We start from the raw sequence: 40,727 nt of genomic DNA on the forward strand, positions 1-40,727 counted from the left end.
CAGAGCCAGAGATCCGAGAGAGAGATGTTCACCGCGGTTTGCGCTGGATGCGGCAAGGAAGCCCGCGTTCCCTTCAAGCCCCGTGAGGATCGTCCTGTTTACTGCAGCGAGTGCTTTGCCAAGATCAAGGAGCAGCAGCAGTAAGCTTCTCCCATAAAAACAAAGATTTGCTTTTACCGGGTATTCCAGCGTGAATGCCCGGTTTTTTCATACTCGCCCAAGCGTGCATCCCATCCTTTTTCTCTGATCAGGGGCAGCGGAATGACCATCCGCTTTGTCCCGCCTATGGAAGCAAATTTCCCCGGCGCCGGATAAAAACAGTCGGGAGACAAAATGCGCCCTTCCACGGCAGCAGGCCAATCCATATATTGCCTTAAAAGCTGAGGAATCCCCTGGTAATGCATGGAATCCTTCATAAAACGGAGGAAATTGCAGGAGATACCACAGACTGGCGGATTTCCACCCCCAAAATCAGTCCCTGTGGTTTTACTTTTTCCGGTGGGGGGAATATAATGAGGCCGTTCGTAAAAAATGGGGATAAGTCTATCTAAAATAAAAGGGCGGAGGCTGCGCCACTATGAAAATGCTGGAACTAAAAGAAAAGGGCCGGGAAGTGCTGCTTCTTACCGGCAGTACCCTGTTTATTGCGGTGGGGGTTTATTTTTTCAAGTTTCCCAATAACTTCACCTTTGGCGGCGTCACCGGTCTGGCGGTGCTGCTGGCCCCCTTGCTGCCTATTTCCGCCAGCACCATCAACTTTATCATCAATATGATTCTGCTGTTATTGGGCTTTTTATTCCTGGGACGGGATTTTGGCCTTAAAACCGCTTATACCAGCGTGGTGCTCTCCGTATCCCTGTCCGCCATGGAATATATCTTCCCCCTGGAGGCTCCCCTCACCAATCAGCCTATGCTGGACCTGTGCTATGCCGTGGCTCTGCCCGCGGTGGGCTCTGCCATCCTGTTCAATATCGGCGCTTCCAGCGGCGGCACTGATATCGTGGCGATGATCCTCAAAAAATACACCAGCTTCAATATCGGCAGCGCCCTGCTGTACACCGATCTGCTGGTGACCCTCTGCTCCTTCATCGTCTTTGATGTGCAAACCGGTCTGTTTTCCTTTGTGGGTCTGACGGTCAAATCCCTGGTGATCGATAACGTGATCGAAAGTATCAACCTTTGCAAATACTTCAATATCATCTGTGACGAACCGGAGCCCATTATTGATTTCATCGTCAAAAAGCTCCATCGGGGCGCCACTGTCTGCACCGCCGAAGGAGCCTATACGCACGGCAAAAAAGCCATCATCTTTACCGCCCTTCGCAGACCCCAGGCGCTGGCTTTGCGGCGGTATGTCAAATCGGTGGAACCCACTGCCTTTATTCTCATCACCAATACCAGTGAAATTATCGGAAAGGGATTCCAGAAATAATCCTTCTTCTTACGCTTCTGACGCCTCCCCCAGCTCACGGCTGTTGGGAGGCGTTTTTCCTGTGGCCAATCCCCACAGCTGCCATCCCAGCCGCACGGTGGGGGATGGAGTTCTCAGCAGCTGGGACAGCTGCTGCAGACCATCCTTGGCCCAGGCCATGGATACATTTATTTCCCGCCCCAACAGTGTGATCTGATATTCTCCGGGCTGCTGCTGTTCCAGCTCCACCAGAGGCGGCGACGAAGGAAGCATGGTCTGGCGGATCACCCGGTCCACCCGCACCATGGCCCGTGCTCCGGAGGCCACCACCAGCGCTGCCAGTAAAGCTGCCGCCTGCCGTTTGGCTCTCTTTCTCCGGCGGGCGTATTTGGGATTGAGATATTTTCCTTTGAGCATCCTGTTTTTTCTCCTTCCTCACCCTCAGCGGACAAGGGACCCCGCTCCGGAGAGGGAAAACGGGCGCTGTCCTTGTTCTGTGCCGCAGCCCAGTTTTATCCCGCTTCCGGTCATCCGGTGTTTTCCACAGGGGATGAGATGTTTCCGGCACGACGGATCAACGAGGCTCTCTCAGAGGGGAGCGGGAAGGAAAACGCCGCGGAAACCTCCCCTTGGGAAAACGGTTCTGTCCTTTATCTGCCAAGGGTATGGGTGTTTTATGTATCCTCAACAGCGCTGCGCCCCCAGGAAAAAACAGTTTCACCCAAAGCTTCATATTTTCTGGGCAACCTATCATTCAGACAGCAGTGATCCGGTTGATTCCGCAGCGTATCCCCCTGTTTCTGCCAACGCTTTTTCACTTTTGGAAAATCCGCTGAAAGGATGCTTTCGCTGTGACAGCCCCTGCTGATTTGGGATATTGATCCCGCTTTGCTTCACCATCTCCTCTTTCTTTCCACAAAAAAGGAGTGCAGTGGGCAAATGTCTGAGGGTATCCACAGCTTCACATTCCCTGATACTCCTGCAGCAGTTCCGCCAGGGGCCCGGCAATCAGCTGGGCTGTATACATGGCTTCTTCCAGGGTGTTGCCATTGGTTCCCACCTCAAAAAGCAGGGAGGCAGGGGTAAGGTCCAGGTTATAGTGGCGGTAGCAGAAGAAAATCGGGCGGGTCAGGCCGGGATAACGCTGTTCGATCCGGTCGCACAGCTGGGCGGCAAAACGGAAATTTTCCTTCCAGCCGGGGATGCCCAGAGAGCCGTCATCATCACAGGGGGCGATGATCATCAGCTGGGCTGCTTTCTCCCCTGCCACCTCCGCTACCGGCTTGACCACCGATCCATCCTCATAAAGAATGGCGTCCCGATGGACATCAATGGCCATGACAATGGAGGGGTATTGGCGGAGATATTCCTCCACCGTCTCCCGGCTTCGGTCGTAGGCTCCGTTATAAGACGGATAATCATGCTGTTCCACATCATGGATCACCTGTATTCCCTGGGCCTCCAGCGCCTGGGCCAGAGCCTCCCCTACCGCCGCCATATTTTCAGTATTGTCCTGACTGCGCCAGGTATTCCGGTCATCATAAATTTCTCTGTCCCACCCTTCATAGCTTTCCGTGGTGTGGGTGTGGTAGATGAGAACCTGGGGGCCTTCCTGAGGCACTTCCAGGGCGGCTTGGGTTTTCAGCACCTGGCTGATCTGGCTGCCGGTCATAGTGGTATAGTTGCGCACCCAGGCGGCGCCATAGGGAATAAAGGCGGGATTTTCCTCCTCGCCGGTCATCAGCTTGCTCACAAGGGCCGCCTGATGTTCCTCAGGAATATCAGGAGCCGGTCCTTTCTCTTCCTCCTGGCGCTTTTGGGGAAGGTCTTCCCCGGTATCTTCTGTCAAAGGTTCCGAGTCTTCCGTTTGGGAGGAAGAGGCGGACGATTCTTCCCTGAAGGCGCTGGAGGAGGAAGAGGAGGACTGGGGCGGCAACGGTTCCTCATCCTCCTGAAGATCTCCGGCAAATCGCTCCCGAAGGGCTTCCACCGCTCCCTGGGGCATGGTAAGGGCTGCGGAAAACAGCGCGGCCTGTCCCAAAATCTGCTGTACGGCAGGCTCCAACACCGGGGCCGCCAGAAAAAAAAGGACTGCTCCTGCCAGCGCCGCCCCTCGCCGAAGCATCTTTTTGCCGATAAAGGCTTCCCTCAGTTTCACCTGTCCATTCCCCCCGATATTTTCTCTTCCTGTTCCCGATGACGATACACATCCCATTCTATGTTTTGCGGTGAGGGAATATGCCCTGTCCATCCCCCGCCCCTCCTTTGGTTTACCTGAAAAGCGAATGAAGGAAAGAAAAGGCGGGACAGCTGCTTTTTCCCTGAGAAAGCGCCCGCCCGCAGAGAAAAAATTTTTGAAATGAAAGATGAGCATGAGCGAGAAAACGAGAGTATTGGAGAGAAAACAAGAGTATGTAATTTGCGGATTAAAAAAACGAAAAAATGGTATTGACAAGTGTGATAGCGTTGGGTATAATGACAATCGTGACTTTCCGTACCTGCGCCCATATTGGCGTAAATAAAGGTACAACAACGGAAAACAAGTAAAGCAGGAGGAAAAGAATATGTCCACATTTATGGAAAAGCCCAAGGCCGTCGTTCGTAAATGGTACATCCTGGACGCTGCGGGCAAGCCCCTGGGCCGCACCGCTGCTCAGGCTGCTGTGCTGCTGCGCGGCAAACACAAGCCCACCTTCACCCCCAACGTTGACTGCGGTGACCATGTCATCGTCATCAACGCTGCTCAGGCTGTTCTGACCGGCAAGAAGCTGGATCAGAAGTTCTACCGTCATCACACCGGTTGGTTCGGCGGTCTGAAGGAAGTCAAGTATGGCACCCTGATGCAGGAGAATCCTGAGAGAGCCATGATGCTGGCTATCAAGGGCATGATCCCCGACACCACCATCGGCCGCAAGGCTCTCACCAGATGCCGCGTTTACAAGGACGCCAACCACAACCACGCTGCCCAGAAGCCTGAGGCCTGGAAGCTGTAATTGGAAGGAGGAGAAACACTATGTACGAAGGAAAACCTTACTACTACGGCACTGGCCGCAGAAAGAGCTCTGTCGCCAGAGTCCGGCTGTATGCCGGTACCGGCAAGGTCACCATCAATGGCCGTGATATCGACGATTACTTTGGTCTGGAGACCCTGAAGCTGCTGGTTCGTCAGCCCATGGAGCTGACCAACTGCCTGGGCCGCTTTGATGTGGTCTGCACTGTCGCCGGCGGCGGCGTAACCGGTCAGGCCGGCGCTATCCGTCACGGCATTTCCCGTGCCCTCCTCCAGCACAGCGATGAGATGCGGCCCATCCTCAAGAAGGCTGGTATGCTCACCCGCGATCCCAGAATGAAAGAGCGTAAGAAGTACGGCCTCAAGGCTGCCCGTCGCGCGCCTCAGTTCAGCAAGCGCTAATTTCAGTTCAAAACAGCTCAAAAACCCCGAAACCATGCGGTTTTCGGGGTTTTTCCTTTTCAGATTGTTTGGCCTGTTTTGGCATGGTCTGACCTGTTTTGAACCGATTTTTATGGGTTAAATAAAGGACAACCACCCCTAAAATGAGGGCTAATGGGTTAAATTATAGGACAACTTTTTTGGCCTTTCCCTCTCCCCCAAGGTCATTTTTGCCTTTTAAGCCCTCTGCATTTTTATGCAAAATCGGTTTGGCAGAGTTTGACCAAATATGAACAAATGAATATGATTTTATTGCGAAAGCGTTCAGTGTACCTGCTGGGCGCTTTTTGCATTTCCAGGGACTAATGTTCCGGGATCAGAAAAAGCCGTCACTCTTTTTATCGAAAGAAGTGGCGGCTTTTTCTATTTCCAGAACCGAACGCAATCAACAGAAACGAGGTGAAACATAATGAACACGCAAATCATCGCCGTCGCCAACCAGAAGGGCGGCGTCGGCAAAACGACCACCTGTGCCAACTTAGGCATCGGGCTGGCCCAGGCCGGAAAGAAAGTGCTGCTGGTGGACGCTGACCCCCAGGCCAGCCTGACCATCAGCCTGGGCAACCCGCAGCCGGACAAGCTGCCCTTCACCCTTTCGGACGCGATGGGCCGCATCCTGATGGACGAGCCGCTCCGCCCCGGCGAGGGCATCCTGCACGACCCGGAGGGCGTGGACCTGATGCCCGCCGACATCCAGCTCTCCGGCATGGAGGTGTCCCTGGTGAACGCCATGAGCCGAGAGACCATCCTGCGGCAGTATCTGGACACGCTCAAAGGACAGTATTCCCATATCCTGATTGACTGCCAGCCCTCCCTGGGTATGCTCACGGTCAACGCGCTGGCCGCCGCCAACAGGATCATAGTCCCCGTCCAGGCAGAGTATCTGCCCGCCAAGGGCCTGGAGCAGCTGCTGTCCACCATCAACAAGGTCAAGCGGCAGCTGAACCCCAAGCTCCAGATTGACGGCATTCTGCTGACGATGGTGGACAACCGTACCAACTTTGCCAGGGAAATCGCCGCCCTGCTGCGGGAGACCTATGGCAGCAAAATTAAGGTGTTCGGCACCGAGATCCCCCACTCGGTCCGGGCCAAGGAGACCAGCGCCGAGGGCAAGAGCATCTATGCTCACGACCCCGGTGGCAAGGTGGCGGAAGCCTACAAAAATCTGACGAAGGAGGTGTTGAAACTTGAAAAGCAGCGCGAAAAAAGTAGAGCTGGCATCGGTCGATGATCTGTTTTCCACCGAGGAAAGCCGGGCCGACGCCCATAGGGAGAAGGTTCTGGAAATTCCCTTGTCGGAGCTGCACCCGTTCAAGGACCACCCCTTCAAGGTCAAGGATGACGAGGCCATGATGGAGACCGCAGACAGCATCCGGCAGTACGGCGTGCTGGTCCCGGCCATCGCCCGCCCCGACCCCAACGGCGGCTATGAGCTGGTGGCCGGACACCGGAGGCACCGGGCCAGCGAACTGGCGGGCAAGGACACCATGCCGGTCATTGTCCGCGACCTGGACGACGATCAGGCCACCATTATTATGGTTGACAGCAATTTGCAGCGAGAAAGCCTGCTCCCCAGTGAGCGGGCTTTTGCTTATAAGATGAAGCTGGAGGCCATCAAGCACCAGGGCGAGCGGTCGGACTTAACTTCTCGCCAAGTTGGCGAGAAGTCGCAGACTTCGATTTCTCTTGTTGCGGATCAGGCGGGAGAAAGCCAGCGGCAGGTCCAGCGTTACATCCGCCTGACCGAGCTGATTCCCGAACTGCTGGATATGGTGGACGAGAAGAGAATTGCCTTCAATCCGGCCTATGAGCTGTCTTTCCTCAAAAAAGAGGAACAGGTGGACCTGCTGGACGCGATGGACAGCGAGCAGGCCACCCCCTCCCTCTCCCAAGCCAAGCGGTTGAAAAAGTACAGTCAGGAGGGCCACCTGACCCTCGACATGATGCGGGTCATCATGGGCGAGGAAAAGAAAAGTGACCTGGACAAGATCACCTTCACCAGTGACACCCTGCGCAAATATTTTCCCCGGAGTTACACGCCCCAGCGGATGCAGGAGACCATCATCAAGCTGCTGGAGCAGTGGCAGCGCAAGCGCCAGCAACAGCACGACCGCTGAGAAAGGAGAGCCTATGAGGGATATTTCAGCCCGTGAGCTGAAAGGACATAACATTTTGGCTGTGGAGCGATTTCAGGACAGCACCCGATGGATGATTGAATTTGCGGTCCGCAAGCCCCGTTCCCCCTACGGCAGCCCCGGCGATGAGGTTCGCCTGTTTCTCACCGAGGATGGCTACCGGCAGGCCCTGGACGCCCAGCGCGGCCAGCAAATCAAAATCAAGCGGTATGCCCACGTTGTAGAGGGCCATATCCTCGATTTCAAACCGAAAAAGAAACGCCGTCACCCGTAAACCTGCCATCTGCCAAGAAAGGAATGAATTATGTGTACCGTTAGAGAGATTCAAGAGGCCATCCGTGAACACTGCCAATCCCAACATGACATGGAAAGCACCGAGATCGACCGGGTGATGCAGCGCCTGCCCTTTGTGAGTGAGCAAGACGTTTTTACCCGGCCCCCTGTGCCAAAGCCGCCTTATTCCTGGCGCAGCCGGAAATATCGCACCTGACCGCCGCAGTCTTTTTGAAAGATTGCGGCTTTTTTCATGCCATGAACTGTGAGAGGAGTGAAGTCAATGGCCGTTTTTCGCATTGAGCGGACCAAGAATTACACCGTAATGAGCAATTATCATCTGCGCGATAAGGCGCTGTCGCTGAAATCCAAGGGACTGCTTTCCATGATGCTGTCCTTGCCGGAGGACTGGAACTATACCACACGCGGCCTGGCGAAGATCTGCAAGGAAGGCGTGGATGCCATCGGCGGGGCGCTGCGGGAACTGGAGACCGCCGGTTACATCGTCCGTCACCAGCTACGGGACCGGCAGGGCCGCATCAGTGACACCGAGTACGTCATCTACGAGCAGCCCCAGCCCAAAGCGCCGGATATGCCCCACCCGGATACTGCTGGCCCAGATACGGCTTCACCAGATACGGAAAACCCGTATCTGGATAAACCGGATACGGAAAAGCCCGCAGAATTAAATATAGAGAAATCAAAAACCCAAAAATCAAATACCCAAAAATCAAATACCCAGGGATCAAGTACCGATTCCATTCCCTTCCGGGCAACTGCGGCGGCCAGGCCGCCGGAACGGAAAGGACGGGATTCGATGTCGATGGAAGAAATGCAGGATTATCGGGAATTGATTCTGGAGAACATCGAGTACGACCACCTGTGCCGTGAGTTTGAGACCTACCGGGAGGACCTGGACGAGATCGTGGAACTGATTGTGGAGACGGTCTGCGCCAAGCGGAAAACCACCCGTATCGCCGGGGCGGACTTCCCCCATGAGGTGGTTCGGTCGCGGTTCCTGAAGCTGGACAGCTCCCACATCGAGTTTGTCATGGAGAGCCTGCACAACAACACCACCGAGATCCGCAACATGAAGCAATACCTGCTGACCGTGCTGTTCAACGCGCCGGTCACCATGAGCAACCACTACACGGCCCAGGTCAACCACGATATGTACGCAGGCGGCTGGTAACGGCCGCTTTTCTGCTGCACTGCCGAAGGAGGCACGATATGAACCAGATGGAAATTTTCAAAAACCCGGAGTTTGGCAGCATCCGTACTTTTGAGCAGAATGGCAAGGTCCTGTTTTGCGGAAAAGATATTGCCCAAGCACTCGGATACCGACGCCCGGCTGACGCTATCGCGGCCCATTGTAAAGGGGTCTGTGTTTTACCGACCCCTTCTAACGGCGGGATTCAACAAATGAAATTTATCCCCGAAGGCGATGTGTACCGCCTCATTGTCCACAGCAAGCTGCCCTCGGCGGAACGGTTTGAACGCTGGGTGTTCGATGAGGTGCTGCCCAGCATCCGCCAGCATGGGGCCTACATTACCAGGGACAAGCTGTGGGAGGTCGCCACCTCGCCGGAGGCGCTGCTGAAGCTCTGCACCGACCTGCTGGCTGAGCGCGAGAAAAACGCGGCGCTGCGGGAGGACAATGCCCGGCTGCAAAGCAAAGCCGTCTACTACGACCTGTTCATTGACCTGCACCACAGTACCAACCTGCGCACCACCGCCAAGGAGCTGGACGTGCCGGAGCGGCGCTTTGTCCGCTTCCTACTGGAACGGCGATTTGTCTACCGCACTCCTTCCGGCTGCGTGCTGCCCTACGCCAAGAGCGCCAACGATGGGTTGTTCTGTGTGCGGGACTACTACCGCAACGGCCACACCGGCTCCTACACGCTGGTGACGCCCAAGGGCAAACTGCACTTTGCCGGTCTGCGTGACCTGATTCTGGTGACGGTATGACGGGCCGGTATCTTTTGCGACGGTTGGTGGTCCCGCCTTAGTATTCAAGACCATCCACTGCATAACCGACGAAGGGAGGGATGACCTATGCAGGAGGAAGTGGAAAACAGGACTTTGACGCTGGTTGTCAGCGGCACTAAGTTCACCGGCAGGCTGTTCAAGGCCGCCATATCCAAGTACATGGCCCACCGCAGGGAGAAAAAGCTGGAAAAGCAGCGCAGCCGGGATTCTCCCGTTACCCCGAAGGGCAAGCAGACGGTGAAGCAGCTCATCGGGCAGAACCAGGGCGTCTCCAACATCGAGATCAACGACCCGTCCATCCGTGACTTTGAGCGCATCGCCCGCAAGTACGGAGTGGACTATGCGGTGAAAAAAGACCGCAGCACCTCGCCGCCCAAGTACCTGATTTTCTTCAAGGCCCGCGATGCCGACGCCCTGACGGCGGCATTCTCGGAGTACACCCAGAAGAAGGTCAGGAAGGCCGACCGCAGCGAGCGCCCGTCGGTGCTGGAGAAGCTCAGCCACTTCAAGGAGCTTATTAAAAATGCGGTGGTGGACAGGACAAAGCGGAAGGAGCTGGAACGATGAAGCAGCTGAATGTGAAAAAACTGGTGCTGCTGAACCTGCCCTATTTTCTGCTGGGCCTGTTTGCCACCAACTTAGGGGAAGCCTGGCGGCTGGCGACCGGCGCGGATGCCTCGGCCAAGATGCTTTCGTTCTTCTCCACCCTGCCGGTGGCGCTGGGAAGCTGGTGGCCCAGCCTGCACCCGCTGGACCTGGCTGTTGGCCTGTGCTGCGGCGCTGGTCTGCGGCTGGCGGTGTACCTGAAAGGCAAGAACGCCAAGAAATACCGCCATAACGTGGAGTACGGTTCAGCCCGATGGGGCACCCACGACGATATTGCCCCCTATATCGACCCGGTGTTCCAGAATAATGTCATTTTGACCCAGACCGAACGGCTCACTATGTCCAGCCGCCCTAAGAACCCAAAGTATGCGCGCAATAAAAACGTGCTGGTCATCGGCGGTTCCGGCTCCGGCAAGACCCGCTTCTGGCTTAAGCCCAATCTGATGCAGATGCACAGTTCCTATGTGGTCACCGACCCAAAGGGCACCATTCTGGTGGAGTGCGGCAAAATGCTTCAGCGGGGCGCACCCAAGCTGGGCAAGGACGGCAAGCCGATGAAGGACAAAAACGGCAAAGTCATCTATGAGCCGTACCAGATCAAGGTGCTGAACACCATCAACTTCAAGAAGTCCATGCACTATAACCCTTTCAGCTACATCCACAGCGAAAAGGATATTTTGAAGCTGGTCACGACCTTGATTGCGAATACGAAGGGCGAGGGCAAGGCCGGGGACGATTTCTGGGTCAAGGCCGAGACGCTGCTGTACTGCGCGCTCATCGGCTACATCCACTACGAGGCCCCGGTGGAGGAACAGAACTTTTCCACGCTCATCGAGATGATAAACAGCATGGAGGTCCGGGAGGACGATGAGGAGTTCAAAAATGCCGTTGACCTGATGTTTGATGAGCTGAAAGAGCGGGAACCCAACCACTTTGCGGTGCGCCAATATGCCAAATATAAATTGGCCGCAGGCAAAACTGCGAAGTCGATTTTGGTGAGCTGCGGCGCACGGCTGGCGGTGTTCGACATTGCCGAGCTGCGGGAGGTCACAGCCTATGACGAGCTGGAGCTGGACACCCTGGGAGACCGACGAACGGCCTTGTTTCTTATCATGTCGGACACTGATGACAGCTTTAACTTCCTGATCTCCATGTGCTACACGCAGTTGTTTAACTTACTATGCGAAAAGGCTGACGATGTGTACGGCGGGCGGCTGCCGGTTCATGTACGCTGCCTCATTGATGAGTGCGCCAACATCGGCCAGATCCCCAAGCTGGAAAAATTGGTCGCCACCATCCGCAGTCGAGAAATCTCTGCCTGTCTGGTGTTGCAGGCGCAGAGCCAGCTCAAGGCCATCTACAAAGATAACGCCGACACAATCATTGGCAACATGGATACCTCGATCTTTTTGGGCGGCAAAGAACCCACCACGCTCAAAGAACTGGCTGCCGTGCTGGGCAAGGAGACTATCGACACCTACAATGTTGGTGAGAGCCGTGGGCGGGAAACTTCCCATTCGCTCAACTACCAAAAGCTCGGTAAAGAGCTGATGAGCCAAGACGAGTTGGCCGTCATGGACGGCAGCAAGTGCATTTTGCAGCTGCGGGGTGTGCGACCGTTCCTCTCGGACAAGTACGACATCACCCAGCACCCCAATTACAAGCTCACCGCTGATGCTGACCCGAAGAACGCCTTTGACATCGAAGGCTATCTCAAGGCTCGGCTGAAGCTCAAACCCAACCAGGTCTGCGACGTGTATGAGATCGACGCCGCAGCCAACGAATGATGCTCCGCTGTGAAAGGAGGGGTCCTATCTATCCGCCACAACCGCCCCGCTGGGGCCATCGGCGTACAAAGCGGACAATCTCTAATCAAAATAATGAAAAAGGAGGAAGGCCGGAATCAGCCAGCCCGGAAATCGGGCGGCGATTGTCCGGCTTTTGTATGCCTATGAACCATGACTAAATCAATCTTTTTCAAATGATTCCGGCCAACTTTATTTATGGAATTTTTCAATCAGGCAATCACCGTTCTTCAGACCCTCGTTATCGCTCTCGGTGCCGGTCTCGGCGTGTGGGGCGTCATCAATTTGCTGGAAGGTTATGGCAACGATAACCCCGGAGCCAATGCTCATGTGCCATAAAGTAACACGCAAGAATTTATAGACAGCAGCCCACAATCCGCTACTGCTCCAAAGTACACGGGAAAGTCAACGCCGAGGTTGAGGAATATGTGAAGCAGAAGCTAATCGCCGCACTATTCAAGTTTCGCTTTGACCGATAAACTGAAAAACTAAATACCGGCTGTCATTATCGGCGCCACCCAGCAAGTTTACAATTCATCTATTCCCAAAAGTAAGAGGTCATTGTATAATAAAGTCAATGACATAATATTTCGCTCAGAAAGCGTAGGGGTGATTGAAATCGTGAAAAAACGGATATTTTGTTTCTGGTTATTACTTGTTAGTTGTTTATTTCTTTCATCGTGTGCAAACCATCCTGTACAATGGAATGGAAATACTGTGTACACTCACATAACAATGGCGTTAGATGAAACAGATTTATACCAATATGTCGGAGCGGTAGATTATATATTTGTGGGTGTGGTACAGGAAGCAAACACAAATATTACCGAAGATAATGATAAAAGCACTTATAAAATTGAGGTGACGGATAATCTGAAAGGAGAGTTAGCTGACGAGATAGAATGTAGTAAGCACGGGGGAATATTAAAAGATGGAACCATGCTTCTGTATGAGTCTGACAATCTTCAAGATGTCGGGTTACCAGAGGTTGGAAGCACTTATATATTCATGGCTTATGCTCAACCAGATGGCAGCTTATTATTATCTGAATTTTGGGGTAATGTGGAATTTTCGGAGGAAGAATTAAATAGATTTTATAATTATATAGAAAATGAAATCCCCTATGAACGGGAGCGATTTTCCTCCGAATATGATGCCTCATAATTTGTGAAAACACAAATCATAACAAAAAAATAACTGAATACCAGCCGCCCACCGGCGGCCAGTGAAAGCAGTAAGTCTGAAAAAGATTTGCTGCTTTTTTTGTTGTCCCGGCTCCGTTCCCGGCCATTTTGCCCTGTTCAGATTGTAGTAGTAAGTGAAAGGGGAATTTTTTTGCCCCGGCGTTTGGCATTTCCGATTTTTGTCCGTAGTAAGAAGCAAAGAGAAAATAAGCCGTTTTGTTTGGCAAATTTCAAAACGCGGTGTTGTAGGGAGTGAAAGGAAAAATTCTCTGCCCCGCCGGTTGCCAAAATCCCTGTTCCCGGATTACTAAGGCAAAAGAAATTTTGAAAAATCCCTGTCCAGCGGGTAGCTGGCGGCCTTTGAAATGTATCTTTAGCGGAAAGGAAAAAAGGCCGCCCACAGCGGGCCGCAAGCCCTGTCCTGTCCGTTCTATGTACGGAAAAACCAGACTGGGGCAGTCTGCGGCAGTTACAGAGCAAGTTTCTACCACGGTGCCAAAATCCGCAATTCTGCGGTTTTTCCCCTCGCGGGAAACTTGTTGGGGAGTGCCTTCCCCAAACCCTGCTTTGCGGCTTGCGCCGCTTATCCCCGCCGCGCTCATGCGGCAAGAAAGGAGGTCACGACCATGCGAAAGAAATACAACACACCCCACCGCAGCCGCGTTGTGAAAACCCGGCTGTCCGAAGAAGAATACGCCGACTTCACAGCGCGGCTTGCGCCCTATGGTATCAGCCAGTCCGAATTTCTCCGGCAGGCGATACGGCGCACCGCCATACGCCCCGTTATCCATGTGTCGGCGGTCAATGACGAGCTGCTTTCCGCTGTCGGAAAACTCACAGCCGAGTACGGCAGGATCGGCGGCAACCTCAACCAGATTGCCCGGTATCTGAACGAGTACGGCGCACCCTACAATGCGCTGTCCGGCGAAGTACGCGCTGCCATAGCCGACCTTGCCGCCCTCAAGTATGAAGTCTTACAGAAAGTAGGTGACGCGGTTGGCAACACTCAAGCATATCAACTCTAAAAATGCCGACTACGGAGCCGCCGAACAATACCTGCTGTTTGAGCATGACGAGTTTACCATGAAGCCCGTCCTTGATGAAACCGGCAGGCTTATCCCCCGCGAGGACTACCGGCTGTCAACACTGAACTGCGGCGGCGAGGATTTTGCCGTTGCCTGTATGCGGGCAAATCTCCGCTACGGGAAGAACCAGCGGCGGGAAGATGTGAAAAGCCACCACTATATCATCAGCTTTGACCCACGGGACGGCCCAGACAACGGCTTGACCGTAGACCGGGCGCAGGAATTGGGCGAGAAGTTTTGCGCCGAGCATTTCCCCGGCCACCAAGCCCTTGTATGCACCCACCCGGACGGGCATAACCACAGCGGCAACATTCATGTGCATATCGTCATTAACAGCCTGCGGATTGAGGAAGTGCCGTTCCTGCCCTATATGGACAGGCCAGCCGACACAAAAGCCGGTTGCAAGCACCGCTGTACCGACGCGGCCTTGCGCTACTTCAAATCCGAAGTCATGGAGATGTGCCACCGGGAGGGGCTTTACCAAATCGACCTCTTGAACGGCAGCAAGAACCGCGTCACAGACCGGGAATATTGGGCGCAGAAAAAGGGACAGGCCGCGCTGGACAAGCAGAACGCCCCCATGATTGCAGGCGGTATCACGCCCCGGCAGACCAAGTTTGAAACAAACAAGGAGAAGCTGCGGCAGACCATACGCGCCGCGCTGTCAGCGGCGGCCTCATTCGAGGACTTTTCCTCTCTGCTGCTTCGGGAGGGTGTGACCGTCAAGGAAAGCCGGGGGCGGCTGTCCTATCTCACGCCGGACAGGACAAAGCCCATTACCGCCCGCAAGCTGGGCGACGATTTTGACCGCGCCGCTGTCCTTTCCTTTTTGGAGCAGAACGACGCCAGAGCCGCAGAAAAGGCCGCGGCTATATCCAGCACCCCGCCCTCTATCCAAGACCAACTGCGGGCAGACAGAGCCGCCCGAACTGCGCCGAATGTGCAGCGGCTTGTGGACATTGAGCAGAAGAAAGCCGAGGGCAAAGGCCGGGGCTATGAACGCTGGGCGACCATGCACAACCTCAAACAAATGGCCGCGACGCTGAATGTGTATCAGCAGTACGGCTTCACTTCCCCGGAGCAGTTAGAAGCCGCCGTTGATACCGCCTATCAGGAAATGCGCCAGACCAGCGGCGAACTGAAAGCACTGGAAACGAAGCTGCAAGGGAAAAAGGAGTTGCAGCAACAGGTACTTGCTTACGCCAAGACCAAGCCCGCCCGCGACGGGCTGAAAGCGCAGAAATCCCCCAAAGCCCGCGAAGCATACCGGCAGGCGCATGAGAGCGACTTTATCATAGCCGACGCAGCCGCCCGGTATTTCCGGGAGCATGGCATTACCAAGCTGCCCGCCCGGAAAGCGTTGCGGGACGAGATCGAGCAGCTTGTTTCCAAGAAATCCGGCCTGTATAACACCTACCACGAACAGAAACAGCGGTATGCGGAGTTGCAGACCGTCAAGCGGAATATCGACCAGATTTTGCGCCGGAGCGAGCCACAGCGCAGAAAGGAGCAGAGCCATGAGCGATAAGCTGCCCCGCATGGACTACCGCCAGCACCGGCGGGCGCGGCGGCTGGTACATGAGTGCTGTAACTACGACGGGGGGAACTGCCTGCTGTTAGACGACGGGGAGCCTTGCGTGTGCGTCCAGAGCATTTCCCTTTCCCTCATGTGCCGGTGGTTCCGTGTGGCTGTCCTGCCCCTTGACGGGGAACTGGCCGCAGCCCTCTTGTACCGGGGGAGCCGGAAACGGTGCGCCGTCTGCGGGGCGGCCTTTGTCCCCAAATCCAACCGGGGAAAATACTGCCCCGACTGCGCCGGACACATGAAGAAAATCAAAGCTGCCGAGCGAAAGCGGAAACAAAGGCATAAATGTCACGCTTTAGAGCCTTTCAAACCCGCATAAATCAAGGCTTTTTTCGTGGGTGTCAAAGGGTGTGCGATACATTTATCCTTTTCCCCCGGAAACAGCGTTCTAAATGCGTACAAACGCCCCAAATCCACCCAAAGGAGGAACCATGTCAGACAACCGAAAATACTACTACCTCAAGCTGAAAGAGAATTACTTTGACGAGGACGCTATCGTGCTGCTGGAAAGTATGCAGGACGGAATTGCAATACCACACACTTCCCTGGTAAACTACAATCTAAATTGGACAACCTTCCAAACAGCATCGTCAGGTTCTATCAAGAACTTCATAACGGCTTCTTTTACTATGCAAGCGGAGGAATGGGATTGTTAGAATCCAATGATATTGTTGTATTTGATGATGAAGAATGGGGTATTCTTGATGATTTAAAACATCCATTGAAAATTTATCTGCCAACTACTTTTGGAATATTTGGTTCTGGAATGGGCGGATATGTTGCAGTGGATTTGTCTGATTGTGATAGTTGTAAGGCAACATTGTGGTTTAGCAATCGACAGCCCAAGTATGATATAAACTTTTGGGATATTGTCGATGAATGGATTGTACTTGGAATGCAAGGGTAAATTATTTTATAGGCGCGACAGATAGGCTGCGCTTTTCCCATATCGAAAACTGAATACGAAACCCAACAACCGGCGCTTGCCATTTTCCTTGTGAGAATGACAGGCGCTTTTCTTATTTTCGGAGGATTTGCCTAATCACAATCAGATTACTCAGAACGTGAAGGATCTTCTTGCGTCCCGCGAGGTAGAGAACATCTTCGAGAACTCCGACTTCGTGTATATGCTCAACCAGGCGGGCGGTGACCGACAGATTCTCGCCAAACAGCTGGGCATTTCCCCGCACCAGCTGTCCTATGTGACCCATTCCGGCGAGGGCGAAGGGCTGCTGTTCTACGGTTCCACGATTTTGCCTTTCGTGGACCACTTCCCGAAAAACACCGAGCTGTACCGCATTATGACCACAAAACCACAGGAAATAAAGGAGGCCGATTGATTATGAAACCCGAAATTTTGAACAATGACCACATGATGTTTTTGGATCGGGCGTTGGAGACCCAGCGCACCGCACTGCTGACGGCGATGGCCGACGCGGTTGCCGAGTGCCGCACGGCGGCAGACCAGGCGGTGGAGTTGACCGAGACCGGCGAGATCGGCCTGCTGCGCTTGGTGGAGATTTTGTGCGCCGCCAAAGTCCAGCGGGGCCAGACCGGCGGGGCCGTGCTGGAAGGCACCGAAGTCCAGATTCTGGCGGATGCGCTGGCCCAGCTTTACGCCTGCCTGACCGAGTGCCGCTTTGTGGGGCCGATGGGGCTGGCGGCCTATGCGGAGCTTTCCGGCATGATGGCCTCCCTCATGCTGGGAGAATGGTTTGATTAAGGAACCGCGCCTGCGCTTCACGGAGGAAGAACAGGCGGACCCGGCATTGGGAAAGCCCGTCCGCAAGGCGGAAAAGGCCGCCGCCAAAGCGGACAAGGCGCAGGCAAAAATTCCAAAAAAGCAGGTCAAACGGACCGAGGTGGACCCCAAGACCGGCAAGGTCACAACCAAGCTGGTGTTGGAGGATAAGCCCCGGCCGCCCTCCAAGCTGTCCCATTCTCTGCGGGATGCGCCGGGCAATGCAGTGGCAGGCAAGATTCACCAGGAGATTCAGGAGTCCGAGGATGACAACGTGGGCGTGGAGAGCGCCCACAAGTCCGAGGAAGCCGTGGAGACTGGCGTGCATCTGGTCCAGGAGGGCTACCGCAGCCACAAGCTGAAACCCTACCGCAAGGCCGCCCAGGCCGAGCGACAGCTGGAAAAGGCCAACATCAATGCACTGTACCAGAAGTCGTTGCAGGACAATCCCCAGGCTGCGAGTAACCCGCTGTCCCGGTGGCAGCAGAAGCAGCAGATCAAAAAGCAGTACGCCGCTGCCAAACGGGCCGCACAGTCCGGCGGGACCGCCGCTGGTGCCGCCCAGAAATCCGGCAAGGCGGCCAAAACGGTCAAAGAAAAGGCCCAGCAGGCCGGTGCCTATGTGATGCAGCACAAGAAAGGCTTCATCATGGTGCTGGCGATTTTCCTGCTGATCTGCCTGCTGCTCAACACTATGTCCTCCTGCTCCATGATGGCGCAGAGCATCGGTTCGATGATTTCCGGCACCACCTACCCTTCGGATGACCCGGAACTGGTGGCGGTGGAGGCGGACTATGCAGCCAAGGAGGCCGCGCTGCAAGCCGAGATCGACAACATCGAGAGCAGCCATCCCGGCTATGACGAGTACCGCTATGACCTGGATATGATCGGCCACGACCCCCACGAGCTGGCGGCCTACCTGTCTGCCGTCTTGCAGGGCTACACGCGAGCAAGCGCCCAGGCGGAGCTGGAACGCATCTTCAATGCCCAGTACCGGCTGACGCTGACCGAGGAAGTGGAGGTGCGCTACCGCACCGAGACCCGGACCGACAGTGAGGGCAACGAGTATGACGTTGAGGTGCCCTATAACTACTACATCTTAAATGTGACCCTCACCAGCAAGCCCATATCCTCTGTGGCTTCGGAGTTGTTGACGCCGGATCAGCTGGAGATGTATCAGGTGTACCGGCAGACGCTGGGCAACAAGCCGCTGATCTTCGGCGGTGGTTCCGTCGACACCAGCGACTCCGAGAGCTTGGCCGGTGTGGAGTTTGTGAACGGAACACGGCCCGGCAATCAGGCGGTGGTGGACATCGCCAAAAGCCAGGTGGGCAATGTGGGCGGCCAGCCCTACTGGAGCTGGTACGGATTTACCTCCCGTGTGGAGTGGTGCGCCTGCTTCGTCTCCTGGTGTTACGGCCAGATGGGGTTATCCGAACCTCGCTTTGCCGCCTGTCAGTCCCAGGGCGTCCCCTGGTTCCAGTCGCACGGTCAGTGGGGTGCGCGGGGATATGAAAACATCGCTCCCGGCGACGCCATCTTCTTTGACTGGGATTTGGACGGGTCCGCCGACCATGTGGGCATCGTGGTGGGCACCGACGGCAGCCGCGTCTACACCGTGGAGGGCAACAGCGGCGACGCCTGCAAGATTAAAAGCTACTCGCTGACTTATGAGTGCATCAAGGGCTACGGCCTGATGAACTGGTGATTTTTTCGGAGGTATAAAACTGAATATTGTATCTTTTGGGGGCGGCACGAACAGTGCCGCCCTTTTGGTTGGGCTTCATCAGCATGAGATTCCCGTTGACCTCATCACCTTTGCGGACACCGGGGCGGAGCATCCACATACCTACCGCTTTCTGGAAATCATGAACCGGTGGCTGCAAGAACACAGGATGCCACACATTACGGTGGTGAAGAATGTAGACCGCAGTGGCAACCGGCTAACCCTGGAAACGGAGTGCCTGCGTTCGGGGACGCTGCCCTCCATCGCCTACGGCTTCAAGCGGTGCTCGCAGAAGCACAAAATCGGCCCGCAGGAAAAGTTCTGCAACCACCATCCGCAATGCCGCGCCGTGTGGCAGGCGGGCGAACGGGTCACGCGGTTCATTGGCTACGACGCCGGGGAGCAGAAACGGTACGAACATTCCAAAAAGTACAATGAAGCGGACAAAAAGTATAAGAACCGCTATCCGCTGATTGAGGACTGGCACTGGACGCGGGACGATTGTATCCGGGCAATCCAGGAGGCTGGTCTGCCTCTGCCCGGTAAATCGTCCTGCTTTTTCTGCCCCAGCATGAAGCGGGACGAAGTAGAAGCCCTGAAACGGCAACACCCCGACCTGTACCGTCGGGCGCTTGCCATTGAGGAAAACGCAATGCCCCATCTCAAGACCGTCAAGGGATTGGGGCGCAACTACGCTTGGAAAGAGCGATATGGAATGGAGTGATTGACTATGGCTAAGAACAAAATCGAGCGCATCGACCAGGAGATCGCCAAAACCCGCGAGAAAATCGCGGAGCAGCAGGAAAAGCTGAAGGCCCTGGAAGCGCAGAAAACTGAAGCGGAAAATCTGGAGATTGTCCAGATGGTGCGCGCCCTGCGCATGACCCCGGCCCAGTTGAACGCCCTGCTGGCTGGCGGAATGGTGCCCGGCCAGGAAGCGATTCCCGCCAATTCCGAACAGGAGGACATGACCCATGAAGAATAAGAAGATTTTCAGAACCCTTGCCGCCCTTTGCACCTCTCTGGTGCTGATGGGCGGCTTTTCTGTGACCGCCTTTGCCCAAGGCACGGACCCCGCGCCGACGGCCACACCGGAAGCTGATGCCACCAATGACAGCAATGTGGTGGTGGAGGAAACCGAGGACAGCCCGCCGCTGACCCCGGAGGGCAACGCCGCCCTGGTGGATGACTTTGGCGGCAACAAGCAGCTCATCACAGTCACCACCAAGGCGGGCAACTACTTCTACATCCTCATTGACCGTGCCAACGAGGACAAGGAGACCGCCGTCCACTTCTTAAACCAGGTGGATGAGGCCGATCTGGAGGCACTGATGGAGGACGGCCAGACCACAGAGGAAACCCCTGCCGTCTGCAACTGTACGGAGAAGTGTGCGGCGGGCGCAGTGAATACGGCTTGTCCGGTCTGCGCCGTGGATATGGCTGGATGCACGGGTCAGGAGCCGGAACCTACGCCCACCCCGGAGACGGAGGCTGAGCCGGAAACCGAACCGGCGGGGCTGAATCCGGCGTTTTTGCTGGTGGTGCTGGCCGCGCTGGGTGGCATCGGTGCGCTGGTCTACTTCAAATTCATCAAGCAGAAGCCCAAGACCAAGGGCAGCGATAACTTAGATGATTACGATTATGGCGCAGATGAAGAACTCCCGGAGGATGAGACCTGGGAGACCGAGCCGGAGGAAGCCGACGGGGGCGGCGATGAAGAAAGCGAGAACCCGGTCAAATGACCCGGTTCACCGACAGCCCCTTTGAACCCATGATGATGCGCAGGCCGGAGGGCGGGAAGGCAGTTTCCCGTCCTCCCTCTTTATCTCCCGGCCACCCCTGCTATGGCTGTGGAAACTACCGCCCCGGCCAGCCCTGCGTGGGATTCTGCCACAAGGAGCTGACCGCATGGCTGCGCGAAAGGAGGAGACAGAAATGAAATTGGTAATTGCCGAGAAACCTTCGGTTGCAAATTCGTTGGCCGCTGTACTGGGCGCTACCACCCGCAGGGACGGCTACCTGGAGGGCGGCGGCTGGCTGGTGAGCTGGTGCCTGGGGCATCTGGCCGGGCTGGCCGATGCCGCCACCTATAATCCTGACTACGCCAAGTGGCGCTATGATGACCTGCCGATTTTGCCGGAGACCTGGCGCTTCACCATCGCCAAGGACAAACGGGATCAGTTCGATGTGCTGCGTACCCTGCTGCGGCGGGAGGACGTGACCGAGGTAGTCAACGCCTGCGATGCCGGGCGCGAGGGTGAGTTGATTTTCCGCACCGTTTACTGTCTGGCGGGCTGCACCAAGCCCATGAAACGGTTGTGGATCAGCAGCATGGAGGATTCCGCCATCCGGGAGGGCTTTGCCAACCTGCGCCCCGGTGCGGACTATGACGGTCTGCATCAGGCAGCCCTCTGCCGGGCCAAGGCCGACTGGCTGGTGGGCATCAACGCCACCCGCCTCTTTTCGGTGCTGTATCACCGTACCCTCAACATTGGCCGCGTTATGTCCCCGACGTTGGCGCTCATCGTCCAGCGGGAGGCCGAGATCGACGCCTTCAAGCCGGTGCCGTTTTATACGGTGGTGCTGGAACTGCCCGGCTTTTCCGCTGCCAGCTCTCGGATGGACAATAAAGGCACTGCCGAGCAACTGCGGCAAGCCAGCGAGGGCGGCATGGCCACGGTCAAACAGGTGGAGCGCAAGGACAAAACCGAGAAGCCGCCCGCCCTCTACGACCTGACCACTCTCCAGCGGGATGCCAACCGCTTGCTGGGCTTCACGGCGCAGCAGACATTGGATTACCTGCAAAACCTCTATGAAAAGAAGCTCTGCACCTATCCCCGGACGGACAGCCGCTACCTGACTTCCGACATGGCCGAGGGCCTGCCGGTGCTGGTGAATCTGGTCGCCAACGCCATGCCGTTCCGCAAGGGCATCGCCATTTCCTGCGATGCGGCGGCGGTCATCAACGACAAGAAAGTGACCGACCACCATGCGGTGATCCCCACCCGCAGCATCCGGGAGGCGAACTTGTCTGCTTTGCCGGTGGGCGAACGGGCAATTCTGGAGCTGGTGGCCCTGCGGCTGCTGTGCGCGGTGGCCCCGCCCTATACCTACGCCGAGACCGCTATCACGGTGGAGTGCGATGGCGCGGAGTTCACCGCCAAAGGCCGCACGGTGAAGCAGCCTGGCTGGCGGGAACTGGACGCCGCCTACCGCGCCAGTATGAAAAATGCGGAGCCGGACAACGACAACGAAAGCAAGGCGCTGCCGGAGCTGACCGAAGGCCAGGAGCTGCCGGTAGCCGGTGCCGCCGTCAAGGCGGGTAAGACCACCCCGCCCAAGCACTTCACCGAGGACACCTTACTCTCCGCGATGGAGACTGCCGGAAAAGATGATATGCCGGAAGATGCCGAGCGCAAAGGTCTCGGCACCCCCGCCACCCGCGCCGGGATTTTGGAAAAGTTGGTCTCCACGGGCTTCCTGAAACGAAAAAAGAGCAAAAAAACCGTACAGCTTCTGCCATCCCATGACGCACTTTCCTTGATTACTGTCCTGCCGGAGCAGCTGCAATCCCCGCTGCTGACCGCCGAGTGGGAGTACCGGCTGGGCGAGATCGAGCGCGGCGAGCTGGCCCCGGAGGACTTCATGGACGGGATCTGCGCCATGCTGAAAGAACTGGTGGGAACCTATCAGGTCATCAAAGGTAGCGAGTACCTGTTCACCCCGCCCCGCGAGGTGGTGGGCAAATGCCCCCGCTGCGGCGGCGAGGTTGCAGAAATGCAAAAGGGCTTCTTCTGCCAAGACAAATCCTGCAAATTTGCAATCTGGAAAAACAGCAAGTGGTGGACCGCGAAGCGCAAACAGCCCACCAAGGCCATTGTGGCGGTGCTGCTCAAAGATGGCCGCGCCCGTGTGACCGGGTTGTACTCCGAAAAGAGCGGCAAAACCTACGACGCCACCGTGGTGCTGGAAGATACCGGCCAGTATGTCAATTTCAAGCTGGACTTTGACCGGCAGAAAGGCGGCGGCAAATGAAACTGAGTTTATATGAACAGGAAACCATTATCCTCTACAACCAGGCCGAGGCCACCGCCGAGGTCTACACCCATGACCCGAAGCTGTTGGAGAAGCTGCGGCGGCTGGCGGAGAAGTACCCGGACCAGATCGTAAAAAAAGACCGTCAGACCTTTACGGTGCCCAAACGCTGCGTGTCTGTCCGGGAACCGTACAGCGCCGAGCGCCGCAAGGCCGCCAGTGAACGAGCCAAGGCCGCCGGGTACAGGCCGCCCGTCCCTAAAGCGGGTGACAAGTGAGCATGGGCGAGAGTGTCTTTGAAGTCGTGAAACAGTCCGTCACCGCCAGGGAGGCGGCGGAAATGTACGGCATCGCGGTGGGGCGCGGCGGCATGGCCTGCTGTCCCTTCCACGATGACCGCCACCCCAGCATGAAGCTGAACGAGGACTACTTTTACTGTTTTGGTTGCGGGGCAACTGGCGACGTGATCGACTTCACCGCCCGGCTCTATGACCTGTCCCCCAAGGAGGCCGCCGAAAAGCTGGCCCTGGATTTTGGCCTGGCCTATGACAGTCAGGCCCCTCCCCGGAGGCGTTACGTCCGGCAGAAAACCGAGGCGCAGAAATTAAAGGAAAAACGGGAACATGGGTGGCGTGTTCTGGCGGACTACTACCACTTGCTCCGAAAATGGGAAACCGATTATTCCCCCAAAACGCCGGACGAGAACCCGCATCCCCGTTTTATGGAGGCTATTCAAAAGAAAGATTACATGGGCTATCTGCTGGATACGTTTCTCGACAGCAGCACCGAGGCACAGGACCAATGGATTGCAGAACACACTGCTGAAATCTCGGCCATAGAAGGGAGAGTGAAAATCATGGCTGACAAACCCACCAACCGGGAGCGGTTGCAGGAAATCACGGCGGGCATTGAACAGGGCATCAAGGAGCTGTTCGAGAGCGACAAATACCGCCGTTACCTGTCCGTGATGTCCCGCTTCCACCGCTACTCCGTCAACAACACCATGCTCATCTATATGCAGCGCCCGGACGCTACGCTGGTGGCCGGTTACAACAAGTGGAAAAATCAGTTTTCCCGCCATGTGAAGCGGGGTGAACACGGCATTACCATCATTGCCCCGACACCATATAAGAAGAAAATCGAGGAGCAGAAGCTGGACCCGGACACCAAAGCCCCTATGCTGGATAAGGATGGCAAGGTCATCATGGAGGAAAAGGAGATCGAGATCCCACTGTTCCGCCCGGTGAAGGTGTTTGACGTCAGCCAGACGGACGGAAAGCCCCTGCCGGAGTTGGCCTCCAGCCTGTCCGGCAACGTCCAGAACTATGAGGTATTTATGGAGGCTCTGCGCCGGTCCGCCCCGGTCCCCATCGAGTTTGAGCCGATGGATGCAAACATGGACGGCTATTTTTCCTCCGATCAGCAGCGGATCGCCATTCGGGAAGGCATGAGCGAGGTGCAGACCGTTTCCGCTGCCGTGCATGAGACCGCCCACAGCAAGCTACACGACCCGAAGCGGACGAAACCCGAACCCACCTGGAAGGTGGTCATGGTCAGCGACGGCGGGACCAAGCGGGACTTTTCCCAGGGCTTTGCAACCGAAGCAGAGGCGGAACAGTTCGCTGCCGGTGCAGACTGGCGCTTTGTGGACGAGAATCAGTTCGAGTGGCGTCTGGAGGTGGAGGAAGATCACGTTGCCGAGGTTCAGGCAGCGAAGGATCGGCATACGGAGGAAGTCCAGGCGGAGAGCATCTCCTATGCGGTTTGCCAGTATTACGGTATCCAGACTGCCGACAACAGCTTCGGCTATATCGCCAGTTGGAGCCAGGGCAAGGAACTGAAGGAGCTGCGGGCCAGTCTGGAGGTTATCAATAAGACCGCCGGTGAGCTGATTTCCGATATTGACCGGCACTACAAGGAAATTTGTAAGGAGCGCGGCATTGACCTGACCGCCCAGCCGGAACAGGCGGTGCCCCGGCAGGAGGCCGCGCCGGAACTGGCTCCGGAGGTCGCTGTTCAGCAGCCCACAGAGGAAACGCCTAATACACCTGCCCCCAGCGCCGAAGCCCAGGAGGCCCTGTTGCTGGTTGATGATGCCACCTATCTTCATGTTCAGCCCTGTGACACCGGCTGGGACTACACGCTCTACGACGCCGCCACCATGAAGCAGTTGGACGGCGGCCAGCTGGATGCGCCGGAGCTGCCGCTGTCCACCGCTGCGCTGAAAATCTGTGAGATGCACGGCATGGGCGGCCAGTCCATTCGGTATGCGCCGCTGTCCATGATTGAGACCTTGCAGGAGGCGGCCCAGGCAGCTGTGCCGGAAGTCACCCAGCTGCCGGATGCCCCGGAGCAGACACTGGACGAATACCCTATGCCGGACCCGACGTTGACCCAGGACGATCTGGAAAAGTGCGGCTATCTGGACAGCGACCTTCTGCCCCTTTCCAAAGAGCGGGCCTACGAGCTGATGGCGCAGGACCTAACCGTTTACATGGTCCAGCAGGGCGAAAACCCCGCGATGGCCTTTGATACCGCCGACCTGGACGCCCACGATGGCATTTTTGCCGTCACCCGTGAGGAATGGGAGGATAGTCCCTCCTTTGATGCTCAGGTCATGGACCGCATGGACCACCAGCAGGAACGGGAGCAGGCGTTTCTCAACCACAAGGGCGATTGCTATGCCATCTATCAGGTGAAGCACACCGATGAGCTGAGGGACATCCGCTATGAAGGGCTGGAATGGGTCAAGTCCATCGGGCGGACTGTGCAGCGCGATAACTACGATCTGGTCTATACTGCGCCGCTCACACCCGGCGACCTGAAAGGCAGCGTGCTGGATAATCTCGAATACCGCTTCAACAACGAACACCCTGCCGACTACCGCCACCCGTCTATGAGCGTCAGCGACATCGTTGCCATCAAGCAGGACGGCAAGGTATCCTGTCATTACTGCGACAGTTTTGGCTTTCAGCAAATCCCCGGCTTCCTGCCGGACAATCCGCTGAAAAGTGCGGAGATGACGGTTGAGGACGACTACGGCATGATCGACGGCGTTATCAACAATGGCCCCAAGGAGCCGACGGTGGCTCAGCTGGAACAGCAGGCCCGCAGCGGTCAGCCCATCTCTCTCATGGATTTGGCGGCCGCCGCCCACCGGGAAGATCGGGACAAGAAGAAGTCCGTCATGGACCAGCTGAAAAGCCAGCCTAAATCCGAACATAAAAAGACAGCGCCCAAAAAGAGCGCGGAAAGGGAGATCTGATATGAACGCTATGACCTTTGAAGAAACCAACCTGCTGTGCATCTACAACCCCGGCAGTCGCCTGGGAGCCATCGAGGCGCTGTCCGAGATGCGTGGCCATTTGGAGCCGGACGAGACCGAACTGCTGGCCCTGACCAACAGCACCCTCGCCAAGCTCCGAGTTATGACTGATACCGAGTTTGACGAGCTGGAACTGTACCCTGATTTTGACGAGTAACACCCTGTTTTGACCAGCCGGGGCGGCCACCGTGCCGCCCCTTTTCGATTCCTGAATGGAAGGGAGGACAGATAACCATGCCAACCAAAGCAGAAATGTACGCGCAGATGGCGGAGAAGGTCGCGGTCCAGCTCACCGGCAGTTGGCAGGAGTGGGCGGGCTTTCTCACTACCGCCGCCCGGCTTTACAAGTACCCCTATCACGAGCAGCTGATGATCTACGCTCAGCGCCCGGACGCTACCGCCTGCGCCGAGTACGACCTGTGGAATGACCGCATGGGCCGGTATGTGCGGCGCGGTTCCAAGGGCATCGCCCTGGTGGACGATTCCGGGGACCGGCCCCGCCTGCGCTATGTGTTCGATATTTCCGACACCGGCACCCGTGAACATTCCCGCACCCCCTGGCTGTGGCAGCTGGAGGAACGGCACATTGGGCCTGTGTCGGCCATGCTGGAACGCAACTACGATGTGAGCAGCAACGACCTGGCCCAGCAACTGGCTGATGTGGCCGCCAAGCTGGCGGAGGAATACTGGGACGAACACAGGCAGGACATTCTCTATATCGTTGACGGTTCCTTTTTGGAGGAGTACGATGAGTACAACATCGAGGTGCAATTCAAGTCTGCCGCCACCGTCAGCATCGCCTACGCCCTGATGTCCCGATGTGGGCTGGATACGGAGCAATATTTCCAGCATGAGGACTTCATGCCGATTTTCGATTTTAATACCCCGGCCACGGTTGGGGCATTGGGAGCGGCGGTCAGTCAGATGAACCAGCAGGTGCTGCGGCAGATCGGCGTCACCATCCAGAATTATGAGCGCGAACAACTCGCGGAAAGGAGCAACCACCATGAAGAACAACCTGACTTACACGCAGAACGGGGATTACCTGATTCCCGACCTGAGCCTGAGCGAACAGCCGGAGAAGCCCCTGGGCAAGTACGGGCGGCTGCGGAAAGCGTATCTGAAGGAACACCGGCCCCTGATTTACAACCAGCTGCTGCTGACCGAGAAGCTGTACCCGCACCTCATCGAGATCGACGAGACGGCGAACAGCCGTCTGGAGCAGATGATGCCCCAGCTGGCGGAGTCGGCGGGCGCGACGGAGGAGCTGAAAGCCCGCGACCCGATGCAGTGGGTGGGCCTGATGAACACCTGCAAGGCCCAGGCCGAGGAGATCCTGCTGGCGGAGCTTATCAACAGCTGACCTTAAACCTGTTCCTCTCCGAAGCGGAACAAATCCAGATAATTGACGAAGCAGAGAGTGTGAAAACGCCCTCTGCTTCTTCTTTTGCCCAGGAGCAGCCGCAGCCAGAAGCTGGCGACTATGAGGCGGAGTCGGTAAAGCCTACCCTCCGAGAGCTGCATGAGAAATATAAGCCTATTGTACTGGAGGCTGTTACCGAGGATACCCGATACCGCAACGCCTGTGGTCACAGCGATTATGAAAGTGCCGTGATTGAAGGCAGATCGGCCATCCGCCGCGCTGTTTTGTCGTCCGGCAACAGGGAGCTGCTCCAGCTCTATTCCTATACGCCGGAGTTCCGCCAACGCTTGCACAGAGAAATCATTGACGAGACCTATCCGCGTCTCCACGAGCTGCTGCGCCCGCTTTCGCAGGATGACATCGACGATGCCATCCGCGTTTGGAATGGGGACGCTGCCAGCAAACGTGCGGTGGTCCACTATATGGCAGACCATGCACGAGAGAAAGATACCGCTGCCTGGCTGGCCCGCGAATATAGCGGCGGAGACAGCACAAAGCTGTTGCTCGCCCGTGCCGGAAGCTCCGTAGAAATGGAATTGCCGTGGCCCAAAGTGCAGCGCCGGATTGCCCAGCTCATTGCGGATGGCACTTTCCTGACAGAACAGGAGCGCCAGCCGGAAAGGCAAGAGCAGGATGTCCGCCGGTATCAGGTGGTGGTCTATCACCATTCTGAGAACGGCTTTGATGAGCGTATGGAATATCCCAAACGGGAAGAAGCCGAAAAGGCCGCCCAGGGGTATGTGGACGGCACGATGGAGCCGGACGGCTTTGCCTACGACGGCGCGGCAATCTACGATTTGCAGCAGCGGACCTACCTGCGTATTTTTGGCAACTACCCGGATGAGGCCGCGCAGGCACAGGTCGCACCACCCGACCTGTCCGGCCAGCCCGTCACCCGCGAGGGAGACACCATCACCATCGGGAACGGGGAGCCGGCTCATGAGATTGACATTACCGTTTCCGATGAAGAATACGAGGCCATCCCGGAGGAAAAGGTCTATGACCCTGCCGCGCCGGTCTACCATGAGGGCGACACGGTCTATCTGGACAATCAGGAATACCAGATCACAGAACTGCGGGCGGATACCGTACAGCTTCTTCCTTCCGGCATGACTTACCCAATCTTCCGGGCCGAAAGCCGGGAACGGTTCGAGCAGCTTCTGAAAAACGACCTGCGAAACGGCTCCATTACCGAGTTCCTTTTTGCCAACCCGGAGAAAGCGGACCAGGACCTGCGGGAAGTGCTGACTTCCGGCCTGCTTGCCTGGCAGGATAAGGAGTACATTTCCCGCTGGCTACGGGATGGCGAGGGCAACACCAAAATCGCCAAACGCCTTTCCGAGCTGTATTCCGGGCGCGTGGAGACGATGGACCTTGTGACCGGGGATATAGCGGACTACCGCACCTTCACCACCAGCGTTGAGGTGGAGATCCTGGACCATGAGGAACGAAAACTTGCGACCCTGGCATACCGCTGGGATGAACTTGTGCCGCTTCTGCGGGGATTGTATGTGCATGAGCAGGACGGATTCTTCCAGGACCCAGACGGCTTTAAGCGGTATGCGGTAGAGGAAACATCGGATGCGTTTGAAGAACCCTTCATTGTCCGCGACCAGCAGACGGGGCGCTATTATGATCTGGATGATATATACCAGACCTTTGAAACAAGGGAAGAAGCCGAAGCCTTTGCGGACCGGTTGAACACGCCCTTCCTGGAAGGCACCCCTTCTTACCAGGTGGGCGACCATGTGACGCTCCCTGCGCCCGATCATCCCATCACCGGCACGATTGATGCCATTGAAGATACAACGGTCCGCATTTACACCGGGCCTTATGCCTGGAGTTATGATGTCATCAGCCGGGAACAGTTTGAAACCTGGCTGCGCCAGGATGAGCGCAACGCCGGACTGTTTACGCCGGGGGAAAAAGAAACCCCTGCGCCGGAAATCACAGCCGAGCCAGTTAAGGTCTACCCCGGCGACAAGAATAACCTGCCCTATGACGTGGTGGTGGAACGGCTGCACATCGACCAGCCGGAACCCACGCCGCAGGAACCCGTGCCCGCCCCGGAAGTGGAGGCAGATGCAGAACCGGGGCCGCAGGTCGCCATCCCGGTAAACGGTGAGTGGCAGACCTTCCCCGACCAGAGGGCAGCTGAGCAGGCGGCCTACCAAGAGTACAAAGACAACCTGCGCCGCAACGCGCAGAATTTTCACATCAACGACGACCATCTGGGTGAGGGCGGCCCCAAGGCCAAGTACCAGGCCAATGTGGCAGCGATTAAGCTGCTGAAGCATCTGGAGGAGACCACCGGGCAGTCCACGCCGGAGCAGCAGGCGGTATTGTCCCGCTATGTTGGCTGGGGTGGCCTGGCAGATGCCTTTGACCCGGACAAATCTGCGTGGGCTGCCGAGTTTTCGGAACTGAAAGAACTGCTGACCCCGGAGGAATACGCTGCGGCCAGAGCCTCCACCTTGAATGCCCACTACACCAGCCCTACCGTCATCCGTGCCATCTATGAGGCCGTGGAGAAGATGGGCTTCCGTACCGGCAACATTTTGGAGCCGTCTATGGGCGTGGGCAATTTCTTCGGAATGCTGCCGGAGAGTATGGCGGACAGCCGCCTGTACGGCGTGGAGCTGGATTCCATCAGCGGCCGGATCGCAAAGCAGCTTTACCCCAAGGCTGACATCACCGTGGCGGGCTTCGAGACCACCGACCGGCGGGACTTTTACGACCTTGCCATCGGCAACGTGCCTTTCGGCCAGTACCAAGTCAACGACAGAGCCTACAATAAGCTGGGCTTCAACATCCATAACTACTTTTTTGCAAAATCTTTAGACCAAGTGCGCCCCGGCGGCGTGGTGGCTTTTGTCACCAGCCGCTATACGATGGACGCCAAGGATTCCACCGTGCGCCGGTATCTGGCCCAGCGGGCCGAACTGCTGGGAGCCATTCGTCTGCCCAATGACGCTTTCAAAAAGAATGCCGGAACTGAGGTTGTTTCGGACATTCTCTTTCTGCAAAAACGGGACCGCCCGCTGGACATTGCGCCGGACTGGACCCAGGTGGGCCGGACCGAGGACGGCTTCACGGTCAACCAATATTTTCTGGACCACCCGGAGATGGTGTTAGGGCGGCCTACCGCTGAAAGCACCCAATATGGCAAGCAGGACTACACCGTGGCCCCCATCGAAGGGCTGGAGCTGGCCGACCAGCTGCACGATGCCGTGAAGTACATCCAGGGAACCTATCAGGAGGCCGCGCTGCCGGAGCTGGGCGAGGGCGAGGAGATCGACGAATCCCTCCCGGCTGACCCCAACGTGAAGAACTACTCCTACACGGTGGTGGACGGTGCGGTGTACTTCCGGGAAAACAGCCGCATGGTGCGCCCTGACTTGAATGCCACCGCCGAAGCCCGTGTCAAAGGGCTGGTAGGGCTGCGGGACTGTGTGCAGCGGCTCATCGACCTGGAAATGGACGCCGCCGCGCCGGAGGCCGCCATCCAGGGACAGATGGCCGAACTGAACCGGCTCTATGACGATTTTTCCGCCAAGTATGGCCTTATCAACGACCGGGCCAACCGGCTGGCCTTTGCCGATGACAGCAGCTACTATCTGCTCTGCGCCCTGGAGGTGCTGGACGAGGATGGGAAGCTGGAACGCAAGGCGGATATGTTTTCAAAACGGACCATCAAACCCCATGAAGCCGTCACCACGGTGGACACGGCCAGCGAAGCACTTGCGGTATCCATTTCGGAGAAAGCCTGTGTGGATATGGCTTACATGGAGCAACTGACCGGCAAGACCAGTGAGGAGCTGGCCGCTGAACTGCAAGGCGTCATTTTCCGCGTTCCCGGCCAGGCCGAGCCGGATGGGCGGCCCCACTATGTCACGTCGGACGAGTACCTGTCTGGCAACGTGCGCCGGAAGCTGCGTCAGGCACAGCGGGTAGCCGAAACCGACCCGTCCTTTGCGGTCAACGTGGAGGCACTGACCGCCGCCCAGCCCAAGGACCTGGACGCTTCCGAGATCGAGGTGCGGCTGGGGGCAACGTGGATCGACAAGGAGTATATCCAGCAATTCATGTACGAGACCTTTGACACGCCCTTTTACCTTCAGCGCAGCATTGAGGTCCACTATACCCCCTTTACGGCGGAATGGCAGATCTCCGGCAAGACTGCCGTTGGACAGAACAATGTGGCTGCTTATTCGACGTATGGAACCGAGCGGGCCAACGCCTATAAAATCCTGGAGGACAGCCTGAACCTGCGGGATGTGCGCATCTACGACACCGTGGAGGACGCAGACGGCAAGGAGCGCCGGGTGCTGAACGCCAAGGAGACTACCCTTGCCGCGCAAAAGCAGCAGGCTATTCGGGAGGCGTTCAAGGATTGGATTTGGCGCGACCCGGAGCGGCGGCAGGCATTGGTGCGCCAGTACAACGAGGAGATGAACAGCACCCGGCCCCGCGAGTATGACGGCAGCCATATTGTCTTTGGCGGCATGAACCCGTCCATCACCCTGCGGGAACACCAGAAAAACGCCATCGCCCATGTGCTGTACGGCGGCAACACGCTGCTGGCCCATGAGGTGGGTGCGGGCAAAACTTTTGAAATGGTTGGGGCCGCGATGGAGGCCAAACGGCTGGGCCTTTGCCAGAAATCTCTCTTTGTGGTGCCGAACCACTTGACCGAGCAGTGGGCGTCGGAGTTCCTGCGGCTCTACCCATCCGCCAACATCCTGGTGACAACGCGAAAAGATTTTGAGAAGCACAACCGCAAAAAATTTTGTGCCAGAGTCGCCACTGGCGATTACGATGCCATCATCATGGGTCACAGCCAGTTTGAGAAAATCCCCATCAGCAAGGAACGTCAGGAGCGGCTTTTGCAGGAACAGATCTGGGAGATCACCGAGGGTATCTCTGAGGTAGAGGCCAGCGGTGGGGAGCGTTTTACGGTCAAGCAGCTGGAACGCACCCGAAAGTCCCTGGAAGCCAGGCTGGAAAAGCTGCAAGCCGAGGAACGAAAAGATGACGTGGTGACGTTTGAGCAGTTGGGCGTTGACCGGCTGTTCGTGGATGAGGCCCACAACTATAAAAATCTGTTTCTTTACACCAAAATGCGCAATGTGGCGGGCCTCTCCACTACGGACGCGCAGAAATCCAGCGATATGTTCGCCAAGTGCCGCTATATGGACGAGCTGACGGGTGGCCGGGGCGTTGTCTTTGCCACCGGCACACCCGTGTCGAACAGTATGACCGAACTTTATACCATGCAGCGGTATCTCCAATATGACCGCCTGCAAGAGCTGGGCATGACCCACTTTGACTGCTGGGCCAGCCGCTTCGGGGAGACCTGCACCTCGCTGGAGCTTGCCCCTGAAGGATATAATTTAGTAGGACGATAAATAATGCGTTCCTAAATTGAAAATAGGCTATCAAAATCGGTTTTGGAACTTCAAAAAAATCTTTTAATTTTCTTGAAAAACAGTTCCGCTTTGCACCCCTATTTTCTCCTATTAGCAGAGGGAGTAATCCCTGTAATGCTAAATCAGATTACATAAAGAAAGGAGGATAAGAGAATGTCAAGGACTTCAAAGATTACAGCAATTTATGAGCGTTTATCAAGAGATGATGACCTCAATGGTGAGTCAAATTCAATCACCAACCAAAAGCAATACTTGGAAGATTACGCCCGAAGAAATGGCTTTACGAATATCCGTCATTTTACTGACGATGGTTTTTCGGGTGTGAATTTCAATCGTCCGAGTTTTCAGGAGTTGATTAAGGAAGTAGAAGCAGGAAATGTCGCAACGATTATTGTTAAGGATATGAGCCGATTAGGACGAAACTATCTGCAAGTCGGCTTTTATACGGAAGTTCTGTTCCCACAGAAAGATGTCCGTTTTCTTGCAATAAACAACAGCATTGACAGTAATAATGCTTCTGATAATGACTTTGCCCCATTTTTGAATATAATGAACGAATGGTACGCCAAAGACACAAGCAATAAAATTAAGGCTGTGTTTGATGCTCGTATGAAAGACGGAAAGCGTTGTAGCGGTTCAATTCCCTATGGATATAACCGATTAGCAACCGACAAACAAACGCTTGTCGTTGACCCTGTGGCTTCTGAGGTGGTAAAGCGTATCTTTCTGCTTGCCAACGAGGGCAAAAGTCCGAGAGCAATCGCTGAATTGCTTACCGAAGAAAAGGTTTTAATTCCGGCTGCACACGCAAAGGAATATCACCCCGAACAGTATAATGGAATAAAGTTTACAGACCCGTATCTTTGGGGAATGTCAACCATAAGAGCGATTTTAAGCAGACAGGAATATCTCGGTCATACTGTTTTGCGTAAATCGGTCAGCACCAATTTCAAACTGCACAAAAGAAAGAATACCGATGAAGATGAACAGTATGTATTTTATAATACGCACGAGCCTATCATCTCGCAGGAACTTTGGGACAGCGTTCAGAAGCGAAAGAAACGAGCGAACAGGACAGCAGCCAAAGGTACGCATAGCAACCGTTTAAGCGGTTATCTGTACTGTGCGGATTGTGGCAGAAGAATGACCCTGCAAACGCATTACAGTAAAAAAGACCGTTCGGTGCAGTATTCTTACCGTTGCGGTGGGTATGCAAGCAGAGTAAACTCCTGCTCTGCCCATTCAATTAGTGCTGATAATGTTGAAGCCTTGATATTATCGGCTGTCAAACGATTATCAAGATTTGTTCTGAATGACGAAGAAGCCTTTGCAAAGGAACTTCAAGCACTTTGGAATGAAAAGCAGACAGAAAAGCCAAAGCACAATAAATCGGAATTGCACCGTTTTCAGAAGCGATACGATGAATTGTCTAAACTTATTCGTGGCTTGTATGAAAATCTTGTTTCGGGATTACTGCCCGAAAGACAGTATAAGCAACTGATGAAGCAGTACGATGACGAACAGGCTGAACTGGAAACGAAGATTGAGGAAATGGAAAAGGAACTTACCGAAGAAAAAGTAAATGCTGTTGATATTAAGCATTTCATTTCTTTAATTCGCAAGTGCAAAGAGCCGACAGAAATTTCCGATTTGATGTTTGCTGAACTCATTGACAAGATTGTGGTTTATGAAGCAGAGGGTGTGGGAAAAGCAAGGACACAAAAGGTTGATATTTACTTCAACTATGTCGGGCAGGTCGATATTGCCTATACAGAAGAAGAACTTGCTGAAATAAAGGCACAGGAAGAACAGATTGAGATGGAACGCTTGGCAAAACAGCGTGAGCGTGAAAAAGCCTACCGAGAGAAGCGAAAGGCGAAAAAACTCGCTGAAAACGGTGGAGAAATCGTCAAGACAAAGATATGTCCTCACTGTCAAAAAGAGTTTGTGCCTACAAGTAACCGACAGATATTCTGTTCAAAGGATTGTTGCTATCAGGCAAGGCAGGATAAGACAAAAGCCGACAGAGAAGCAGAAAAAGGAAATCATTATTATCGTCAGCGTGTATGTGCTGTGTGTGGCAGTACCTACTGGCCTGCACACAGTCAGCAGAAATTCTGTTCCGAAGAATGTCAAAAGCAAAATCACAACGAGAAATCTTTGGAATTTTATCACAAGAAGCGAAAGGAGAAATCAGAATGCAAAGATTTATTACAGACGAAAGAACTGGTATCCAGTACGAACTCATCGGAGATTATTACTATCCCTGCTTGACGATAGAAAACGAAGAACCGCCTACGCTCACAAAATACGGAAGAATGAGGGAAAGATATTTGAGGGAGCATAGGAAAGTCTTATATTGCAATCTGCTTACAAGCGGAAAGTTATATGAACACCTTGCTGAAATTGATACTTCGGCGTGTAATATGGCGGAGTATCTGATAAAGGAAATGGCAAGAAAACAAGGTGTGACGGAACAACTGAAAGCGGAGGATATGATGAGATGGGTCGGATTGATGAATAATATCCGAGCCTGTGCAGATGAGATTGTATTGAACGATATTGTGTATTCCTAATAGCATACCAGCCGAAAAGGAACTGCTGTCTTTACTGATGGCAGTTTTCTTTTTCGGGAAGTATTCAAGAAGTCATTAAGTCGTGAGTGTAATGGAAGTGGTTAAATTGAAAGTTCATAAAGATGGTATGATGTGTTAAAATGAGAGTGATGAATTGTAATTTTCCGCATTGAATATTAAGAGACTTGTAGGTGTAAGCCTTTTGCTGTTTTATTATATTCTTTCAAAAAATGAAAGCTAATCTTTGAATAAATATTTTTTGAATTTAAGTGACGCTTGACACATTTTTCCCGTTTATTAGGGTGAAAGGCCTTAATACAAGGGAAAGGAGGAGAAGCCTATGGATGATAAGCAGATATTAGATTTATATTGGGAGCGCTCCGAAGCTGCTATATCCGAAACTTCAAAAAAATACGGAAAGTATTGCAGATACATAGCCTTTAATATTCTTCACAATGACGAAGATAGCGAGGAATGTGTAAATGATACTTATTTAAGAGCTTGGAACAGCATACCGCCTAACCGTCCATCTGTCCTAAAAACTTTTTTAGGGAAGATTACTCGCAACCTATCTTTGGACAGGTACGAACTGCTTAATGCAAAGAAACGTAATGGTGGGCAAATGCCATTGGTTTTTGATGAAATACAAGAGTGCATACCATCGTTGGATAGTACAGAAAACATTGTTGAAGAAATCGCTCTAACGGATATTCTCAACCGCTTTCTTTCTTCCCTGTCATTAGAACAGCGAAAAATCTTTATGAGAAGATATTGGTATTTATCGCCCATTAAAGAAATTGCAACGGAATATGGTATGAGCGAGAGCAAAATCAAGATGTCATTATTTCGTTCAAGGAACGAACTCAAAAAATTGTTAGAGAAAGAAGGTATCTCTGTATGAAAGAAAAGAAACTTTTAAGGGCATTGGGAAATGTCGATAATCAGTATATTAAGGAGGCTGAACCTATGAAAAAAACAAGTAAAATAACTAATCGGCAAAAATGGGTGTCTGTTGCAGCTTGCTTCGTACTCGTTGCTGTGATTGGAGTGGGAGTTTTTCAAAGCAATCTGTTTGGTACAAAAAACGATATTGCCACGCTGAATGATGGAGAAACAATTACTTTTGTTAAAAATGACTTATCACAATCTTCAATTAACTTAAATGTAACAACAAGACCTTTGAGCGATGCTGAAATTGAAATGCTTTTTGCAGACTTGCCTGTTACCGCAGATGCTTATTTTGATGCTGACAATCATAATATTCTGGGTTTTGAGGGAAAAATTGATGATACAAGAATGGTAGTTTCTAAACAGGGTGTAAATCTATTAGATACTATCATTGATGGAAATACAATCACTTCAAGTGTAGACGGCGTTGATATCAACGCAGGATATTTCGTAACAAAGTCAAATAGTCAAGGTGTCAAAACCGTAATATATTATGCAACCTTTGATATGGGAGAGAACACTATTTATGTAGAGTATTCTGGCGTTGAAAATGAAAGTGAAACTGTAAAAAACAACTTGGCAGACACAATTTTGAAGTTGATTGAGAACGGTGCATTTGATTTGAGCCAAATCCAAGAATAATCTGCAAATTTCATATACTAAGAACTTGATGTAACACCCTATACCCTTAAAAAATAGGGAAAGTAATATAAAGCCCCAAAAAACAAGTCTAAAAAGCTCTATTAGAACGGTATCTTCGCTTTTTGCCTGTTCTTATGATTATAATTTTAGTGGTCACGTTTTTTGCTACTTGAATGACAGAAAACATCGTAGAAATACGGTGTTTTTTGTTGCCCCAAACCCTACAATTTCATACATAACCACAGGTTAGTACAAATACCTTGCGTGATTTTTTTGAAAGGCTTAGAAAGGCAATTTTGCCCGATTTTCGCCCCGAAAAATGACAGAAACAAGGCTCTGAGTATCTTTCCTGTGGTTTTTTTATTTTCAGACGGAAAGGAGGATTGATATGCCGAGAATGAGTAAGAAACGGAAACAAGATTGGGCATTGTTTCTGAACGAAAGAAATCGCATTACCTACAACGAACTTTGCAGAAAATGCAGTAATGACTGCAAGCAGAGTTTCCGTTGTATCGTGGTGCTTTGCCCTAAGTATTTATCGAAAAGGAGAACGAAGAAAAATGAAGCAAATGGAAAATGAAATGAATGTAAATGTCCCTCTCGAAGTTATTAAGGCAAGTGAGATTGAGCCGAAGGAAGTGAAATGGCTGTGGTATCCGTATATTCCGTACGGCAAGGTTACGCTGTTGCAGGGCGATCCGGGCGATGGAAAAAGCAAGTTAATGCTGTCAATCGCCGCACTGCTCTCTAAGGGCGAACCTCTGCCTTTTACTGAAACGGAAGAAAATGAGCCTATGACTATCATCTATCAGACAACGGAAGATGATGCAGACGATACGGTAGTACCCCGATTTAACTCTGCCGGTGGGAACGGAGAAAACCTTATCTTCATCAAGGAAGATGAAAAGTCTTTATCCTTTGGAGATAACCGTATTGCTGAAGCAATCGAAAAGTATCACGCAAAACTTTTAATTCTTGACCCGATGAGTTCCTATATCGGAGAGAACTGTTCAATGAACAATGCCAACGAAACAAGGGCAGAGTTTAATCACTTGATTGCAGTTGCAAAAAATACTGGCTGTGCCATCGTGATTATCGCTCATATGAACAAGATGAGAGATACCAACCCTCTTTATCGTACCAACGGTTCGATTGATATTGCGGGTGCTGCAAGAAGTATTTTTGCAATCACACGCACACCGAACAAAGAAGCACCGGCGGAAAGATATATGGTTCAAGTGAAATCCAACCTTGCCCCGACAGGCTCTGCAATTCTCTTTGAGGTTGCAGAAAAGGGAGTGGACTTTATTTCTGAAATGGAAATGACAGCAGAAGAAGCGTTCCAGTCCCTTGCCCCTAAAATGGGCAGACCGAACGAAAAGGAAACCAAGGCGAAAGAATTTCTTTTGGAAATGCTGAAAGACGGAGAAATGCTTTCTTCGGATTGCGAAGAAAGACTTGAAGCCGCTGGGTTCAAAAAATCGACCATCAAAAAGGCAAAGAAGAAAGCAGAAGTTATCTCCCAAAAGAAAGGCTTTCTGTGGTACTGGTCTTTGCCGATGGGCGATATACCGAGAGAATAAAAGCAGGCTGTCTGATGGGAGGACAGTCTGTTTTTATGATTGAGGTATCAAAAGGAGGTCAAGGGGGAACTCCCTTGCCCACGACATCTTTGCAGACGAAGTCTGAAAGTGTCATAGTGGGTTACACACATTCAAAGAATGTTGTGTAATGGCTTCGCCCCTGCCGAGAAAGGAGAGCAAAATGGCAAAAATCGACAAGGCGGATATGAGTTGTGCAAGGGTAAAACAGTACACCGCTTCTGATGTGAGCAAGGCGGAAAGGCACAACGAACGCAAGAATGAAACCTACGAAAATATGAATGTGATTGAGGAACGAATACCCTTTAATGTGCATTTCAAAAAGCCGACTGCCCCTACCTATATGGAACAGTTAAAACAGATGGAAGCAGACGGTCAGGTGTCGCTTCGTGGGTTGAGGAGAGACGCAACACTCTTTAATGAGATAGTGATTGATGTGAATACGATGTACTTCGAGCGTAATGGTGGCTATGAATACGCAAAGCAGTTTTATGAAGAAGCCTATCGTTTCATCGTGGAAAAATTCGGTGCTGACAATGTTATATCGGCAGTAATGCACGCTGATGAAATCAATGTAGCCGCAACCGAGGAACTGGGAAAAGAGGTTTACCATTATCATCTTCACGCTATGGTTCTGCCAGTGGTGGAGAAAGAAATCCTATGGAGTAAGCGTTGCAAAGACGAAAAACTGCGAGGAACGGTCAAGGAAGTTGTTAATCAGATAAGCCATTCAAAGAAATGGAAATCGGATATTCCGCTGACCGATGAAAAAGGAAAGCCGCTTCTTAGGAAGAACGGAAAGCCGATGTTTAGAGCTTCGTACAGCATACTGCAAGATGAATTGTTTCACTATATGACGGAGCAAGGGTTCAAAGGCTTTCAGCGTGGCGAATACGGAAGTACAGCAGAGCATTTGACTTCCCTGCAATATCAAATCCAACAGGACAAAGAGCGATTGGAGAAGTTGCAGAAGCGTATTCAAAAGGAACAGGTCAAGTATGAGCCTGCCCGTCATATCTCCAAAACCTTAAACGAGATTGACAGTATGGGGCAGAAAACAATCACAGGTAAAATGGCAATCTCCAAAGAGGATTATTCTCAACTGACAGCCCTTGCCAAAGAGGGTATTACCAGTCGTGCGGAAATCAAAAAATTTGAGCAGAGTGCAAATTTTTACCGACAGAAGTATATGGACAGTGCAAACGCATTGGAACGAATGAAAACCAAATACAACGAACTGAAAGAAAAGTGCAGACCTTTTCTTGAAGCGTTGGAACATTTCCCCGAAGTTGCTAAACTTTTTACCGAAAAAGTGAAGCAACTTTTTTCTTTTAAGGAAGCACAGGAACGAGCCGAAAAAGAAGCAAGGGAAAAAGAAAGACAAGAGCGTACCAAGGCACGAAGAAACAAGCGGGATATGGAGAGATAACCATTTCCATTATACTCACGACTTAATGACTTCTTGATATGTTCCGATGAAACAGGCTGTATTTGTGGGGTGTTCCAAACGGAATGCCCCACCAGTCAATTTATGAAAAGGAGAAACGGACTATATGAAAGAAAACACTTTATCTTATACAACACGAATAGGCAAAACAACTTTTATTGTCAATGTGAAGCAATCGGAAAGTGCGAAGAAGCCTTTGAATACGGTGTTTCAAGAAATATGCAGACACGAGATGTTGGGAGATTTTTCAGCGGATAAATATTTGAATTTAGAAAACTTGCAAAAATCATCTTGACAAACTCGTTCCCGA

At 53.7% G+C, this 40,727-nt stretch carries 37 protein-coding genes and 4 pseudogenes (1 of these 41 running past the window's edge); 39 read left to right on the top strand and 2 right to left on the bottom strand.

What is annotated here, in order from left to right; all coding sequences use genetic code 11:
* Nucleotides 1–144: the 3' portion of a zinc-ribbon domain containing protein gene (locus BQ5383_RS04995; RefSeq protein ID WP_071429774.1), read on the top strand. Its footprint begins 138 nt before the window's first position; 144 of the gene's 282 nt are visible here — the last part of the coding sequence; the start codon falls outside the window, past its left edge; it ends in the stop codon at nt 142–144.
* A 433-nt stretch (nt 145–577) separates the two neighbouring features.
* Nucleotides 578–1,432 (top strand): YitT family protein, encoded by an 855-nt coding sequence (locus tag BQ5383_RS05005; protein ID WP_071429778.1) that lies wholly within the window; start codon nt 578–580, stop codon nt 1,430–1,432.
* Nucleotides 1,433–1,441: 9 nt separating this feature from the next.
* Here BQ5383_RS05005 and BQ5383_RS05010 read toward each other — a convergent pair whose 3' ends face one another.
* Nucleotides 1,442–1,828 carry a hypothetical protein gene (locus BQ5383_RS05010; protein ID WP_071429780.1) on the bottom strand — a complete coding sequence of 129 codons (387 nt, stop codon included), beginning with the start codon at nt 1,826–1,828 and terminating at the stop codon, nt 1,442–1,444.
* Nucleotides 1,829–2,372: 544 nt separating this feature from the next.
* Nucleotides 2,373–3,569: a stage II sporulation protein P gene (gene spoIIP / locus BQ5383_RS05025; protein WP_172724587.1), complete on the bottom strand. Its 1,197-nt coding sequence runs from the start codon at nt 3,567–3,569 to the stop codon at nt 2,373–2,375.
* 406 nt (nt 3,570–3,975) lie between these two features.
* On the opposite strand from spoIIP, the gene rplM reads away from it, so the two are divergent.
* The 37 genes and pseudogenes from rplM (at nt 3,976) to BQ5383_RS05205 (ending at nt 40,712) form a co-directional block, all read left to right on the top strand.
* Nucleotides 3,976–4,404, top strand: coding sequence for a 50S ribosomal protein L13 (gene rplM, locus BQ5383_RS05030; protein WP_071429788.1), 429 nt, complete (start codon nt 3,976–3,978; stop codon nt 4,402–4,404).
* A gap of 20 nt (nt 4,405–4,424) precedes the next feature.
* Nucleotides 4,425–4,823, top strand: coding sequence for a 30S ribosomal protein S9 (gene rpsI / locus BQ5383_RS05035; RefSeq protein ID WP_071429790.1), 399 nt, complete (start codon nt 4,425–4,427; stop codon nt 4,821–4,823).
* A 448-nt stretch (nt 4,824–5,271) separates the two neighbouring features.
* Nucleotides 5,272–6,093 carry a ParA family protein gene (locus tag BQ5383_RS05040; protein WP_071429792.1) on the top strand — a complete coding sequence of 274 codons (822 nt, stop codon included), beginning with the start codon at nt 5,272–5,274 and terminating at the stop codon, nt 6,091–6,093.
* A complete protein-coding gene (locus BQ5383_RS05045; RefSeq protein ID WP_071429794.1) occupies nt 6,050–6,979 on the top strand; it encodes a ParB/RepB/Spo0J family partition protein in 930 nt (309 codons plus the stop codon). Before BQ5383_RS05040 ends, BQ5383_RS05045 begins: the two co-directional genes overlap by 44 nt.
* 13 nt (nt 6,980–6,992) lie before the next feature.
* On the top strand, nt 6,993–7,271 hold the full coding sequence (locus BQ5383_RS05050) for a DUF5720 family protein (protein ID WP_071429796.1): 279 nt from the start codon (nt 6,993–6,995) through the stop codon (nt 7,269–7,271).
* Nucleotides 7,272–7,301: 30 nt separating this feature from the next.
* Complete coding sequence (locus BQ5383_RS05055) at nt 7,302–7,487, top strand: hypothetical protein (protein ID WP_071429797.1); 186 nt, start codon at nt 7,302–7,304, stop codon at nt 7,485–7,487.
* Nucleotides 7,488–7,553: 66 nt separating this feature from the next.
* A complete protein-coding gene (locus BQ5383_RS05060; protein WP_071429799.1) occupies nt 7,554–8,462 on the top strand; it encodes a DUF6017 domain-containing protein in 909 nt (302 codons plus the stop codon).
* Between the two features lie 38 nt (nt 8,463–8,500).
* Nucleotides 8,501–9,238, top strand: a complete 738-nt coding sequence (locus BQ5383_RS05065) for a BRO family protein (RefSeq protein ID WP_071429801.1) — start codon at nt 8,501–8,503, stop codon at nt 9,236–9,238.
* Nucleotides 9,239–9,325: 87 nt separating this feature from the next.
* Entirely contained in the window at nt 9,326–9,826 is a 501-nt protein-coding gene (locus BQ5383_RS05070; RefSeq protein WP_071429803.1) for a PcfB family protein, read from the top strand.
* The gene (locus tag BQ5383_RS05075; protein WP_071429805.1) at nt 9,823–11,652 is read left to right on the top strand and encodes a VirD4-like conjugal transfer protein, CD1115 family; all 1,830 of its coding nucleotides are present in this window, start codon (nt 9,823–9,825) and stop codon (nt 11,650–11,652) included. The genes BQ5383_RS05070 and BQ5383_RS05075 overlap by 4 nt, the downstream gene beginning before the upstream one ends.
* Before the next feature lie 216 nt (nt 11,653–11,868).
* Nucleotides 11,869–11,997: pseudogene (locus BQ5383_RS19975) on the top strand (Maff2 family mobile element protein); the annotation flags it as partial.
* A 282-nt stretch (nt 11,998–12,279) separates the two neighbouring features.
* Nucleotides 12,280–12,834 carry a hypothetical protein gene (locus BQ5383_RS05085; protein ID WP_139193348.1) on the top strand — a complete coding sequence of 185 codons (555 nt, stop codon included), beginning with the start codon at nt 12,280–12,282 and terminating at the stop codon, nt 12,832–12,834.
* A 646-nt stretch (nt 12,835–13,480) separates the two neighbouring features.
* The gene (locus BQ5383_RS05090; protein WP_071429809.1) at nt 13,481–13,879 is read left to right on the top strand and encodes a plasmid mobilization protein; all 399 of its coding nucleotides are present in this window, start codon (nt 13,481–13,483) and stop codon (nt 13,877–13,879) included.
* On the top strand, nt 13,851–15,467 hold the full coding sequence (locus BQ5383_RS05095; RefSeq protein ID WP_071429812.1) for a relaxase/mobilization nuclease domain-containing protein: 1,617 nt from the start codon (nt 13,851–13,853) through the stop codon (nt 15,465–15,467). Before BQ5383_RS05090 ends, BQ5383_RS05095 begins: the two co-directional genes overlap by 29 nt.
* Complete coding sequence (locus BQ5383_RS05100) at nt 15,457–15,843, top strand: cysteine-rich VLP domain-containing protein (RefSeq protein WP_071429814.1); 387 nt, start codon at nt 15,457–15,459, stop codon at nt 15,841–15,843. The genes BQ5383_RS05095 and BQ5383_RS05100 overlap by 11 nt, the downstream gene beginning before the upstream one ends.
* Nucleotides 15,844–15,955: 112 nt before the next feature.
* Nucleotides 15,956–16,081, top strand: a pseudogene (locus BQ5383_RS20630) (phage replisome organizer N-terminal domain-containing protein); the annotation flags it as partial.
* A gap of 92 nt (nt 16,082–16,173) precedes the next feature.
* Nucleotides 16,174–16,431 carry a hypothetical protein gene (locus tag BQ5383_RS05110; RefSeq protein WP_071429818.1) on the top strand — a complete coding sequence of 86 codons (258 nt, stop codon included), beginning with the start codon at nt 16,174–16,176 and terminating at the stop codon, nt 16,429–16,431.
* A gap of 145 nt (nt 16,432–16,576) precedes the next feature.
* Nucleotides 16,577–16,864 (top strand): annotated as a pseudogene (locus BQ5383_RS05115) (VirB4-like conjugal transfer ATPase, CD1110 family); the annotation flags it as partial.
* Nucleotides 16,865–16,866: 2 nt separating this feature from the next.
* Nucleotides 16,867–17,247, top strand: a complete 381-nt coding sequence (locus tag BQ5383_RS05120) for a DUF3851 family protein (protein ID WP_071429822.1) — start codon at nt 16,867–16,869, stop codon at nt 17,245–17,247.
* Nucleotides 17,240–18,973, top strand: coding sequence for a C40 family peptidase (locus tag BQ5383_RS05125; protein WP_071429824.1), 1,734 nt, complete (start codon nt 17,240–17,242; stop codon nt 18,971–18,973). Before BQ5383_RS05120 ends, BQ5383_RS05125 begins: the two co-directional genes overlap by 8 nt.
* 64 nt (nt 18,974–19,037) lie before the next feature.
* Nucleotides 19,038–19,715: a phosphoadenosine phosphosulfate reductase gene (locus tag BQ5383_RS05130; protein WP_437177254.1), complete on the top strand. Its 678-nt coding sequence runs from the start codon at nt 19,038–19,040 to the stop codon at nt 19,713–19,715.
* A 6-nt stretch (nt 19,716–19,721) separates the two neighbouring features.
* On the top strand, nt 19,722–19,976 hold the full coding sequence (locus BQ5383_RS05135; protein WP_071429828.1) for a DUF4315 family protein: 255 nt from the start codon (nt 19,722–19,724) through the stop codon (nt 19,974–19,976).
* Nucleotides 19,966–20,733: a DUF4366 domain-containing protein gene (locus BQ5383_RS05140; RefSeq protein WP_071429830.1), complete on the top strand. Its 768-nt coding sequence runs from the start codon at nt 19,966–19,968 to the stop codon at nt 20,731–20,733. Before BQ5383_RS05135 ends, BQ5383_RS05140 begins: the two co-directional genes overlap by 11 nt.
* Nucleotides 20,730–20,930, top strand: coding sequence for a hypothetical protein (locus BQ5383_RS05145; RefSeq protein ID WP_071429833.1), 201 nt, complete (start codon nt 20,730–20,732; stop codon nt 20,928–20,930). The genes BQ5383_RS05140 and BQ5383_RS05145 overlap by 4 nt, the downstream gene beginning before the upstream one ends.
* The gene (locus tag BQ5383_RS05150) at nt 20,927–23,026 is read left to right on the top strand and encodes a type IA DNA topoisomerase (RefSeq protein ID WP_071429835.1); all 2,100 of its coding nucleotides are present in this window, start codon (nt 20,927–20,929) and stop codon (nt 23,024–23,026) included. Before BQ5383_RS05145 ends, BQ5383_RS05150 begins: the two co-directional genes overlap by 4 nt.
* Nucleotides 23,023–23,304: an immunoglobulin gene (locus tag BQ5383_RS05155; RefSeq protein WP_071429837.1), complete on the top strand. Its 282-nt coding sequence runs from the start codon at nt 23,023–23,025 to the stop codon at nt 23,302–23,304. The genes BQ5383_RS05150 and BQ5383_RS05155 overlap by 4 nt, the downstream gene beginning before the upstream one ends.
* Before the next feature lie 2 nt (nt 23,305–23,306).
* Nucleotides 23,307–26,291: an LPD16 domain-containing protein gene (locus BQ5383_RS05160; protein WP_071429839.1), complete on the top strand. Its 2,985-nt coding sequence runs from the start codon at nt 23,307–23,309 to the stop codon at nt 26,289–26,291.
* A gap of 1 nt (nt 26,292) precedes the next feature.
* Nucleotides 26,293–26,508, top strand: coding sequence for a transposon-transfer assisting family protein (locus BQ5383_RS05165; protein WP_071429841.1), 216 nt, complete (start codon nt 26,293–26,295; stop codon nt 26,506–26,508).
* Nucleotides 26,509–26,585: 77 nt separating this feature from the next.
* Nucleotides 26,586–33,161: pseudogene (locus BQ5383_RS21495) on the top strand (SNF2-related protein); the annotation flags it as partial.
* A 195-nt stretch (nt 33,162–33,356) separates the two neighbouring features.
* Nucleotides 33,357–35,477, top strand: a complete 2,121-nt coding sequence (locus BQ5383_RS05175; protein ID WP_071428840.1) for a recombinase family protein — start codon at nt 33,357–33,359, stop codon at nt 35,475–35,477.
* Entirely contained in the window at nt 35,402–35,779 is a 378-nt protein-coding gene (locus BQ5383_RS05180; RefSeq protein ID WP_054325472.1) for a TnpV protein, read from the top strand. The genes BQ5383_RS05175 and BQ5383_RS05180 overlap by 76 nt, the downstream gene beginning before the upstream one ends.
* A gap of 340 nt (nt 35,780–36,119) precedes the next feature.
* Complete coding sequence (locus BQ5383_RS05185) at nt 36,120–36,680, top strand: RNA polymerase sigma factor (protein WP_071428839.1); 561 nt, start codon at nt 36,120–36,122, stop codon at nt 36,678–36,680.
* Nucleotides 36,677–37,369 carry a hypothetical protein gene (locus BQ5383_RS05190; RefSeq protein WP_054690455.1) on the top strand — a complete coding sequence of 231 codons (693 nt, stop codon included), beginning with the start codon at nt 36,677–36,679 and terminating at the stop codon, nt 37,367–37,369. Before BQ5383_RS05185 ends, BQ5383_RS05190 begins: the two co-directional genes overlap by 4 nt.
* A gap of 388 nt (nt 37,370–37,757) precedes the next feature.
* On the top strand, nt 37,758–37,949 hold the full coding sequence (locus BQ5383_RS21500) for a hypothetical protein (protein ID WP_054325471.1): 192 nt from the start codon (nt 37,758–37,760) through the stop codon (nt 37,947–37,949).
* Nucleotides 37,930–38,952 (top strand): AAA family ATPase, encoded by a 1,023-nt coding sequence (locus tag BQ5383_RS05195; RefSeq protein ID WP_207646796.1) that lies wholly within the window; start codon nt 37,930–37,932, stop codon nt 38,950–38,952. Before BQ5383_RS21500 ends, BQ5383_RS05195 begins: the two co-directional genes overlap by 20 nt.
* Before the next feature lie 181 nt (nt 38,953–39,133).
* On the top strand, nt 39,134–40,399 hold the full coding sequence (locus tag BQ5383_RS05200) for a plasmid recombination protein (protein ID WP_071428837.1): 1,266 nt from the start codon (nt 39,134–39,136) through the stop codon (nt 40,397–40,399).
* Between the two features lie 124 nt (nt 40,400–40,523).
* Nucleotides 40,524–40,712, top strand: coding sequence for a transposon-encoded TnpW family protein (locus BQ5383_RS05205; RefSeq protein WP_004452856.1), 189 nt, complete (start codon nt 40,524–40,526; stop codon nt 40,710–40,712).
* Nucleotides 40,713–40,727: the final 15 nt, after the last annotated feature.

This window comes from Angelakisella massiliensis (assembly GCF_900104675.1).
In the GTDB taxonomy this organism is placed as follows: domain Bacteria; phylum Bacillota; class Clostridia; order Oscillospirales; family Ruminococcaceae; genus Angelakisella; species Angelakisella massiliensis.

Coding starts and splice junctions, on each gene's coding strand:
- BQ5383_RS05185 (WP_071428839.1), top strand. CDS start 36,120: ATGGATGATAAGCAGATATTAGATTTATATTGGGAGCGCTCCGAAGCT.
- BQ5383_RS05140 (WP_071429830.1), top strand. CDS start 19,966: ATGAAGAATAAGAAGATTTTCAGAACCCTTGCCGCCCTTTGCACCTCT.
- BQ5383_RS05055 (WP_071429797.1), top strand. CDS start 7,302: ATGTGTACCGTTAGAGAGATTCAAGAGGCCATCCGTGAACACTGCCAA.
- BQ5383_RS05120 (WP_071429822.1), top strand. CDS start 16,867: ATGAAACCCGAAATTTTGAACAATGACCACATGATGTTTTTGGATCGG.
- rpsI (WP_071429790.1), top strand. CDS start 4,425: ATGTACGAAGGAAAACCTTACTACTACGGCACTGGCCGCAGAAAGAGC.
- BQ5383_RS05040 (WP_071429792.1), top strand. CDS start 5,272: ATGAACACGCAAATCATCGCCGTCGCCAACCAGAAGGGCGGCGTCGGC.
- BQ5383_RS05090 (WP_071429809.1), top strand. CDS start 13,481: ATGCGAAAGAAATACAACACACCCCACCGCAGCCGCGTTGTGAAAACC.
- BQ5383_RS05190 (WP_054690455.1), top strand. CDS start 36,677: ATGAAAGAAAAGAAACTTTTAAGGGCATTGGGAAATGTCGATAATCAG.
- BQ5383_RS05195 (WP_207646796.1), top strand. CDS start 37,930: ATGAAGCAAATGGAAAATGAAATGAATGTAAATGTCCCTCTCGAAGTT.
- BQ5383_RS05135 (WP_071429828.1), top strand. CDS start 19,722: ATGGCTAAGAACAAAATCGAGCGCATCGACCAGGAGATCGCCAAAACC.
- BQ5383_RS05010 (WP_071429780.1), bottom strand. CDS start 1,828: ATGCTCAAAGGAAAATATCTCAATCCCAAATACGCCCGCCGGAGAAAG.
- BQ5383_RS05005 (WP_071429778.1), top strand. CDS start 578: ATGAAAATGCTGGAACTAAAAGAAAAGGGCCGGGAAGTGCTGCTTCTT.
- BQ5383_RS05065 (WP_071429801.1), top strand. CDS start 8,501: ATGAACCAGATGGAAATTTTCAAAAACCCGGAGTTTGGCAGCATCCGT.
- BQ5383_RS05175 (WP_071428840.1), top strand. CDS start 33,357: ATGTCAAGGACTTCAAAGATTACAGCAATTTATGAGCGTTTATCAAGA.
- BQ5383_RS05200 (WP_071428837.1), top strand. CDS start 39,134: ATGGCAAAAATCGACAAGGCGGATATGAGTTGTGCAAGGGTAAAACAG.
- BQ5383_RS05075 (WP_071429805.1), top strand. CDS start 9,823: ATGAAGCAGCTGAATGTGAAAAAACTGGTGCTGCTGAACCTGCCCTAT.
- BQ5383_RS05100 (WP_071429814.1), top strand. CDS start 15,457: ATGAGCGATAAGCTGCCCCGCATGGACTACCGCCAGCACCGGCGGGCG.
- BQ5383_RS05150 (WP_071429835.1), top strand. CDS start 20,927: ATGAAATTGGTAATTGCCGAGAAACCTTCGGTTGCAAATTCGTTGGCC.
- BQ5383_RS05160 (WP_071429839.1), top strand. CDS start 23,307: ATGGGCGAGAGTGTCTTTGAAGTCGTGAAACAGTCCGTCACCGCCAGG.
- BQ5383_RS21500 (WP_054325471.1), top strand. CDS start 37,758: ATGCCGAGAATGAGTAAGAAACGGAAACAAGATTGGGCATTGTTTCTG.
- BQ5383_RS05205 (WP_004452856.1), top strand. CDS start 40,524: ATGAAAGAAAACACTTTATCTTATACAACACGAATAGGCAAAACAACT.
- BQ5383_RS05060 (WP_071429799.1), top strand. CDS start 7,554: ATGGCCGTTTTTCGCATTGAGCGGACCAAGAATTACACCGTAATGAGC.
- BQ5383_RS05165 (WP_071429841.1), top strand. CDS start 26,293: ATGAACGCTATGACCTTTGAAGAAACCAACCTGCTGTGCATCTACAAC.
- BQ5383_RS05180 (WP_054325472.1), top strand. CDS start 35,402: ATGCAAAGATTTATTACAGACGAAAGAACTGGTATCCAGTACGAACTC.
- rplM (WP_071429788.1), top strand. CDS start 3,976: ATGTCCACATTTATGGAAAAGCCCAAGGCCGTCGTTCGTAAATGGTAC.
- BQ5383_RS05070 (WP_071429803.1), top strand. CDS start 9,326: ATGCAGGAGGAAGTGGAAAACAGGACTTTGACGCTGGTTGTCAGCGGC.
- BQ5383_RS05155 (WP_071429837.1), top strand. CDS start 23,023: ATGAAACTGAGTTTATATGAACAGGAAACCATTATCCTCTACAACCAG.
- BQ5383_RS05050 (WP_071429796.1), top strand. CDS start 6,993: ATGAGGGATATTTCAGCCCGTGAGCTGAAAGGACATAACATTTTGGCT.
- BQ5383_RS05145 (WP_071429833.1), top strand. CDS start 20,730: ATGACCCGGTTCACCGACAGCCCCTTTGAACCCATGATGATGCGCAGG.